Here is a 55,145-nt window from a genome sequence, read left to right as displayed (position 1 = left end):
TCGCAGTCGAACTCGGAGTCGACGGGCGCTGCGCCCGCCCAGCTGAATCGATCGCCCGAGATCTCACGCGTCGCGAGAGCCTCCTTCGGCCCCACGACCACCGTGTTGGACACCGGCCGCACCTCGAGTACGAAGCGGGGCTTGCCGTCGGGGGCCGGGACGCCGAGCTTCAGACCACGGCGCTGACCGACCGTGAAAGCGTGCGCGCCCTCGTGCGAGCCGACGACGGAGCCCGTGCGGTCGACGATCTCACCGGTGGCGGTACCGACCTTCTCGGCCAGCCAGCCTCGCGTGTCACCGTCGGGAATGAAGCAGATGTCGTGGCTGTCGGGCTTCTGCGCGACACTCAGCCCACGCTCCTCCGCCTCGGCACGCACGACCGCTTTGGACGGAGTCGTTCCGAGCGGGAAGTAGGTGTGCGCGAGCTGCTCGGCGGTGAGTACGCCGAGCACATAGGACTGATCCTTGGCGTTGTCCGCGGCTCTGTGCAGCTCGAGACCGGCGTCCGTGGGGATCAGCGTCGCGTAGTGCCCGGTGCACACCGCGTCGAAACCGAGCTCGATGGCGCGCTCGAGAAGGGCGGCGAACTTGATCTTCTCATTGCAGCGCATGCAGGGATTGGGGGTGCGCCCTGCCTGGTACTCCGAGACGAAATCGGCGATCACGTCGTCGCGGAAGCGCTCGGAGAAGTCCCAGACGTAGAACGGGATGCCCAGGAGATCGGCCGCGCGACGCGCATCGAGCGCATCCTCGATCGTGCAGCATCCCCGGCTTCCGGTGCGCAGCGTGCCGCCCGCCCGGGACAGCGCGAGATGCACGCCGACGACGTCGTGCCCCGCGTCCACGGCCCGTGCGGCCGCGACTGCGGAGTCCACTCCGCCACTCATGGCCGCAAGAATCCTCATGGGACCAGTCTACGAGCGTGCGGCTGAGCCGGAGCCGGAAGCCCGCAGGTAGGCCTCGCCGATGGATGCGAGGACGGCATCGACGTCTGCGTCCGTCGATGTGCGTCCCAGCGTGAATCGGAGCGCGCTGCGCGCGTCCTGCTCACTGCGCCCCATCGCCATCACGACATGCGATGGCTCCGCCACACCCGCCTGGCAGGCCGACCCGGTCGACGCGGCGATGCCTGCCATGTCGAGAAGGAAGAGCAGGCTCTCCCCCACCGCTCCGGGAAACAGTATGTGGGCGTTGCCGGGGAGCCGTCGCGAGCCGTCTCCCAGAAGCTCGGCCTGCGGCACCCGCGCCAGGATGCCGTCGATCAGCCGGTCGCGCATCGTCGCCAGCCGCGCGGTCTCCGTCTCTCGCTCCGACTCGGCGAGCTCGAGCGCGGTGGCGAAGGCCGCGGCACCGGCCACGTCCTGCGTTCCGGCGCGAAGTCCGCGCTGCTGCGCGCCGCCGCGAAGGAGTGCGGAGAGCCGCGCGGTGCGAGCGACCACCAAGGCTCCGACGCCGACCGGCGCACCGATCTTGTGTCCGGCCACGCTCATCGCGACAAGACCGACCGAGTCGGGCGCATCGCCTCTCAGCGCGCGGAACGACAGAGGCAGGTGGCCGAGGGCCGCGACCGCATCGAGATGGAGGGGAACGAGCGCCTGCGCGGTCGACGACGCCAGCATCGCGGCGTCGTTGATCGTCCCGGCCTCGTTGTTGGCGACGAGCGCGGTCGCCAGCGCCGCGCCCGGAAGCTGGGCAGTGAACTCGTCCACGTCGATGGCCGCCGAGCGATATACCGGAACAGCGCGCAGCACCGCCCCTGCCGCCACCAGGGCCTCGACGGTGTCCATCGTCGCGTGGTGCTCGGCATCCGGCATCACGATGGCATCCGACTCCGCCGGCCGCGCCTGCCACAACCCCTGAAGCGCGAGATTGATCGACTCCGTACCCCCGGAGGTGAACACGACCTCGATGGGGTCGCAGTCGAGCACTGCGGCCGAGCGCTCGCGTGCCTCCTCGAGCAGGCGCCGCGCGTCCTGGCCGGCACCGTGCGTCGATGACGCATTCCCGACCATCTCGCTCGCTTCGAGCCACGCCTCCCGCGCCTCGGGACGCAGCGGCGTCGTCGCGGCGTGGTCGAGATAGTGCTGCATCCCTCCACTCTCCCCCATTTTCCGCGCAGTGGCGTGCACATGGAACTGAGTGCATGCTGTCCTGAGACCCGAGCGCAGACCTCTATGGTGTACTCATGCCCGCGATCCGAGACATCACCGTGCCCGGCGGTACTGCACTCGACAACCTCGGTGTGCGCCTTCACGACGGCGTCGGAACCCTCCGCGTCTGGTCACAGAACGCGTCCTCCATCGAACTCGTCGTCTTCGATGCCACCGACCTCGACTGGGTCATCGACCAGGTCGATCTCGCACGCCTTCCCGGCGGCATCTGGGAGGTGACGACAGAACTGCTCCAGCCCGGCACCCGGTATGCGATCCGCGTCGGAGGGCCACACGGGCCGGGGAACACGTTCAACCCCGAGACTCTGCTCCTCGACCCCTACTCTCGCGGTCTCGCGCAGGGCGACGGCTACGAGGAGTGGCGCTCCGTGGTGATCGTCGACGGGTTCGACTGGGGAGAGTCCGTCAAGCCACGGATACCGCTCGACCGCACCGTGATCTACGAAGGGCACCTGAAGGGGCTGACCAAGCGTCAGCCCGATGTGCCCCCGGCTCTGCACGGCACATACGCCGGACTCGCGCATCCCGCGATGATCGAGTACTTCCACTCTCTCGGGATCACCTCGATCGAGCTCCTGCCCGTCCAGGCGTTCGTTCCGGAGCCTCGCCTGCTCGAGCGCGGCCTCACGAACTACTGGGGCTACAACACCCTCAACTTCTTCACACCGCACAACGCCTACGCGACGGAGGACGCACGCAAGGGCGGCCCCGAGGCCGTTCTCGCCGAGTTCAAAGGCATGGTGCGACTGCTGCACGAAGCCGGACTCGAAGTCATCCTGGACGTCGTGTACAACCACACGTCGGAAGAGGGCCTCGGTGGACCTCGGTCCAGTCTGCGCGGCATCGACAACGCCAGCTACTACCGACAGGACGCATCAGGCGCGTACATCGACACGACAGGCTGCGGCAACACGCTCGACACCTCGACCGATGCCGGAGCGCGCCTCGTGCTCGACTCGCTGCGCTACTGGGCGCAGGAGATGCAGATCGACGGCTTCCGCTTCGATCTCGCGGCCGCGATCGCGCGCGACGGCTCGCACACCTATACGCCCGAGCACCCGCTTCTCACCGCCATCGCGAACGATCCGATCCTCCGCGACACCAAGCTCATCGCCGAGCCGTGGGACGTCGGCATGGGCGGCTGGCAGACCGGCAACTTCCCGAACGGCTGGATGGAGTGGAACGACCGCTACCGCGACCGGGTCAGGAACTTCTGGCTGAGCGACATCGACTATGCGCGTCGTGCGTCCGCTCCGGTCGGCATCGGGGGCTTCGCGACGCGTCTCGCCGGCTCGTCGAACACTTTCGCAGATGTTCGGGGACCGCTGGCCAGCATCAACTTCGTCACCGCGCACGACGGCTTCACCATGCACGACCTCGTGTCGTACGACGTCAAGCACAATGAGGCGAACGGCGAACAGAATCGCGATGGTGCCGACATGAATCGGGCTTTCAATCACGGTATCGAGGGGCCGACCGACGACCCTGCGATCCTCGCTGCCAGGCGAAAAGCGATGCGCAACCTGCTCGGCACCCTGCTGCTGTCAGCCGGGATCCCCATGCTCACGGCCGGCGATGAGGTCGGTCGGACGCAACGCGGAAACAACAATGCCTACGCCCAGGATTCGTCGATGACGTGGCTCGGCTGGGACGCGGAACCGTGGCAGGAGGACCTGCGCGCACACGTCGCTCGACTCATCCAGCTCCGTTCCGAGAATCCCGCCCTGCGTCCCAGCCGGTACGCCCGACTCGGTGAGCACATCCCCAACGCCTCTGTCATGGACTGGTTCGACCAGAACGGCGAGACGATGGAGAGCCAGCAGTGGACGGACCCTGGTAACCGCACTCTGCAGTATGTGGCGGCCTCGACCCCCGATCGCGAATCGGCCAATCGGATCCTCCTCATCGTGCACGGGACGGAGTCGCCCATCGACGTGCGTCTGCCCGACGACCTCGAGGAGGCGACGCGTTTCGTCTCGCTGTGGTCGAGCGCCGACGACCGCCCGCAAGACGGCGGCGAGGTGTTCGCCCCCGGCGACGTCCTGCCCATCCCCGGCACCTCCATGCGACTCTTCCGCGTGGAATGAACGGCGGCGCGCCGGGGCCCTCCGCGAGCTACCCGCTTCACGCCGCGAGCGGTACATTCGGGGAGTGGCCGCACGTATGAGCAGCATCAGTCCGAAGGCTCTCCGAAGCCCCGCGCAGATCCCGTCGCGCCCGCTGGGCGCCGTCTCGGACGGCGACGGACTCGTCGCGACGCGAATTCCTCTGGTGGGCGGCGCACCGTCCGTCCCCGGAGGCTTCGCGCCCAAGGCGTTCGTCGGCGAGGTGGTGCCGTTCAGCGTCGTCGCCTTCCGTGAAGGGCACGACCTGATCGGGGTGCAGCTCCGGTTGACGGCCCCGAACGGCGAGGAGTCCCTGCACCGAATGACGCCCTTGCTCGATGGGAGCGATCGCTGGGCAGCGGAGGTCGCTGTGGACATGCAGGGCCCGTGGGCGTTTCGCTTCGAGGCGTTCTCCGACGACTTCGCGACCTGGGCGCACGCCGCCGAGGTGAAGGTCGCCGCGGGAGTCGATGTGCCGGTCATGGCAGCCCTCGGCGCCGAACTTCTCGCGCGCGCAGCGAAAGAGAAGGATCGCCCTGCGGCTCAGCGCAGACGCATCAGCGAACTCGCCACCGCACTAGCGGGGGGCGATGCAGAGACCACCACCGCGGTCTCGACCGACGCCGAGCTGGGCGGTCTCTTCCATGAGCGGCCTCTCATGACGCTGCGTTCAGCATCTGCCACGCACACTCTGCTCGTGGAGCGGACCGCCGCAGGCGTCGGGGCCTGGTACGAGTTCTTTCCCCGCTCGGAGGGCGCGAAACGCCTGAAGGACGGCACTGTCAAGAGCGGTACGTTCAGGACAGCCGCCAAACGTCTTCCCGCTGTCGCCGCCATGGGCTTCGACGTCATCTACCTGGTGCCGATCCATCCGATCGGAACGACCAACCGCAAGGGACGCAACAACACTCTGACGACGGAGCCAGGCGATCCGGGCTCACCGTATGCCATCGGCTCCGTTGACGGCGGCCACGACGCGATCCACCCGGAGCTCGGCAAGCCGGCCGACTTCCGCGCATTCGTCAGGGCGGCGAAGAACGAAGGGCTGGAGGTCGCTCTCGATCTCGCGCTGCAGGCCTCTCCGGACCACCCGTGGGTCGACGAGCACCCCGAGTGGTTCACCACTCTCCCGGATGGCACCATCGCCTACGCAGAGAACCCGCCCAAGAAGTACCAGGACATCTACCCGCTGAACTTCGACAACGATCCCGCCGGTATCTACCAGGAGATGCTCCGCATCGTGCAGCACTGGGTTCGCGAAGGCGTGAAGATCTTCCGCGTCGACAACCCGCACACGAAGCCGCTGCAGTTCTGGGAATGGCTCATCGCGACCGTGAACGCCCAGGACCCGGACGTGATCTTCCTGGCCGAGGCGTTCACCCGACCCGCCGTGATGCGTGCGCTCGCGGCCGTGGGGTTCCAACAGAGCTACAGCTATTTCACCTGGCGCAACACCAAGGCGGAGCTCGAGGAGTTCCTCACCAGCGTCTCGCACGAGACGAGCGACTACATGCGGCCGAATCTCTTCGTGAACACGCATGACATCCTCACGGAGTACCTGCAGTTCGGCGGCCGCGCCGCCTATCGGATCCGCGCCTGCATCGCCGCCACCGCCGCCCCTGTGTACGGCGTGTACGCCGGGTACGAGCTCTTCGAGAACGTGGCGAGGCCCGGTTCCGAGGAGAACATCGACAACGAGAAGTACGAGTTCAAGTTCCGGGACTGGGAGGGCGCGGAGGCATCGGGTGACTCGCTTGCGCCTCTCCTGCGCCGACTGAACGAGATCCGCCGTGAGCACCCGGCTCTTCGACAGCTCCGCAACCTCTCCGTGCACTGGAGCGACGACGACTCGGTGCTCGTCTACAGCAAGCACCTCGATGCCGCGTTCACCGGCACGGGCCACTCCGATACGATCCTCGTCGTCGCCAACGTCGATCCGCACTCCGTGCGTGAGACCACCGTGCACCTCGACACCACGATCTGGGGCGTACCACCTGGCGAGCCGTTCGACGTGGAGGACCTGCTGACCGGTGCCGTGTGGACGTGGGCCGATCACAACTACGTGCGCCTCGACGCCTTCGCCGAGCCGGTGCACATTCTGAAGGTGAGGAGACGAGCATGAGCTACGTCGAAGATGCCACTACATCGCCGGACTGGGCGGCTGTCGCAGCCGGCGCCCATCACGACCCGCACGCGGTGCTCGGCTCCCACCCGTTCACGGATGCGAGTGACCGGACCGTCACGGTGATCCGCGCTCGCCGACCTCTCGCGTCCTCGGTCGCAGCCGTCTTCGAGGACGGGAGCCGATTGGAGCTCGATCACGTCGCACACGGCATCTGGGAGGCCCAGCACGACGGTGCCCCGGTGGCGTATCGCATCGCCACCGCGTACGGCGACGACGACGAGACGATCACCGGCGACCCGTACCGGCACCTCCCGACTCTGGGTGACGTCGATCTCCATCTGATCGCCGAAGGGCGGCACGAGCGGCTGTGGCAGGTGCTGGGTGCGCACGCGACGGTCGCAGACGCCGAAGACGGCGTCGCATTCGCCGTCTGGGCCCCGAACGCCACAGCCGTGCGAGTCGTCGGAGATCACAACGGGTGGAACGGCGAAGCGCACGCGATGCGCTCGATGGGCGTGAGTGGCGTCTGGGAGCTGTTCATCCCCGATCTCGCCGTCGAAACGACATACAAGTATCAGATCCGCACCCGCGGCGGCTCCTGGATCTTCAAGGCCGACCCGATGGCGCAAGCCGCGCAGGTGCCGCCCGAGACCGCATCGGTGGTCACGCGGTCGGACTACGCATGGTCAGACGGCGCGTGGATGACCCGCCGGGCAGCGACTCACGCGGTCGCTCAGCCGCTGTCGGTCTACGAGGTGCACCTCGGCTCCTGGCGCGGAGGCCTGAGCTACCGCGATGCCGCAGAACCGCTGATCGCACACGTCACCGAGGCCGGTTTCACGCACATCGAGTTCATGCCGCTCGCCGAGCATCCGTTCGGCGGCTCCTGGGGCTATCAGGTGAGCGGGTACTACGCGGCGACCAGTCGCTTCGGCAGCCCGGATGACCTGCGATACCTCATCGACCAGCTGCATCAGGCCGGAATCGGCGTGATCATGGACTGGGTGCCCGGGCACTTCCCCAAAGACGCGTTCGCCCTCGCGAGGTTCGACGGACAGCCGCTGTACGAGCACCCCGACCCTCGTCGCGGTGAGCATCAGGACTGGGGAACGCTCATCTTCGACTACGGTCGCCCTGAGGTGCGCGGATTCCTGGTCGCGAACGCACTGTTCTGGCTGAGCGAGTTCCATGTCGACGGCCTGCGAGTGGATGCCGTGGCGTCGATGCTGTACCTCGACTACTCGCGTAACGAAGGCGAATGGGAGCCGAACATCCACGGGGGCCGGGAGAACCTCGAAGCGATCCGCTTCCTCCAGGAGGTCAACGCGACCGCCTACCGCCTGCACCCCGGCGTGCTGATGATCGCTGAGGAATCGACGAGCTTCCCCGGTGTGACCGCACCCACCGACCACGCGGGTCTCGGCTTCGGGTTCAAGTGGAACATGGGCTGGATGAACGACTCCCTCCAGTACATCGAACGAGACCCGATGTATCGCGCGCACCACGAAGGTGAGATGACGTTCTCGTTCGTCTACGCGTTCGGGGAGAATTATCTGCTGCCGATCAGCCACGATGAGGTCGTGCATGGAAAAGGCAGCCTCGTCTCGAAGATGCCCGGCGACCACTGGCACAAGCTCGCCAATGTCCGCGCATACCTCGGATACATGTGGGGTCACCCCGGAAAGAAGCTTCTCTTCATGGGGCAGGAGTTCGGGCAGCTCGCCGAATGGTCGGAATCCCGCCAGCTCGACTGGTGGCTCCTCGACCAGCCGTCGCACGCGCAGCTGCAGGGTTTCGTCGGACAGCTCAACCGCACCTATCGCGCTCAGGCCCCGCTCTGGGAGCGGGACAATGACGGATCCTCCTTCTCACGCCTCGGCGCCCCGAGCTGGGATCCCAATGTCATCGCCTTCGAACGCCGCGACGCACATGGCGGCCGTCTCGTGGTGATCAGCAACTTCGCCGGCGTCGAGCGCAGCGGCTACAGCCTCGCGCTGCCGATCCCCGGCGTGTGGCAGGAGATCCTCAACACGGACGCCGCAGAATACGGCGGTCGCGGATCCGGCAATCTCGGCATGGTCGTCGCGCACTCGGAGGACGACGGACCGGCCGTGGCGACGATCACGGTTCCCGCACTGTCGACCATCTGGCTGCGCCACGAGAGCGACCCGCACGTACCCACGATCAGCCGCGGCTGACGGCCTCTGCCGATCAGCGAGACGGCCCCGGCCCCGACAGAGCCTGGGCCGTCTCGCTGCACTCTCAGCTCAGAACAGCAGGGAAGACAGTCTGTTGCGCGCGGTGATGACGCGTGGATCTGCGACGCCGATCAGGCCGAACAGCTCGAGAAGACGCTCGCGCACGGGCGTTCGCTCATCCGAGGGCAGCTGGGCGAACAGGTCGAGAAGCCTTCCGAACGCATCTTCGACATGGCCTCCCGCGAGGTCGAGGTCGGCGACATCGAACTGGGCCTGGATGTCGAGGGGTCCGGCTGCGGCCGCGGCCCGAGCATCCTGGAGATCGAGTTTCTGGACGCGGTCGAGCAGACGGACCTGGCCCAGGCCTGCGATCGCATCCTCATCGCGCGGATTCTCCGCGAGAGCCTTCTCGTATGCCACGACCGCCGCGGCGTAGTCGCCGTTCTCGATCGCGGCGAAAGCCTCCGCGTGCAGCGGCGGCATCGGCGGCTCCTCCGGCGTCTGCTCGCCCTCGGGCGCCTCTCCGACGTTCAACGTGCCCGTCACCCCGTTCTGAGCAGCGAGCTGAAGCAGCTGCGCGAAGACCTCTCTGACCTGTTGCTCGGGCACTGCACCGGTGAACATCGGAACCGGCTGACCGGCGATGAGTGCCACGACCATCGGGATCGACTGCGCGCGGAATCCCTGAGCCAGCTGCGGGTTGGCGTCGACATCGACCTTCGCGAGAAGCACCCTGCCGCCGAGTTCACGCGTCACCTTCTCGATGATGGGGCTCAGCTGCTTGCACGGCCCGCACCATTCGGCCCAGAGGTCGACGACCACCGGCACTGTCCGGGAGAGCTCGAGGATCTGACCGAACGACTCGTCGGTCGCATCGACGACGATGTCCACGGCCCCGGGAGCAGGGCTCTGCGCTCCGGCGGCAGCAGCCGCGGGCCGGTTTCGCAGAGAGGAGAGGTCGACGGCTCCACGGAGCGCGGCGGGAGAGATATCGGTCATTTGATCACCTCGACGGAGAGTAGGTCCTGTCGGACCGCCATGAGTCGGATCTGCTCCGTCGAGCCCTGCGCGGGAACGGAGAAGAACAGCTGGAATTCGTACTTGGTCGTGAAGCCCTTCGCGGACTCCGTGACACCCGTCAGCGCCTTCGCCTGCGGATTCGCGTCTTCCAGTCGGATGACGGCGTCCGGTGACGTCGGGGTGACCGATTCGGTGTCGACGAGCGAGACGGCCACGATCGCACCGCTGTCCAGCGTGGTCATCGAGACCGGCTCGGAATCGGCCGGGAGGATGTCGAAGGCGGTCTGAGAAGTCTCCGCCGCTCCGTTGTCCGCCAGCGTCTGCACGACCGCCTGCCGGCTGTCGCGAATCGACTGGGCGAGGTTCTGCGAGATCTCGTCGAACATGCCGTAGGAAGGGCTGGCTTCGCCCGCGTCGACGACGTCGGCGAAGGTCTCCGCAAGCTCTCCCGGCGGGATGCTGAGGAATGCGGAATCGTCGGGAACGAGCGAGGTGCCGAGCCACGCTGCAGCCACGTCGGGGAAGACGGCGTCCGCAGACATCTCGGCCATGTTCGTGACCTTGTAGTTCGACCACGGATCCTGCTGCGTCATGGTCAGGATGACGGGGGGAACGGTGTCGTCGTCAGCGCTCTTCGAGAGCAGGAGCACCGTGCGCGGCCACCGGTCGGTGGCTTCGGGAAGCACGACCTCGACGTCATCGGTCGGGAGTGCGGCGGGCGGTGCGGTCTCCGGAAGAGCTGTCCGAAGCGCGTACTCGGTGGTGCGAGCCGTGAGCGCCGGGCCGTCCAGACGAGTGCCGGCCAGAGCGATGTCCATCGACGCGTCCGCGTCGGATAGGGTCGTCGACACTTCCTGCAGGATCCGCTTCGCCTGGGCCTCCGTCACTGCCGGGGGCTTCTGATTGTCCGGGGCGATCACCGTCGCGCTGGGAGACGGCGAGGGCGTTCCCTCTCCGAGCTGCGGCCATGAGTCAGGCGAGCAGCCGCTCGCGAGCAACGCGGTCACGGCGAGGGCGGGGACCGCGAGCAGGCGCCGTCGACGGTTCACGGGTCGCGCACGCATCTCCGTCTTCCGATCGGGGTCTGGGTTCTTCGGACCGGCGGCGTCGACTGCCCCCGGGTCACCGGCGGCTGCCGCGTCGGAGTCTGCGCCGGTCCGACCGGGCTCATCCCCGGCAGCGGTGGTCGAGGTGTCGTCGATCGCCGCGCGTTCCGATGGCGGCAGCTGAGCCACGTCGATCGGCTCGGTGGCCGGAAGGGGGCCGGGGCCCTTGCGCCGCGGTCCTCGCCCGCGACGCTGGTGCCGGATCGCGAGGACGTAGAGCACGAGTCCGACGAGAAGCATCGCCGCGCCCGCCGCCATGAGCGGTCCGGCGAGAGGGGTGGACGTGTCCAGCGGCCAGGACACCACGATGTCGTCCGGTGCGTCGGCGGTGCCGTCGTACGCGATGATCAGACTCACGCCCTCGGGCAGCTGCATGTTGTCTGCGATGAGTGTGTCGGTCTCGGTGAAGGAGTCCAGCCAGAGGTCGGAGCCGGCGGGGTTGCGGCCCGGCTCTGCGGCTGCATCGCCCTCGGCGGGCGTCTCCGCCGGTGCCGGAGTCTCGGCCGCGGCCGGGGTCTCGGCAGGGGCCGGGGTTTCGGAGGCCCCATCACCTTCCGGTGCTGATCCGGCGGGGACCAGCTGGACCTCCAGGTCACCGTCGTCGCCGACCGTCACGCGGTTGTACGACGAGTCGGCAAGCCACGCTTCCATGTCGGCGGTGCGGCCATAGGCGGCGAAGATCTCGCCCTCTCCGCGCACCAGCAAGGTCTGAGATCCCGGGTGCTCACGAAGGACGTCGCCGTCCATCAGCACAAACGGGGCGGGTTCCTCTGCAGCGACTGAGACTTCCTGAGTCGACGGACCCATGAAGATGGTTCGCTGCGCGATGCCCGCAGCGATCAGTCCCGCAGCCAGCACGAAGGCCACGACGGCCCATACGAAACGCACGAATAGTCTCCTCACACGGCCCGGACGCACGCCCGAGTCGCAACACTCGACATTTCAGACTAGCGAAATCACCTGTGTGTTGCCCACGAGGGGCATGCGGCACCACGTGCGGCACGTCGTCCCGGCCGGTCGTGGTGCGGTGGATACGCTTGCAGAGTCCCCCATTCCGAGGAGCAACGATGAAGATCCACAACCCGTTCCGCACCGCCCTCGTGGCGACGCTCGGCGTGGGACTGGGAATCCTGCTGATCGGAAGCGTGGAGAGCCTGTCGACCGTGCTGCTCTACGTCGGTACGGCTCTCTTCCTCAGTCTCGGCCTGGACCCGCTCGTCTCCTTCCTCGAGCGCAGGCGTCTCCCCCGCTGGCTCGCCGTGCTCATCACGATCCTCGCGGTGCTCGGGATCTTCGCCGGGATCATCCTGATCGTCATCCCCGTGCTGGTCGACCAGATCTCGCAGCTCATCGCCGAGATCACGGCCATCGTCCAACGCGGGACATTTCTCCTCGACCTGCGCCAGTGGATGGTCGACACGTTCCCCAATCTCAAGGTGGATGACGTCTTCGCCTATGTGACCGACTGGCTGGAGACGAACCTCGCCCAGATCGGGGGGTCCATCGGGCAGGGCGTGCTCGCCGCCGGCGGGGCACTGCTGAGCGGACTGTTCGGCGCGTTCATCATCCTCATCCTGACGATCTACCTGACGGCCTCGACACCGTCGCTCAAGCGCGCCGTCTACCAGCTCGCTCCTGCATCCAAGCGCGAGCGCTTCATCGACCTGGCCGAGCAGATCACCGATTCGGTCGGCTACTACGTCATGGGCCAGGTCTCCCAGGGCGTCATCAACGGCATCCTGAGCATGATCTTCCTCACGATCATCGATGCGCCGTTCCCGGCCGTGCTCGCCGTCGTCGCCTTCTTCTTCTCACTGATTCCACTCGTCGGCACCCTCACGGGGTCGACCATCATCGTGCTCGTGTGCCTGATCCCCGGCCTGGGATCACCGGCGACAGCGATCGCCGCCGCCATCTACTACCTCATCTACATGCAGATCGAGGCGTACGTGATCTCGCCGCGCATCATGAGCCGGGCCGTGTCCGTACCCGGAGCGGTTGTCGTCGTCGCGGCGTTGGCGGGCGGAAGCCTCCTGGGGCTGCTCGGCGCGCTGATCGCGATTCCGGTGGCGGCCAGCATCCTGATCCTCTACCGGCAGGTGCTGATCCCTCGCATGAACGAGCTCTAGTCGGCGGGCCACTCCGTCGGCAGCGGAAGAGCTGCCGGGTTCACGGCAGCGACGATCTCGGTGAGGACTCTCCGAGTCTGGCTCTCCCCCACCCAGAGGTGCTTGCCACCCTCGACGGCGATCAGCTTCGCATGCGGAATCGCGGAGAAGCGCTCGCGTGCTTCGGCCGGGCGGAGGTAGTCGTCGAGCTCGGGTACCAGCACCACGACGTCGGCATCGGAGTCGGCCCACGCCGCCACCTCGGCGTCTGTGGCGCGGTGAAGTGGCGGGGACAAGAGGATGATCCCCTCGACATCGTGTTCCCGACCGTACTTCAGCGCGAGTTCGGTGCCGAACGACCAGCCGAGCAGCCATGGGCGCGGAAGACCGCGCTCGCGCACGAAGCCCATCGCCGCCGCGACGTCGAACTGCTCCGCCTCTCCCCCATCGAACGCGCCATCGCTGGTGCCACGCGGAGAGGTGGTCCCTCTCGTGTTGAAGCGCAGCACAGCGAGGTCCGCCAGCGCAGGCAGACGGGCGGCAGCCTTGCGGATGATGTGCGAGTCCATGAACCCGCCGGCCGTCGGGAGAGGATGCAGCGTGACGAGCGTGGCCACGGGCGCCGACGACTCGGGAACCGCCAGCTCTCCGACCAGTGTCAGCTCGTCTGCGGTCTCCAGTGCGATGTCTTCGCGCCGCGCAGGCAGCTCGATCGGTCCACGGATCTCCATGCTCACGCAATCCTCCAACAGTGTGTGTGCCAATGCCTGCGTGCCGCGAGGTCTGCGGCGTCACCGAGCACCCCGTCCGCGCGCCAGATCACGAGATGAGCGGTTCCGGGAACAACCGATCGCCCGCACCCAGGACAGATGTACTCCTTCAGCGCCTGAGCTGCCGACACCGGCTGGACGGTCCACTCGGACCCACGACGGACTTCCGTGCGCTTCCAGGACGAGAGGAGTCGATCGAGCGAATCGTCGGTGTCAGGGCGCGCCGGACGGCGTCTGCGAGAGCGGGCCATGAGGCCGACTCACCACCAGTGGTTGTTCGTCCAGAAGGCGTGGGCGCCCGCCCAGCTTCCGTATCGACCCGTGGCGTATCCCGTTGCCCAGCGCAGGTTGTCCACCGGGTCGTAGCCATTGCCGGGAACCTTGCTGCATGGCAGAGCCTGGACGAGCCCACACGCTCCAGAGGACTTGTTCGTCGCGTTCGGGTTCCAGCCGCTCTCGCGGGAGACGATGTAGTCGACGAAGCCCCAGTCGGACTCCGCGATGCCCGCTGCTGCCATCCACTCCGCAGGGGCTCCCCCGCCGGTGTAGTACAGAGGAGCGCTGGGACCGGGTTTCGATGACCCGGATGACCCGGACGACCCGGTCGTCGGGGTCGGGGTGGGAGTCGGCTTGGGCGTCACGTAGACCGAGAACGATCCACGCTGAACCGGTGCGATAGCGGCACCCTCTGCGGTCACCGTGAGATTCTGCGTCTCCGTGAGCGCCGCTGAGTACGCCGACTCGGGGCCTTCCGTCTCAGGCTGCTGAGCCAGCGCGACGCCGGTCGGGGCGACCATCGCGGCCGCGAAACCCACGACCGCGAGGGCGCTGACGAAACCGACGACGCCCCGTCGGCGGCTACCGCTGCGCGCCGAAAGCGCCGCGGATGCAGGCACCGGCGTGACGTCTTTGCGATGAGGTGTGATGTCGTTTCGGGAGTTCACGATGAGTGGCAGTCTACCCCGTGAGGCGTGAGTCGGCCATCAGAACGCTCAGCGAACCGCCAGGATCACATCGACGGTAGCGTCGAGAAGGGCATCCACCTGCTCTTCCCGGTACCCGCCGCGCTGCATGCGGAACGCCGCCGAACGCAGCTGCTCGGCCGTCAGCGGTTCGCCGTCTCGCAGATAGCGGGCGATGCGGGTGCCCACATGGTCGACCTCGTCGATGCGATACCCGAAGGTGAGGACGCCCGTGCGCGCGAAACGCTGACGCTTCGGACGCGCGAGGTGGTCGAGGATGATCTGGGCATCGTCTCGTGCCTGCTCGACCCATGCCCCCGCGCCCTGCGACCGGACGGCCCGGTCACGCGCGCGAGCCGCCAGTGCGTCCTCGACTCTCCCGAGCGCCGCATCGACCTCTGCCACGACATAGCCGTTCTTCACGAGCGGGAAGGACGCCACCCGTACGTCGGCTGCGCCGAGATCGTCCGCGTCGCCTTCGAATGCAGCCCGAGCGGCTGCGAGGAACGTGTCGACCGCTGCGCGGTGATAGCCGCGCACGCGACCGGTCGTCACAGAGAACGCGGCCGGAGGCTGAACCGAACCGTCCGATGCTCGCACGTCGTCGGAGACCATCACAGCACCACCCAGGAGGAGAAGAGGAAATACAGGCACAGCGCGGGCACCGTCGACGGAAGGATGCTGTCGAGTCGATCGAGGAGCCCGCCGTGACCGGGCAGCCAGGAGCTCATGTCCTTGATTCCGAGATCACGCTTGAGCATGGACTCGCCGAGGTCGCCGAGGGTCGCGGACAGCAGGATGGCGACGCCGAAGATCACGCCGATCCACCACGGCAGATGCAACAGGAAGATCGCGAGGAGGACACCCGCCGTGATGGAACCCACCACGGCTCCACCGAACCCTTCCCACGTCTTCTTGGGACTGATTCGCGGGGCCATCGGATGCCGGCCGAAGGCCAGCCCGGCGGCATACGCGCCGGTGTCCGCCACGACGGCGATGGCGATGAAGCTCAGCACCCACCACTGGCCACCCTCCTGCTTGAGCAGGATCAGGGCGACCGCCGCGAGGAACGGCACGTAGATCTGAACGAAGCCTCCGATGACGGCATCCGTCAGCACATCGCCGTAGGTTCTGCCGTCCTTGGCGACCATCTGGGCGACCAACCGCCACACGATCACGAATGCGACGGCGAAGAACAGCATCACCCAGACGAACCACAGGTCGAGGAAGAACGCGGACAGCACGAGCAGCGTCGCCGCCACGAACTGAGCGATCACGTCGATCCGCCGCCCGGACGCGCGCAGTGCCAGGGAAAGCTCGTACACCCCGAGCAGCGCCGCTGCCAACGCGAACGGCACGAAGAGGACCTTGATGAACAACAGCGAGGCGAGCAGGGCGGCGCCGAACGCCAGCCCGATCAGCGTCGCGAGGATCAGGTCACGCCCTGTGCGCTCCTTGATGCGCTCGTTCGCCTGGTCGAGCTGCCCGCGAGCATTCGTGACGTGGGTCCCGAACTCGTCGCGTGCGGCACGCCACTGCTCTCTGATCGCGTTGTGATCAGCTGTGTCCAACGGGGACTCCGTCATCGCGCGCTCCTCGGCGGGGAGAGGTGGACGTGGCGGGATGCTCGTCGCGTCGAACGCCGGGAAGGCGCCGTCGACCAGCGGGATGGCGCCGGTCGAGGTCGACGAGTCGCGCGCCTCCCGGCGCGTCTGCGGCTTGTCGGTGCCGTCATCGGTGCGTTCGTCGGACATGCCGCCTACACCTCGAGGAGCTCAGCCTCTTTGCGCTTGAGTGCGTCGTCGATGAGGTCGACGTGCTGGCGCGTGAGGGCGTCGAGTTCCTTCTCTCCGCGAGAGATCTCGTCTTCTCCGAGCTCGCTCTTGAGACCGTCGAGTTCGTCCTTGGCCTTGCGACGGATGCCGCGCACGTGCACCTTGGCGTCCTCGGCCTTGGTCTTGACGAGCTTGACGTACTCCTTGCGGCGCTCAGCCGTGAGCTCGGGCATCGTCACGCGGACGAGGTTGCCGTCGTTCGTGGGGTTCGCGCCGAGGTTCGGCATGTCCCGGATCGCCTGCTCGATCCCCTTCAGAGCACTCTTGTCGTAGGGAGTGATGATGAGGGTGCGCGCCTCCTGGTTCGCCAGAGAGGCGAGCTGGGCGAGCGGCGTCGGCGTTCCGTAGTAGTCGACGAGCACCTTCTGGAAGAGCTGCGGGTTGGCGCGACCCGTGCGCACCGTGGAGAAGTCCTCCTTGGCGGCCTCGACCGCTCGTGCCATACGGGAGGTGGTTTCAGCGAGGACATCCGCGATCACGGTGACTCCTATCGTCGGGGTGTTCTGAAATTCTATCTGGCGCGGCGCGTGAGCACCGTCAGGGACTCAGGCGGTGACGAGAGTGCCGATCGGCTCTCCGAGGAGCGCACGCGTGACATTGCCCGCCGGCTCCATGCCGAACACCCTCATGTCCATGTTGTTGTCCATGCAGAGGCTGAACGCGGTCGAGTCGACCACCTTGAGGCCGCGCTGAAGGGCATCGCGGTAGGTCACGCGCTCGATGCGCTCGGCGTCGGCGTGCTTGTTCGGGTCCGCGGTGTAGATGGCGTCGACGCCGTTCTTGGCCACGAGCACCTCCTGCGCCCCGATCTCCAGCGCGCGCTGCGCGGCGACCGTGTCGGTGGAGAAGTACGGGAGGCCCGCTCCGGCGCCGAAGATGACGACGCGGCCCTTCTCCATGTGCCGCTCGGCCCGCAGCGGGATGTACGGCTCGGCGACCTGCGTCATCGAGATCGCGGACTGCACGCGGGTCGGCGCTCCGGCCTGCTCGAGGAAGTCCTGCAGCGCGAGGGCGTTCATCACTGTGCCGAGCATGCCCATGTAGTCGGCTCGCCCCCGGTCCATTCCGCGCTGGCTGAGTTCCGCTCCGCGGAAGAAGTTGCCGCCGCCGACGACGATCGCGATCTCTACGCGGTCGACGGCCGCGGCGATGTCACGGGCGATCTGGCTGACGACGTCGGGGTTGACGCCGAGCTGTCCGGCGCCGAACGCCTCACCGGAGAGCTTCAGGAGAACGCGACGGCGTCCGTTGCCTTCGGTCATGGGGGTGTTCCTCTCGTCCCGATTCAAGATAGTGCCTTCTGGGCATGAAGAAGGGGTTCGGATCATGTGATCCGAACCCCTTCGACGGTGTTACGCGCCGACCTTGAAGCGCGCGAAGTCCGTCACGGTGATACCGGCGTCCTTCGCCACCTGGGCGACGGAGAGCTTGTTGTCCTTCGCGTAGTCCTGCTCGAGCAGTGCGACCTGCTTGATGAACGCGGAGACACGGCCCTCGACGATCTTGGGCAGAGCCGCTTCCGGCTTGCCCTCGTTGCGGGAGATCTCGGTGACGATCTCGCGCTCCTTCTCCACGGCGTCAGCCGGGACGTCCTCGCGGGACAGGTACGACGGGTTCGCGAACGAGATGTGCTGCGCGATGCTGCGAGCGGTCTCGGCGTTGTCACCCGTGTAGGCGACGACGACGCCGATCTGCGGCGGAAGGTCCTTGCTCGTGCGGTGCAGGTAGACCTCGACGTTGTCGCCGGTGATCGTGCGAACGCGACGAAGCTCGACCTTCTCGCCGATGATCGCAGCCTCTTCCGAGATGACCTGCTCGACGCTCTTGTCGCCTGCCTGGGCGGCGAGTCCGGCCTCGACCGAGTCGGCCTTCACGGCCGCGACAGCGTCGGCGACCTTGTCGGCCAGTGCGATGAAGCGCTCGTTCTTCGCGACGAAGTCCGTCTCGCAGGCGAGCTCGATCAGCGTCACTGCGCCGTCCTGCTCGCGAGCGACGATGAGGCCCTCGCTGGTCGAACGGTCGGCACGCTTCGCGTTGCCCTTGGCACCCTTGAGACGCAGGATCTCGGTGGCCTTCTCGACGTCTCCGTCGGCCTCCTCGAGCGCCTTCTTGGTGTCGACCATTCCCGTTCCGAGCTGCTCACGCAGCGCCTTGAGGTCGGCGATGGTGAAGTTGGCCATGTGTGGTGGCTCCTTGCTTCGTGATGTGTGTGGTGGTCGCGGAATTACTTGGCGTCTGCTGCCTCGGCGGCGGCGACCTCAGCGGTCTCCTCGCCGGAAGCGGCAGCGATGGCCTCGTCGTGCGCCTCGGCGCCGGCCTCGTCAGCAGCGGTCTCGTCGGCAGCGGGGGTCTCGACGGTGGCAGCTTCGTCAGCTGCGGCGTCATCGACCTCTGCGGCGTCAGCCGACTCCTGGACGGGAGCCTCGAGGAGCTCCTTCTCCCAGTCGGCGAGCGGCTCAGCGTCGCCCGTCTCGGGGTTGTGCTTCTGCTGCAGGCCCTCTGCCGCTGCGTCCGCGATGATGCGGGTGAGCAGCGAGACGGAGCGGATGGCGTCGTCGTTGCCGGGGATCGGGTACTGGAAGTCGTCCGGGTCGGCGTTGGTGTCGAGAATGCCGATCACCGGGATGCCGAGCTTCTTGGCCTCGTCGATGGCGAGGTGCTCGCGCTTGGCGTCGACGACCCAGAGAGCGGACGGCGTCTTGGTGAGGTTGCGGATACCACCGAGCGACTTGTGGAGCTTGTCGAGCTCACGCTTCTTGAGAAGGAGTTCCTTCTTGGTGAAGCCCGAGGCAGCCGGGTTCTCGTAGTCGAGCTCCTCGAGCTCCTTCATGCGAGCGAGACGCTTCGCGATGGTCTGGAAGTTGGTGAGGAGTCCACCGAGCCAGCGCTGGTTGACGTAGGGCTGGCCGACGCGCGTGGCCTGCTCCGCGAGGATCTCCTGCGCCTGCTTCTTCGTGCCGACGAAGAGGATCGTGCCGCCGTGCGCGACGGTCTCCTTGACGAAGTCGTAGGCCTTGTCGATGTAGCCGAGCGACTGCTGGAGGTCGATGATGTGGATGCCGCTGCGCTCCGTGAGGATGAAGCGCTTGACCTTCGGGTTCCACCGACGGGTCTGGTGTCCGAAGTGCACGCCGCTGTCGAGCAGCTGGCGGATGGTGACCACAGCCATGGTCGTCTCCTTGTTCCGGCGCGATTCTGCGCCCTTGAGGTTGTCGAGTCGATCGGACGACCGAACTCCCTGGTGCCCGGCGCACACCCGCCTGAGTGGAATCAGGACCAGTGGGAGTGGATGCCACGACCGAAGTCGCTCTGGGCACGCGTAGTCACCCCGAGATCGAGGTGCTCCAACAGCATACAGGATGCGGCGACCTCACTCCTCCTGCACGATGCACCGAAGCCATGTCTTCCCCACATGGATCGCGGGGGTTGCGATGACGCGTCCCTCCGCCGGCGGGAGCGACGGACCATTGCCTCATGAACTCCCGCGCACGCGCGACCATCGCGTTCCTTCTGCTGGTCGCCCTGATTCTCGTCGCTCCGATCCCGACGCGTGCGCACGCGTCATCCGCGGAAGGTGAGAGGTATCCCGTCTGGCTCTGGCCGACCGATGAGCGCCGCGCGGTCGCGTCGCCGTATCGCGCTCCCGCGCACGAGTACGGTGCCGGCCATCGAGGGATGGACCTCGCGACGACGCCGGGGGCTGTGATCCGCGCTCCCGCCGACGGGACGATAGCATTCCGCGGAACCGTCGTCGACAGGCCTCTGATCACGATCGAGCACCCCGGTGGCTACGTGTCGACGTTCGAGCCGTTGTCCTCCGAGCTCTCGCCGGGAGACGCGATCTCATCGGGGCAGGAGATCGGCACGGTGGCTGCCGGTGGCCACGCGGCGCCCGGTACTCTGCACCTCGGTGTGCGAATGGATGGCGCGTACATCAACCCGTTGCTCCTCTTCGGCGCCGTACCCAGGGCGGTACTGCTCCCCTGCTGCACGACCCCGTGAATCGGTGACCGGGTGTTCAGGCGCGCGGGTGTGCGAGGCGATACGTCGCGGTCAGCCGTTCGGCGGACACGTGGGTGTAGATCTGGGTCGTGCCGAGACTCGCATGGCCGAGGATCTCCTGCACCGCTCGCAAGTCCGCGCCGCCGTCCAGGAGGTGGGTCGCGGCAGTGTGTCTCAGCGCATGCGGGCCGACCGTGTCCGCCCCGATGAACGGTGCGAGCACGTCGGCGACGAGCGAATAGACCGCGCGCGGTCCGATCCGCGCGCCTCGACTGCCGAGTAGCAGAGCCGGCGACGGTCGGGCAGCTCGTGCGGCGAGTGAGGGGCGCCCTCGAGACAGGTAGGCGCCGGTGGCATCACGCGCAGGAGCACCGTAGGGCACCACCCTCTCTTTCGCGCCTTTCCCCAGCACGCGCGCCGTGCCCCGGTCGAGGTCCAGATCGTCGACATCGAGTCCGCACAGCTCGGAGACTCGGATCCCTGCCCCGTACAGCAGCTCGAGAATCGCATGGTCGCGGAGCGCGATCGGATCACCGGCGGCGGCGGCGTGCCGTTGCGCCTCGAGAAGAGTCGTCATCGCGTCCTGAGAGGCGATGACGGGCAGCGTCCGCCCCCGCTTCGGGGCTACCAGCCGGAGACTCGGATCGTGTGCGACGAGCTGCTGCTCCTGCGCCCAGCTGAAGAAGGACCGGGCCGCCGCGGCGCGCCGCGCGAGTGTTGACCGCGCGTCCCCCCGTTGAGTCGCGCGCCACAGCCAGTCGCGCAGTGTCTCGAGTGTGACGTCTTCGAGCTCGCGATCGCCGACGGTCTCCGCGAGATCACGGAGATCAGATCGGTAGGCCCGCACAGTCGCTGAAGACAGCCGACGCACTCGGGAGAGATGCTCGGTGAAGGCGTGTGCTGCTGCCTGGAACTGCATGGATCAAGTGTGCAGGAGCGCGAATCCGCGCGGTGTCAGCCGCGCCGCTCTCCGTCCGGCCGTTTCCGCCATCCGCTCTCGACGCGCGTGACAATCCCATCCAGCTCCAGGAGCCCGAGGAGGGCGCCGATCCTCTCGGGAGCGAGCCCCGATCTTCGGGACAGCTCGAGAACGGGTCGTGCGGAGCGACTGCTCAGGGCGTCGAGCACCCGAGACCGATCCGGGTCCGTGACTCCGCCAACGGTCGTCCCGGGTGCGGCGTCACCCCACAACTCGCGTATCTCGGCGGTGGTCGTGACGCATCTCGCGTCGTATTCACGAAGAAGCCGATGACAGCCGGCCGACGATGCGGAGGTCACAGGCCCAGGCACCGCACCGAGCGGCCGTCCGAGCGCAGCCGCGTGTCCTGCGGTGTTCAGTGAACCGCTCCGCCACCCTGCCTCCACCACGACCGTCGCGTCGCCGAGAGCGGCGATGAGTCTGTTGCGCGAGAGGAATCGCCACTTCGTCGGCGCGGTGCCGCAGGGCACTTCGCTCACCACGGCTCCGGTCTCCACGATTCTCCGCAGCAGCTGCTGATGGCCTTGGGGATACGCGCGATCGACTCCCCCGGCGAGGAAGGCTACGGTCTTGCCGCTCACGGCGAGGGCGGCCCGATGGGCTGCCCCGTCGATGCCGTACGCTCCGCCGGATACGACGACCGTGCCGGTGGCTGCGAGCTCGCCGGCGAAGTCGCCGGCGAGCATCTCTCCATAACCGCTGGCCGCCCTCGCGCCCACGATCGCGACTCGGCTCGGAGCCGTGAGCAGCGCCGGGTCTCCGCGAACCCAGAGCACTGTCGGCGCATGCACCCCAAGGTCGTCGAGAGATCTCGGCCAGAGGTCGTCCCCCGGCAGAAGGAGCCGAGCGCCGACCTCGGCTGCTGCACGGATCGCATCGAGAACGCTGCGCGCATCCGCGCGGACCATCCACCGGGCTCGTCCCTCGGCGAGAGCCCGTTCGCTGACATCCGAACTCGCCGCGGCCCCTCCGCCGATCGCCAGCCCCAGTGATGTCACTGCGCCCCGCTCCGCGATGAGCGCGCCGGCGACTCCGTCCCCCGGCTCGGTGAGGACTGACCACGACACTCGTGCCAGCGCCTCGTCCAGGTCATCGACCGGTCGCACCTGTCGCAGCGATCGCCGCACCGCCGCATCGCCTCTGAGAGACTCGATCACGATAGGTATCCCCTCTTCAAGAACAGTGCCCGTCCTATTTCTTCCCGACCTGGACTGTCGACCTCGGCGAGGTCCGCCATGGTCCAAGCCAGCCGCAGAACCCTGTCATAGCCGCGAAGAGTGAGAGCTCCCCGCTCGAGAGCCCTATCCAGGGGCGCCCTTGCCTCTGCGGCGATCCGCAGATCGAGTTGCCTCAATCGGGCGCCCGGAACTTCGCTGTTGCGGCCCCACGGTGTCCCCCGCCACCGCGAGACCGCCCGCTCACGCGCCTGCATGACTCTCGCTCGAGCTCGCTCGCTCGTCACCTCCGTACGGTCGCCGATCATGGCCCGAGCAGCAGACACGCGCGAGACATGCAGCTCGATATCGACCCGGTCGCGAAGCGGACCGGAGAGTCGGGTCGAGTATCTCCGGATCGCCAACGACGGACATGTGCATTCCGCACCGCGCACCCCGTAATTGCCGCACGGGCACGGATTGAGCGCCATGACCAGTTGGAAGCGTGCGGGGAACTGTGCGGTGACGCCCGATCGACTCACCTCGATGACGCCGGACTCGAGCGGCTGCCGCAGTGCGTCGAGCGCCACTCTCGAGAATTCCGCTGCTTCGTCGAGGAAGAGCACACCTCTGTGAGCGCGAGAGATGGCGCCAGGACGAACAGACCTCGTGCCGCCTCCGACGAGCGCCGCAACCGAGGCGCTGTGGTGAGGCGACTCCATCGGCGGCGTGGCGTCGAGAGCTCGCACAGCGTCGCCGGTGAGTGAGCGGATCGAGGCCACTTCGAGAGCCTCGTCGTCGGAGAGACTCGGAAGTATGCCGGGGAGTCGACGCGCGAGCATGGTCTTACCTGCGCCTGGCGGGCCGCTGAGCAGCATGTGATGGCCTCCTGCTGCCGCGACGATCAGAGCCTCGACCGCCTCGTCCTGGCCGACGACGTCCGCGAGGTCCAGCCTCTCGCGATGCTCCGGCGCGAGTGTCGCCGAGGCGACCGGATCGGCATCGAGCACGTCGATCTCCGCGCCGTGCCAGACGGCGACCTGCGAAAGACTCGCTGCTGCGCGAACCTCGATTCCGGGCACCAGCCTCGCCTCCGCCTCGTTGCCCCACGGCACGATCACGGTGTCGAACCCCGCACGCGCAGCGGCGAAGACGGACGGGAGCACCCCGGGCACGGGACGGAGCCGGCCGTCGAGTCCGAGTTCGCCGAGATGCACCGTTCCCGCGATGGACCGCGTCGACAGCGCTCCCCCTGCCGCGAGAGCGGCGACCGCGATGCTCAGGTCGAAACCGGCTCCCTGCTTGGGGAGGCTGGCGGGCGAGAGGTTGACCGTGAGGCGGCGGCGCGGAAGATCGAGTTGCGTGTTCTTGCAGGCGTTGTGAACCCGCTGAACCGCCTCGCCGAGTGCTTTGTCCGGCAGGCCGATGATCTTGAAGTCGGGGGTCTGGTTCGAGATGTCGGCTTCGACCTCGACCATGTGCCCGTCGACCCCGGTGAGCGCGACCGCCCACGTGCGGGCCGTTTTCACGACACGTCCACGAGATGTTCGAGGGTGCTGTGCTGCGGGTCGGCTCCGATGATCCCGATCGCCTCGATCCGGATCACGAGGCCGACCGCCTGTTCGGGATGGTCTGCCGCCCACGCATGAGCCAATCGCCACAGTCGTCGGATCTTGCGGGAATCCACGGCCTCGAACGGGTGTCCGTGGGAGATCGTCCGTCGTGTCTTGACCTCGACGATGGCGAGGTGGTGACCGCGACAGGCGACGATGTCGATCTCGCCCTGCGCACATCGCCAGTTGCGGTCGAGGACCACATATCCGATGCCGGTCAGATACCGAACCGCATGTTCTTCGCCGGATCTACCGAGCTCGTCTTTCGCTGCCATGAAGACAGCCTGTCGATCGGGATCGACGACCGCGCTTCAGGAGTGGGGACGTTGCGGAGTGCGGGGACAGCCCATCAGAAAGCCGGACTGTGCAGAAGTGGTCACTCCCCGTCGAGCGACAGCTCCTGGGGCAGCTCGAACTCGCGGCGCTGAAGCTCTTCGACGTTGACGTCCTTGAACGTCAGCACGCGCACAGCCTTCACGAAGCGGTCGGCACGATAGATGTCCCACACCCAGACGTCACTCATCGAGATCTCGAAGTAGAAGTCGTGCTCGGTGTCACGACGCACGACGTTCACCTCGTTGGCGAGGTAGAACCGGCGTTCCGTCTCGACAACGTACTGGAACTGCGCGACGACATCGCGGTATTCGCGGAACAGCGCCAGCTCGAGCTCGCGGTCGTAGTCGTCGAAGGCTTCCTCATCCATGATCACTCCATCCTAGAGTCGGCGACGCGTCGATGACGCACGCAGGCTCAGAACAGAGTCGGGACATCCGCGATCGCCCAGGATGATCGGTGGTGCGGAGAGAGCCCGAGGCTGCGGATCGCATCGCGATGCTCGAGGCTCGCGTATCCCTTGTTCCGGTCCCACTGGTACGCGGGATGACCCTCGTGGAGCTCCGCCATGTAGGTGTCCCTCGCCACTTTCGCGATCACCGATGCCGCCGAGACCGATGCGCAGTCGCGGTCGCCCTTGACGACCGGTCGCACCCGAAGAGGCACCGGATGCACCCGCGAGACATAGTCGTGGTTGCCGTCGAGGAGCACCAGAGCGCCGTCGAGGCGAACTCCCGAATCGACGACGCTCTGCACGGCGCGCGACGCCGCCAGACCGAGCGCTCGCATGATGCCCACCTCGTCGACCTCGGCCGCGCTGGCCCAACCGACTCCAGAAGCCTGCACCCATGCCGCGGCTCGCGCAGCGACATCGGGCCGACGCCTCTCGGTGACCAGCTTCGAATCCCGAAGCCCTTCGGGAACGCGGCGGCGCGCCCCTGCCGCATCCATCACGGCAGCTCCGACCGCTACCGGCCCGGCAAGCGCACCGCGTCCGACCTCATCGAGGGAGATGATCAGATCGCACTCGCTCAGCAGCCTGCGCTCCAGAGTGAGCTTCGGAGCGACGACGGTCATTCCGGATCCGGGACGCCGTTGAAGCTGTCATGGTGGCCGTCGATCGTGCCCAGACGGTCGAAGGGCCACGTGGTGAAGAACGCCTTGCCCACGACGTTCTCGATCGGGACGAAGCCGCCGCTCGGAAGATCCTGATGCGCCCGCGAGTCGCGCGAGCGATCGCGGTTGTCTCCGAGGAGCCACAGCGACCCATCCGGCACGACCACGTCGAACGGATCGTTCGACGCTGCAGTGTCGCCGTCTGGCAGGTTGAGGTAGCTGAGCTCGTCGATGGGCGCTCCGTTGACCGTGATCTGTCCGAGCGCGTTGCAGCAGACGACGTGGTCACCCGGGAGACCGATCACACGCTTGACGAGGTGATCCTGCGAATCCGTGGCCGAGATCCCGACGACGTTGAGCATCCAGTCGAAAGCCTCGACGAGAGGCGGCTGCGCAGGAGTCTGCGGCTGGCCGTCGAGCCACCCGCCCGGGTCCTTGAAGACCACGACGTCGCCGCGTTCGTAGGCGGTCCACCGCGGCGTCAGCTCGTCCACGAGGATCCGATCGTTGACCAGGAGAGTTCGTTCCATCGATGCGGACGGGATGTAGAAGGAGCGGACGATGAAGGTCTTGACGACGAAGGAGACGAGCGCCGCGATGACGACGATCACGAGGACGTCGCGAAGGAACACGAGGAACCCACGACGCCGCTTCGTCGGTCGAGCGGACGCGGCGGCGGAGTCAGTCGTCATGGGGTTTCCTTCACAGTCTCGCACCGCACGGAGACGGCAGTATCAAGGGTCGCACACCCCGGGGAGAACACAGCACCCCGGGACATCGTGTCCCGGGGTGCTGTGGAGAGCCTGCGCGTCAGTTGTCGCGCTTCTCCTTGATCTTGGCCTTCTTGCCCCGCAGCTGACGGAGGTAGTAGAGCTTCGCGCGACGCACGTCACCGCGGGTGACGACCTCGATGTGGTCGATCACCGGGGAGTGCACCGGGAACGTACGCTCGACGCCCACCTGGAAGCTGATCTTGCGAACGGTGAAGGTCTCGCGCACGCCGTCGCCCTGGCGGCCGATGACGACGCCCTTGAAGACCTGGATACGCGAGCGGGTGCCCTCGGTGATGTTCACGTGCACGTTGACCGTGTCACCGGGGTGGAAGACGGGAACGTCTGAACGCAGGGATGCTGCGTCGACGGCGTCGAGGATCTGCATGATCGTCTCTCTCTGCACTCGCCTCAGGTCGGTTGCATGCTGTAAGTAGGAATAAGAAGAAGTGTGTGCTGAACGGCGCCGAAGCGTCCGTGGGCTCCCCTGAGGCAGAACCGGTCACGGCACAAACACTCATTCTGCCATGGATGCCGCACACGGCCAAAACGTCGCGTGCGCTGCCGTCACTCCGGCGAGTCCTTCTCCCGGATGACGAAGACCTCTCGCACGCGGGTCTCCGGCGCGGGCTCGTCGACGCCGGGAACGGTGGACCACGAGATGGTCTCGCGGATCCGTGCTCCGCTTCCCTTCGCCTCGTTCCACAGCTGCCAGAGCTGCAGCCAGACCAGACCGATGCCGACGACGACGGCGGCGGCGAGAAGCCAGCCGAACGCGCCGTCGATGAAGCATCCGACAGCGATAGTCAGCCCGTGCCAGAGCGTGAAACCGCCGACATCCCACCACGAGACGGCCCTCTCGACCCGCACCGACGGGCGAGACCGAGTCAGGAGTGTGAGAAGAAGCTGGCCGACGAACACGGAGGGGACCGCGATGAAGAGGACCCAGAGGATGGCCCAACCGCCTTGGAAGACGCCCCAGCCCACGAGCAACCAGAGCGGCAGGAGGAACGCTGCCGGAATGAGCCACCGGAAGAACGCCTGACGCAACCACATGTCACAAATCGTACGACGGCGTGCGGCCGATGATCCAGGTGTTCGCTCTGAGCACGCGGCCTCGAGGCGGACGCCCGTCACCCGGAGATCGGGGAGAATGGAGAGGACGAGAGGACACCCGATGATCGAACTGCGCACCCCTGCCGAGATCGACGAGATGCGCGCCGCCGGTCGCTTCGTGGCCGAGACCCTGGCAACCCTGCGCGACGAGACGAAGGTCGGCACGAACCTGCTGTCGATCGATCGCCGAGCGCACGACATGATCCGTAAGGCCGGAGCGGAGTCCTGCTACATCGACTACCACCCGTCCTTCGGCGCCAGTCCCTTCGGCAAGGTGATCTGCACCTCGATCAACGACGCTGTACTGCACGGCCTCCCCCACGACTACACGCTGCGAGACGGCGACCTGGTGTCGCTCGACTTCGCCGTCTCCGTCGACGGATGGGTGGCCGACTCCGCGGTGTCCTTCGTCGTCGGCACTCCCCGCGACGAGGACCTCCGCATCATCGAGACGACAGAGCGCGCTCTCGCTGCGGCCATCGACGCGGCCGTGGTCGGCAACCGGATCGGTGACATCTCGGCCGCCATCGCCGCGATCTCACACGGCGAGGGGTATTCGATCAATACCGACTTCGGCGGTCACGGTGTCGGACGCATCATGCACGGCGACCCCCACGTCCCCAACGACGGTCGCGCGGGACGTGGATTCCCGTTGCGCGAGGGCCTGGTGTTCGCGCTGGAACCGTGGCTGCTCGAGACCACGGACGAACTCGTGACCGATCCCGACGGATGGACCCTTCGGAGTGTGGACGGTTCCAGGGGCGCGCATTCCGAGCACACCGTGGCAGTGACGGCCGATGGTCCGATCGTCCTCACCGACAGGTCATTCCTCGGCGTTCGCTGACCCGCGGGGGTCAGCCGGCGGCAGCGCGCGTTCCCACGCGGCGACCGGACCCTCGAGGACGTGGAACGCCGGATGCGGTTCGGGCACCGAGACCGCGGACCAGAGTCCGAGCACGTCGGGATTGCGCTCCGCGAGCTTCGCGCTGAGATGCGACCATTCCAGCGCGAGCTGGCCGGTGGTCACGGACAGGATCGACTCACCTCTCGCATCCGGTCGATCGATTCGCGATCGGTCGAAGGTATAGCTGCGCACGTCCGCCTCGACGGCGACGCCCCGAAGGTACGCGCCGATGGCATCGAGCGGATCGGGATAGGCACGGAACCGCTCCAGTTGGGGGTGACCGGTGTAGCCACGGGTTCGCCCGGCGAGCACCGCTTGAGCGAGCAGCGCCTCCCGCCAGCAGGCCACCAGACCCTGGCGATCGAGGTACTGCGGGTGCAGTGACCAGATCCTCATGCGCGCCGATAGACGAACACGTCGGTGATGATCGGCAACTCGAGCTGTTCGCGCCCGCGTGTGTCCGGGTCCCCGTCGAGCACCGCTTCGATGGCGGTCGTCATCACCGAACGCGCATCGTCGTCGGCCACGAGGAAGGTGCTCACCGTCGACCAGCGACGGAGGTACGCCTCGCGGCTGATCTGCTCCGTCCAGTGGATCGATTCGCTCGTCACGAACGTGAATCCGGGGAGCTCCGCCGCGGCGGAGCTGGTCGTTCCGTCCGTGTCAGCGACCGCGGGGTGCGCGATACGGTGCGCTGCCCGATCCCACGAACTCGACGGATCCGAGTGGTTCCAGACCAGCCCGAGAGTTCCGCCCGGCGTGAGGATGCGCGAGATCTCCGCACAGGCAGACTCACGATCGAACCAATGGAACGCCTGCGCGACGGCGACGACATCCGCCGTGCCGTCCGGCAACGGAATCCGCTCGGCACTGCCGATGAGGCCTTCCACATCCGGAAGCTTGGCTCGCAGAACCGACAGCATCTGCTCGGAGGGCTCGACAGCGATCACGCGTTCCGCTCGGGCCGACAGCAGTTCCGTGAATTTCCCGGTGCCCGCGCCGAGGTCCAGCGCAGTCCCGATGCGCTGTGGCGCGATGAGCTCGACCGCCTCCACGGGGAATCCGGGACGGTAGCGGTCGTAATCCGCCCCGATCGTCTCGAACGACTTCGCCAGCACCTCATCGACCATGGTGCGACGCTATCAGCCGCCGATTCCGCCAGTACGGAGGCGACGCGGCTATGCCATCCTGAGTCCATGATTCCGGAGGATCGGCATGTGCCAGAACACCTGTTCCTGGTGCGGCACGGGCAGACCTGCTGGAACCTCGATCATCGGCTGCACGGACAACTCGACTCGCCTCTGACCGAGGACGGCATCCTTCAGGCGCAGAGCGTCGCCGCGCGCCTCGTCGACCGAGGCATCACCACCGTGTGCTCCAGCCCGCTCGGCCGCGCGCTCCGGACCGCGGTCATCGTCGCCGATCGGATCGGCGCAGATCTCGTGGAGGTACCGGAGCTCGCCGAGCTCCATCACGGTGAGATGGCCGGCCTGACCTGGTCCGAGATCGATGAACGATTCCCCACCGCCCGCGAGGACCGGGCTGAGAACCGATATGGTTGGGCATTTCCCGGAGGTGAGAGCTACGCCCAGGCGAAGGGACGTGCCCGCCGGGCACTGTCGGTGTGCGGGTGGGCTTCGTCCGGGATCCCGCTGCTGGTGAGTCACGAGATGATCGGACGGCTGCTGCGTGCGGAGCTCCGGGGCCTGGACCCCGCATCCGCGCTCTCGCTGCGGCACCCTCAGGGCGTGGTGTTCGAGATCGACTCGGGGATCGAACGGATCGTCTAGCGGTCGTCGTCCGGCAGCAGATCCGGGCGCCGACGTCGCGTCCGTTCGATCTGCTGATCCCGCCGCCAGGAAGCGATCACGCCGTGATTGCCGCTCAGCAGCACGTCCGGCACCGGTCGCTCTCGCCACACCGACGGCTTCGTGTAAGACGGGTACTCGAGGAGTCCGTCCTCGTGAGACTCCTCGACGAGGCTCGCCGGATTTCCCACGACACCGGGGATCAGGCGACCGATGGCCTCGATCATCGCCATCGTCGCCACTTCCCCGCCGTTGAGGACGTAATCGCCGAGACTGATGAGCCGCACCTCGCCGAGCGATGAGGCGTATTCGAACACCCGCTCGTCGATCCCCTCGTATCGACCGCATCCGAAGATGAGGTGGTCGCGAGTGCTGAGATCGCGTGCGGTGGCCTGCGTGAAGACCTCGCCTGCGGGCGACGGGAAGATGATCGTGGGCCGACTGCCCTCTTCGGACGGAGCAGATGATGCCAGCTCGTCGAGCGCGAGCCCCCAGGGCTCCGGCTTCATCACCATCCCCGCCCCGCCCCCGTAGGGGGTGTCGTCCACGGTGCGGTGACGATCGGACGTCCACTCACGGAGGTCTCGGACACGCAGGTCGAGGATGCCGGTACTCTGCGCCTTCCCGAGCAGGGAGAGCGTCAGACCGTCGAAGTACGACGGGAAGATCGAGAGGACGTCGATGCGCACTGGCGGGCCGAACGAGGGATCAGTCGGTGGCGTCGGAGTCGGAGGACTCCCCCGCCTCCGTCGCATCGGACGCGTCAGGGAGCTCTTCGAAGAGGCCCGCAGGCGGCGTGACGATGACGCGTCCGGCGCTGATGTCGACCGTGGGAACGATCGCCTGGACGAACGGCACCATGATGTCCTGCTCGCCGGACCTGACGATGAGCAGATCCTGCGCAGGGAAATGCTCGACGCGAGCCACCTTGCCCACGACGACGCCGTCACGGACGACGTCGAGACCCACGAGCTGATGGTCGAACCACGCGTTGTCCTCGACCTCGTCGTTGTCCTGATCGATCCAGAGGATGGCTCGGACGAGAGTCTCTGCGCCCTCGCGATCGTCGACATCCTTGAGGAAGACGACGGGGTTGCCGTTCATCACGCGGTATTCGCGAACGACGACGGTTTTGCCATGCCACGGAGATGCCTCAGGCACCTGCAACGTGAACTCGGCTCCCGGAGTGAATCGGCGTTCCGGGTTGTCGGTGTACAGCTCGAGCTTGAGAGCGCCCTTGAGGCCGTGGGCCTTGACGAGGCGCCCCACCCGCAGCTGGTTCTTGCCCTGGTTGCGGTCCTTGGACACCACGTCAGTCATCCGCGACGTCGACCCGGACACGCCGCCCATCCGCGAGAGCGGCGATGAGCGTGCGCAGTGCTTTTGCGGTGCGGCCGCCGCGCCCGATCACTCGACCACGGTCGTCGGGGTGCACACGCACCTCGAGCAGGTCGCCTCTCGGCGTCGTGGAAGCGTTGATGCGGACATCTTCAGGGTGATCGACGATCCCCTTGACGATGTGTTCGAGCGCGGCGGCGAGCACGACGAATTACTCTGCGTCGGCGGCGGGAGCCTCTGCGGCCTCCGCGTCGGCCTTGGCGGGAGCCTCCTCAGCGGGGGCCTCCACCTTCTTCTCGGCCTTGGGCTTGACGACGGACTTCTTGGACGCGTCGATCTCGAACGGAACCTTGGGCTCCTTGACCTTCAGCGTGGACTTCGCGTCCTTGTCGCCCTTGAACTTGCCCCAGTCGCCCGTGATCTTGAGCAGAGCAGCGACCTGCTCGGTCGGCTGAGCGCCGACGGAGAGCCAGTACTGCGCACGGTCGGAGTCGATCTCGATGAACGAGGGCTCCTCGGTGGGGTGGTACTTGCCGATCTCCTCGATCACGCGACCATCGCGCTTGGTCTTCGAGTCGGCGACGACGATGCGGTAGTACGGCGCACGGATCTTGCCCAGGCGCTTGAGACGAATCTTGACAGCCACGATTCTCCTGAATTGTGTGGAAGGTAACGAACCGATCGCCTGGAGAGTGGGGTGCACACCCGGCGGAAGCTCAAATAGGGAGGACGAGTGCTGGATAGAGGGTCGAGCACGTCGTCCGACCTTCTATTCTGCCAGATCCGCGGCCCAGGAGCGAAACGCGGCGACACGACGGTTGCCGTGTCGCCGACAGCGCGTGTCAGACTGTGCTCGTGAAGCTCGATTTCGCGCCATCGGCCCGGTCCACCGTCGGTCTCGAGTGGGAGATCATGCTCGCCGATCCGGTGAGCGGTGATCTCGTCGGCCGCGCCCCCGAGCTGCTGTCGGCACTCGAGGATGAGAGTGCAGAAGAACGGCACACCGTGACGGGCGAGCTCCTCACCAACACGATCGAGGTCACCAGCGGCATCGGCGATTCCGTGGCCCATGCCGTGGACGACATCGCCAACGCGATCACCGCTGTTCGTGCGGCGACGGATCCGGCCGGCATCGAGCTGCTCTCGGCCGGCAGTCACCCGTTCGCGCAGTGGTACCACCAGGAAGTGACCGACAAGACGCGCTACCACACCCTGATCGAGCGCACCCAGTGGTGGGGTCGGAACATGATGATCTGGGGGATCCACGTCCACATCGGCGTGGAGGATCAGCGCAAGGTCATCCCGATCATCAACGCCCTCGCCGCTTATCTCCCGCATCTGCAGGCTCTCTCCGCCTCGAGTCCGTTCTGGGCCGGTGAGCGCACCGGGTACGCTTCGAACCGTGCTCTGGTGTTCCAGCAGCTGCCCACTGCGGGGCTCCCGTGGCCGCTGCAGGACTGGCCGGAGTACGAGGCCTACCTCGACGACATGGTGCGCACCGGTGTGATGGCGGACGCCACCGAAGTGCGCTGGGACATCCGGCCCGCACCGCGGTGGGGGACGATCGAGGTGCGGGCATGCGACGGGCTCTCCACGCTGCCGGAGCTCGCGGCGGTGGCCGCGCTCGTGCAGGTCCTGGTCGAGCATCTCTCGCGTCAGATGGACGAGGGACTCCCCCTCGCGCAGATGCCTGCCTGGTACCACCGGGAGAACAAGTGGCGCGCCGCGCGCTACGGCTTGGACGCGCGGGTGATCGTCGACGCCGCCGGAACCCAGCGTCCCGTGCGGGAGCATCTTGCGGAGGTGCTCGAGGAGCTCGCCCCGGTCGCGGTCGAACTCGGCTGCGTGCGTGAGTTCGGCAGCATCGAGACGATCCTCTCGGACGGCGCGAGCTACGAGCGTCAGCTGACGATCGCGAACGCGACGGGCGGCGACCTCGGTGCAGTCGTCCAGCATCTGATCCGAGAGTTCCGCTCCGGCCCGGAATCCTCGACCGACGAGCCGTAGGGTCAGTCCTCGACGAGCCTGCGCGCGAGTCCTTCATCGAGCACCACGTCCGTGATGAGGTCGGCGGCGATGGCGGCGCGGAGGCTGGCGAGCTTCGGAACACCGGACACCACGCACACGCGTCGGGGCACCCGCCGCAGCCTGTCGAGACCCGGACCCGTCGCCCGTGCGTTGACACGGATGTCCCTCCAGGACCCGTCCGCGCGGAAGAAGACCGTGGCCACGTCGCCGATCGCATGGTCCTCCCGGAGGCTCCGGTAGTCGTCGCGACCGAGATAGCCGCCGACGTACACGCGACTGGGGACCTCCGCGGCCGGAGAGCCGAGACTGAACACGGCGATGTCCATCTTCGACTGCAGGTCGAGCACCCGCAGAGTGCTCCGCTCTCGCCACATCGCCTCGCGCGTCGAGGGATCGTCGAAGAACGCGGGCACGGGGAACTGCTGCACCTGCGCACCGAACGCGCTGCCGAAGCGCTGGAGGATGTCGCTCGAGTACTCGACCCCGCTGGTCTGCGTGTTCCCGGCACCGTTCAACTGCACGAACGTCGTGTTGTGCGTCTCCTTCTGCGTGAGACCACGACTGACCGCGCTGATCGTGGATCCCCACGCGACACCCACGATCATGTTCGAGTCGACGAACTGCGACAGCAGTCGCCCTGCGGTCAGGGCCACCCGCTCGAGCCTCTCGACCTCGCTGACGATCTCCGGGATGGGCACGACGTGGGCCACGAGGCGATGCCTGTCCCGGATGCGCTGCTCCAGCATGCCGAGTCGCTCGAGAGGGGAATTGATGCGGATGTCCACGAGTCCGCTCTCGCGGGCGAAGCTGAGCAGGCGCGACACCGATGATCGCGAGGTCTTCAGCTCCTGCGCGATCACCTCCATGGTCTTGTCCTGCATGTAGTAGAGCTGTGCCGCGGTGAGCGCGGCGATCAGCTTGGAATCGCGCGATCCCGCGTCAGACTGGCGCATGACGACCTCCTCGAGTCGATCTTTGCACATATGTGCAACGGGCTTGCGCGTGGTGGGCGATCAGGTCGAAGCTGGGAGCACGCACAGAGAAGGGTCGAAGATGATCGAGTCGACACACTCATCACCGGAACGCGCGGCAGTCCGCGCCGTCCGTGAGTCCGGACGCACGAGCGTCCTTGTCATCGGAGCCGGGATCAACGGGATCTCCGCGTTCCGTGATCTGGCGCTGCAGGGCGTCGACGTACTGCTCGTCGAGCGAGGCGACTTCGCCTCCGGCGCGTCGGCGGCGTCGAGCCACATGATCCACGGCGGCATCCGCTATCTCGAGAACGGCGAGTTCCGACTCGTGCGCGAATCGGTCGAAGAGCGCAACGGTCTGCTGAAGATCGCCCCGCACTACGTCAAGCCGCTCGAGACGACGATCCCCATCTACTCGACCTTCTCCGGCATCCTGTCCGCTCCCCTGCGCTTCCTCACGCACAAGAGCGGCAAGCCCCAGGAGCGTGGAGCGTTCCTGATCAAGGTCGGACTGACGATCTACGACACGTTCTCCCGCGACGGCGGCATGGTGCCCCGTCACCGGTTCCTGGGTCGCAAGCGCTCGCTCGCCGAGCTCCCCTCGCTCGACCCGAACATCAAGTACACGGCCACCTACTACGACGCGTCGATGCACGACCCGGAGCGCCTCGCGCTCGACGTCCTGCAGGACGGACGCGCCGCACACCCCGGCGCCGTCGCACTGAACTACGTCGAGGCGATCGCGCGGGACGGCGAGAAGGTCGTCCTCCGCGATCGTGAGAGCGGGACCGAGTTCACCGTCACCGCCGATGTCGTCGTGAACGCATCCGGTCCTTGGACCGATCTCACCAACGACGCGCTGGGCAACGACACGCGTTTCATGGGCGGCACCAAGGGATCCCACATCGTCCTCGACCACCCCGAGCTCCTCGAGGCGACGCGCGGACGCGAGATCTTCTTCGAGCACTCCGACGGTCGCATCGTCCTGATCTACCCGCTCAAGGGTCGCGTTCTCGTGGGGACGACCGACATCGATGCAGACCCCCGCGAAGTCCCGGTGTGCACCGAGGAGGAGATCGACTACTTCTTCGACCTCATCCACCACGTCTTCCCGACGATCGACGTGACCCGCGAGCAGATCGTCTTCAACTTCTCGGGGATCCGTCCGCTCCCCCGGCACGAGGACACCGCACCGGGATTCGTCTCTCGCGACTATCGCATCGAAGTCGATGAGAAGGGTGCCGCCCCTCTCGTGAGCCTCGTCGGAGGCAAGTGGACCACCTTCCGAGCCCTCGGCGAATCGCTCTCCGACGTGGTGCTCGGTCTGATCGGTCGCACCCGCACCGTGTCCACCGCCGGACGCGCCATCGGCGGAGGCCGTGACTTCCCGCGCACCGAGAAGGCACGTCGCATCTGGATCCAGGAGAACCTGCCCGGAGCCGGCGATCGCGCCGAGCGTCTTCTCGCCCGATACGGAACCCGCGCCGCGCAGGTCTGGGAGTTCATCGAGCAGGGAGACGACGCGCCTCTGGTCGGCGGCGACCTCTCGACGCGTGAGCTGGCATGGATGGTCGAGAACGAGATGGTCGCGCGACTGCAGGACGTCGTTCTGCGCCGCACCAGCATCGCTTTCACCGGCAATGCCGATGCGGATGTGCTCGAAGAGCTTGCAGACGCGCTGTCTCCTCTGCTCGACTGGGATCGCGCACGGCACGATGCCGAACTCGAGCAGACGCGGGCGCTGCTGAACGAACGCCATGGACTCCAGATCTCGTCACGCGCACGCGGCTGACGAGACATCCGAACACCGCCCTCCACGCGGTGTAATTCCCAACAAGTGCCAGGGCTAAGGGGCCCTGGCACTCAAGAAAGGTCAATGAAGACATGACTGAAGTGAATCTCGGTCTCTACTTCCTCTCGGAGTTCGTCGGCACAGCGCTGCTGATCCTCCTCGGATGTGGTGTGGTCGCCAACGTCGCGCTAGCCAAGAACAAGGGCTTCGGCGGCGGTTTCCTGATGGTCAACTGGGGATGGGGTCTCGCGGTCTTCGTGGGTGTCCTCGCCTCCGCCTACTCCGGCGCCATCCTGAACCCTGCTGTCGGCATCGGCCTTCTCGTCGCAGGAAAGATCGACTTCTCTCAGTTCGCGGTCGCGACCGGTGCTGAGCTGCTCGGCGCGATCGTCGGTGCGATCCTCACCTGGCTGGCCTACAAGCAGCACTTCGACGAGGAGCCCGACCCCGCCAACAAGCTCGGCGTCTTCTCGACCGGTCCCGCGATCCGCTCGTACGGCTGGAACCTCGTCACCGAGGTCATCGGCACGTTCGTCCTCGTGTTCGCGGTCTTCGCGTTCGCTGACTACGGCGACATCGAGATCGGCGTCCCCGGAGGCCTCGGCCCGCTCAGCGCCCTTCCCGTCGCACTCGTCGTGGTCGCCATCGGTGCATCGCTCGGTGGACCGACCGGATACGCGATCAACCCGGCACGTGACCTCGGCCCCCGCATCGCCCACGCCATCCTCCCGATCAAGGGCAAGGGTTCCAGCGACTGGTCCTACTCGTGGGTCCCGGTCGTCGGTCCGCTCATCGGCGGCGTCCTCGCCGCCGTCGCTGCGCCGGTACTGCTCAACCTCGCCTGAACCCGAACCTGACTTCAAAGGAGAACACAATGGCCGACTACATCATCGCCATCGATCAGGGCACCACCTCCAGCCGCGCGATCATCTTCGACAAGAAGGGCAGCATCGTCGCGACCGGTCAGAAGGAGCACGAGCAGATCCTGCCCAAGGCAGGCTGGGTCGAGCACGACCCCGCTGAGATCTGGCGCAACGTGCAGGAGGTCATCGGACTCGCACTGAGTCGCGCCGACCTGACGCGCCACGACATCGCCGCGGTCGGAATCACGAACCAGCGCGAGACCGCTGTGGTCTGGGACAAGACCACCGGCAAGGCCGTCTACAACGCCATCGTCTGGCAGGACACCCGTACGCAGGAGATCGTCGACCGCCTCGCGGCCGACGGCGGGGTCGAGCGGTTCAAGCCCATCGTGGGCCTCCCCCTCGCCACCTACTTCTCCGGCACCAAGATCGCCTGGATCCTCGAGAACGTCGAGGGCGCTCGCGAGAAGGCGGATGCCGGCGACCTCGTCTTCGGCACGACGGACAGCTGGGTGCTCTGGAACCTCACCGGCGGTGTCGACGGCGGCGTTCACGTGACGGACGTCACCAACGCCTCGCGCACGATGTTCATGGATCTCGAGACGCTCGAGTGGCGCGACGACATCCTCGAGGCGTTCGGCGTTCCCCGCTCGATGATGCCCGAGATCCGCTCCTCCTCCGAGGTCTACGGCGCAGCCGAGGACTCGTCACTGCTGCGCGAGACGCCGATCGCCGGCATCCTCGGCGACCAGCAGGCCGCGACCTTCGGCCAGGCCGCATTCAACACGGGCGAGAGCAAGAACACCTACGGCACCGGGTGCTTCCTGATCTTCAACACGGGTGAGGAGATCGTCCACTCGAAGAACGGCCTGCTCACCACTGTCGGCTACAAGCTCGGCGACGGACCGACGCACTACGCGCTCGAGGGCTCGATCGCCGTCACCGGATCCCTGATCCAGTGGCTGCGCGACCAGCTCGGCATCATCGGCTCCGCTCCCGAGGTCGAAGAACTCGCGAAGCAGGTCGACGACAACGGCGGCGTGTACATCGTCCCGGCGTTCTCCGGTCTGTTCGCGCCCTACTGGCGTCCGGACGCCCGCGGCGCCATCGTGGGCCTCACCCGCTACGCGAACAAGAATCACATCGCTCGCGCAGCGCTCGAGGCGGTCGCATTCCAGACCCGCGACGTGCTCGACGCCGTCAACGCGGATGCCGGAGTCGACCTCACGGAACTCAAGGTCGACGGCGGGATGGTCGCGAACGACGCGCTCATGCAGTTCCAGGCCGATGTGCTCGGTGTGCCGGTCGTTCGCCCCGTCGTGGCGGAGACGACGGCGCTCGGCGCCGCTTACGCGGCCGGTCTCGCCGTCGGATTCTGGAACGGACTCGACGATCTCTCCGCCAACTGGCAGGAGGACCGCCGTTGGGAGCCCTCCATGGAAGACGGAGAGCGCGATCGCCAGCTGCGTCTGTGGCGCAAGGCCGTCAGCAAGTCGATGGACTGGGTCGACGAAGACGTGAAGTGACCTCAGATACCTGAGTGGGCGGGCCCGGAGGATTCCTCCGGGCCCGCTTCATCATTCCGGCGCGACGTCATCGACTCGACGACGCGGAGGAAGGCGGACGTGACGTTGCGCGGGGAGCGATCGTCCCAGGCGACGTACTGAACCCGTACGGGACCATCGACGAGATCGACCGCCGCGACGTCGAAGGACGACGTAGCGATCACCCCCGGTGCCAGCAGTGAGATCGCGAGCCCCTGGGAGACGAGACCCAATATCAGCTCAGACGAGTCCGCTTGGAAGGGCACGTCACGTGTGATGCCGGCTGCCGCGAAGGCAGCGTCCGCCTGGGCGCGGCCAGATGTGCCCGCGGGAAAGTCCGCGAAGACCTCATCCGCGAGGTCGGCGAGGCTGACGCCGACATGCCCGGAGATGCGGTGAGCAGGGGATGCCGCGACAACAAGGCGTTCGCGGGCGAGTGCACGAAATGCCACGCTCCGAGGCTCGACGCCCTCTCGCAGTCCCAGCAGAGCGACATCGAGGTCGCCGCGCCGAACGGCCTCCACCAGCGTGTCGCTGTTGCCGACCGTGAGCTCGACCGCGGCATCCGGATGAGCGGCGCGGAACCGTGCGATCGCTTGCGGGACAGGGACGGCGCTGCCCGTGGGGATGACACCGAGATGAAGGGTGCCCACGACGTGGCCGGCCGTGGCAGCCGCAGCGTCACGCGCATCGTGCGCTGCTCTGACCGCCCGATTCGCATGGACGAGGAATGCCTCACCCGCCTCGGTGGTGCGTACGCTGCGGCTCGATCGGACGAACAGCCGCTGCCCGAGTTCCCGCTCGAGAGCAGCTATCTGGTGGCTCAGCGCCGACTGCGTCACGAAGCAGCGCTCGGCGGCGCGCGTGAAACTGGCGGACGACGCGACTTCGACGACGTATCTCAACTGCTGCAGATCCATGCATTCATGATCGCAGCTCATGTGTCAGGTGAGAACCATGCGTTGGACTCATGACTGATAGGCATTCAGGCTGAAGGAATGAACCGCCTCGCCCTGCTGCTGCTCACCGCGCTGGCCCCTCTGTCGTGGGGCACCACCTACATCGTGACGACGGAGTTGCTCCCGACCGGTCATCCCCTCTTCGCAGGACTCCTCCGCGCGCTTCCTGCGGGACTCGTCGCCATGTCGATCGGTCGCGCTCTGCCACGCGGAGCCTGGTGGCTGAGATCTCTCGCACTCGGAACCCTCAACATCGGCGCATTCTTCCCGCTCCTGTTCATCGCCGCGGAAAGGCTGCCCGGCGGAGTCGCCGCCGCCGTCGCGGGTGTCCAACCGCTGACCATCCTCGGACTGAGTGCTCTGCTGCTCGGAGACCGCATCCGCCCTGTCACGGCAATCGCTGCCGCCGTGGGTGCCGGAGGCGTCGCTCTCGTCGTGCTCGGACCAGCAGCCCAGCTCGATGCCCTCGGCATCCTGGCGGCGCTCGGCGGGGTGACTGCGACCTCGGTGGGCATGATCCTCACCAAGCGCTGGGGGCGCCCGGCAGGCGTGGGGGCCGTCGCCTACGCGGGGTGGCAGCTGACTGCGGGCGGGCTGGTCCTGCTGCCCCTCGCCCTGCTGTTCGAAGGCACTCCCCCGACCGTCGACGGCGGAGCAGCGCTCGGGTACGTCTGGCTCGGATCGGTGGGAGGCCTGCTCGCCTACATACTGTGGTTTCGAGGCATCCAGCAGCTGCCAGTGATCGCACCCGGGCTGCTCGCTCTGCTCTCCCCCGTCGTGGCGACTCTGCTGGGCGCACTCGTCGCCGGCGAGAGGTTCACGACGGCTCAGGTCGTCGGTGTCGTTCTCGTCCTGGTCGCCCTCGTCGGAGGACAGCTGACCGCGCTCCGGCGACCCCGCCGGTCGTCACGTGCTCCGGAACCGGTGCTGCCCGCGCGCCGACTCTGAAGGGACGCCTCAGCTCTTGCCGAAGAGCTTCTGGATCTCCGCGAGGTCGGCTTCGCTCGGCGCCTTCGCGCCCCCGAGACCGAAACCCGAACCCGTCGGAGTCGACGTCGGAGCGAGGCCGGCGTTCTCGGCGGCGCGCTTGGCGGGGTTGCCGGAACGCGAACCGCCGGAGGACTTGCCCTTCTTGCCGCGCTTCGACGACGCGCCGGGCTTGCCCATGCCGGGCATCGACCCCATGCCCGGGATGTTCGGGGTGCCGCCGCGCGCGACGGTCTTCATCATCTTCGCGGCCTGATCGAAGCGCTGGACGAGCTGGTTGACATCCGTGACCGTCATTCCCGAACCGCGGGCGATACGCAGGCGACGCGAGCCGTTGAGGACCTTCGGATTGCGGCGCTCACCAGGAGTCATGGAGCGAATGATCGCCTCGGTGCGATCGATCTCGCGCTCGTCGAAGTCCTCGAGCTGCTGCTTCATCTGCCCCATGCCGGGAAGCATTCCCAGCATCTTCTTCATCGATCCCATCTTCTTCATCTGCTGAAGCTGGTCGAGGAAGTCTTCGAGTGTGAACTGCTCGGTCGCGAGCTTCTCGGCCATCTTGACCGCCTCTTCCTCATCGAAGGCCTGCTGGGCCTGCTCGATGAGGGTGAGGATGTCGCCGAGATCCAGGATCCGGCTGGCCATGCGATCGGGGTGGAACGGCTCGAGGTCTTCGAGGCGCTCACCGGTCGATGCGAAGATGATCGGTCGTCCGGTCACGGAGGCGACGGACAGCGCCGCACCACCGCGGGCATCTCCGTCGAGCTTCGACAGCACGACGCCGGTGAAGTCGACACCCTCCTGGAACGCACGAGCGGTGTTCACCGCATCCTGGCCGATCATGGCGTCGATGACGAAGAGAACCTCGTCGGGGTCGGTGGCCTTGCGGATGTCGGATGCCTGCTTCATGAGCTCGGCATCCACACCCAGGCGTCCGGCGGTGTCGATGATGACCACGTCGTGCTGGTGACGTCGCGCATGCTCGACACCGTCACGCGAGACCTTGACCGGGTCGCCCACGCCGTTGCCCGGCTCGGGTGCGTAGACGGTGGCACCGGCCTGCTCGGCGACCACCTGGAGCTGGTTCACGGCGTTCGGGCGCTGGAGGTCCGCCGCGACGAGCAGAGGAGTGTGTCCCTCCCCCTCGAGCTGCTTCGCGAGCTTGCCCGCGAACGTCGTCTTACCCGAACCCTGGAGTCCTGCGAGCATGATGACCGTCGGCGCGGTCTTGGCGAACTGGAGACGACGCTGCTCGCCTCCGAGGATCTGCACGAGCTCCTCGTTGACGATCTGCACGACCTGCTGGGCCGGGTTCAGTGCCTTGTTGACCTCGTCGCCGAGGGCACGTTCGCGCACCTTCGCGGTGAAGTCCTTGACGACCGTGAGCGCGACGTCGGCGTCGAGCAGCGCGCGCCGGATCTCGCGCACTGTGCCGTCGACGTCGGCCGCAGTGAGCTTTCCCTTCGTGCGAAGGTTGCGGAAGGTCTCGGTGAGCCGATCGGAGAGCGTGCCAAAGGTAGCCATGGTGACACCGAGTTTACGCGAATCCTGACCCGTTCTCCGCGCTCGCTGCCGCGGTCCACGGCAACCGCGCGATCGCGCGCACAGCGTCGGCGAATCGATCGCTGACCGAACCGCGACCTGCGCCGCTCTCGGCCCAGGCTCGCACCGCAGCGAGAACCGCGGCGGCCCACGTCGCTGCCGCGATGTCGGCGGTGAGCGCGGGGACGCCGGAGCGCCGGGCGAGATCGGCGAGGGTCGCAGCCAGGCGCGCCTGTCGCCGTGCGGCGTCCTGCTCGAGTTCGTCGTCGAGCCCCATCGCGGACGAGTTGTTGATCGCGAGTGCGAGGCTGTCGGGTGCGAAGTCGTCGACGAGAGCCGAGAGGATGCGTCTGACGTGCGCGCCGTCGCGATCTTCGTGCACCGCGACCAGATCTTCGACCGCACGACCGATGCGGTCGTCGAGACCGGACCAGAGCACGTCGCTCTTCGACGAGAAGTAGTTGAAGAAGCTCGAGCGGCTCACTCCGGCTCGCTGGGTGATGTCGGCGACCGAGGTGGCGTCGTACCCCTGCTCCAGGAACAGCTCGCAGGCAGCCTCGGCGAGAGTCTCCCGCGAAGACGCCTTCGGCCGCCCTGCTCGGCTCGTGCTGCTCATGTCAACACGCTACCGCGCGTCGCTGCGGCGCGCCGCCGTCAGTGCGGAGGAGTATTCTTAGACGCAATCCATCTATTGACGAGAGTGGTCTCCATGCTCGAGATACTGACGGCGGGTCTCGCCCCGACGTACGTCCCCTACACCGTGGGCTGGGATCTGCAGCGCAGCATCCATGCCGACGTCGTGTCCGGCACCCGTCCGGACACGCTCATCCTCCTCGAGCATGAGGCCGTGTACACCGCCGGCAAGCGGACCGAGCCGCAGGAGCGCCCCCACGACGGCACTCCGGTGATCGACGTCGACCGCGGCGGGAAGATCACCTGGCATGGCCCCGGCCAGCTCGTGGGATACCCGATCGTCCGACTGCCCGAGCCGATGGACGTCGTCGCTCACGTCCGCCGCCTCGAGCGCATCCTGATCGACGTGCTCCGTCCGCTCGGCGTCGACGGGTACCAGGTCGAGGGACGCAGCGGCGTATGGGTCCGCCGCCCGCTCTCGGAGGACAAGGTCGCGGCGATCGGGGTGCGTGTGCAGCAGGGCGTCACGATGCACGGCTTCGCGATCAACTGCGACAACACTCTCGCGGGCTTCGGCGGCATCATCCCGTGCGGGATCACCGACGCGGGCGTGACGACGGTGAGCGAGGTCGTCGGTGCTGACGTCTCCCCCGCCGACATCAGCGCCTCCGTGTCCGCCGCCTTCCTCGCCGAATACTCGACCGCCGACCGTGTAGGAGCCTCCAGATGACCGCCGCACCCGAGGGACGCAAGCTCCTCCGCCTCGAGATCCGCAACGCCGAGACGCCCATCGAGCGCAAGCCGGAATGGATCAAGACGAAGGCGAAGATGGGGCCCGAGTACACCGCGCTCCACTCGCTGGTGAAGAGCGAGGACCTCCACACCGTGTGCCAGGAGGCGGGGTGTCCGAACATCTTCGAATGCTGGGAGGACCGAGAGGCGACCTTCCTCATCGGCGGGTCGCAGTGCACCCGTCGGTGCGACTTCTGCCAGATCGACACCGGCAAGCCCGACGCCTACGACACGGACGAGCCGCGCCGGGTCGCCGAGAGCGTCGTGCGGATGAACCTCCGCTATGCGACGGTCACCAGCGTCGCCCGCGACGACCTGCCGGACACCGGAGCCTGGCTGAATGCCGAGACCGTCCGGAAGATCCACGAGCTCAACCCGAACACCGGAGTAGAGCTGCTCGCCAACGAGCACAACGCCGATCCGGCCTTCCTCGGCCAGATCTTCGACGCACGCCCCGAGGTCTTCGCCCACAACGTCGAGACCGTGCCGCGCATCTTCAAGCGTATCCGCCCTGCATTCCGGTACGAGCGCTCGCTCGATGTGATCACCCAGGCACGCAACGCGGGACTGATCACCAAGTCCAACCTCATCCTCGGAATGGGCGAGGAACCGGAGGAGGTCGTCCAGGCGCTGAACGACCTGCACGACGCCGGCTGCGACATCATCACCATCACGCAGTATCTGCGGCCGTCTCCTCGTCACCTGCCTGTCGCACGGTGGGTCAAGCCGACCGAGTTCGTGGAGTTCAAGGAGGAGGCCGAGCGGATCGGCTTCCTCGGCGTGCTCGCAGGCCCCCTCGTGCGCTCGTCCTACCGCGCCGGCCGGCTGTGGGCGCAGTCGATGGTGTCGAAAGGACGCGAGATCCCGCCGCACCTGGCGCACATCGCCGAGAGTGCAGACCTCGGCTTCGCCCAAGCCGTCTGAACTGAGGCGGGAACGGTCAGTCCGCGCTCATCACGGATTGCACGCTGCCGTCGGAGCCGAGGTTCACGAGCAGGACGTCGTCGGTGGTGGTGGCGTCGAGCGCGTACTCCAACACGGCGAAGGGCTCGGACCCACCGTGCTCGTCGGCGAGGATCGTCATGCTCATGAGCCGGAGCGATCGGATGATGTCGACGGCGGCGTCACCGCTCACGTCGACGAGGACGTCTTCGAGCTCGTCACCATACGCCTCCTGCTGCTGAAGGATGTACTCGGTGACCTCGCTCGTGCGATCGTCGACCTCCGCGAGCATGCCCCGCCGCGAGACCGCGTCGACGTTCTCGATCCCCGCGATGAGCGAAGCGGCGATGTCGAGCGCGTCGGCAGAGACATCGTCCTGGTCGGGAGCCGTGAGGTCGACGGTGACGCTCTGGTCACCGAGCTCCACCGTCTCGGACCAGAAGATCGAGCCGTCGGGCCCTGAGGACAGGAGTCCGAAGTAGTCGTGTTCGATCGCCATAACGCTATGAAACCAGCCTCGTGCTCGCGGCGGTAGTCCCGTCGTCAGCCGACGAGCGACTTGACGAAGACATGGGGGGTGAATCCGGTCAGATCATCGATGCCCTCGCCCTGCCCGAGGAGCTTGACGGGGATGCCGGTGCGCTCCTGCACGGCGAGGACGAAACCGCCCTTCGCCGATCCGTCGAGCTTGGTCAGGACGAGACCGGTGACGCCGGCATGCTGGAGGAAGGCCTCGGCCTGCATCACTCCGTTCTGCCCGGTCGTGGCGTCGAGCACGAGAAGGACCTCGCTGATCGGCGCCTGCTTTTCGATCACGCGACGGATCTTTCCCAGCTCATCCATCAGCCCGCCCTTGGTGTGCAGACGACCGGCCGTGTCGATGATCGCGATCTCGATGCCCTCACGCTGGGCGAACTCGATCGTCTGGTAGGCGACGGATGCCGGATCCTGGCCCTCCTGCTGGGGACGGACGATCGCCGCTCCCCCGCGCTGCGCCCAGGTGGCGAGCTGATCGACGGCCGCCGCACGGAACGTGTCGGCTGCACCGACCACCACGCTGCGCTGGAACCCGCGGAGGAACTTGGTGAACTTGCCGATCGTCGTGGTCTTGCCGACGCCGTTGACGCCCACGACGAGCACGACCGCCGGTCGCTCGGTGAGCTTCAGGGTGGTGTCGAACTTCGCGAAGTGCTCCTCGAGCGTCTCGCGCAGCATCCGCTGGAGATCCTGCGGATCGGTCGTGCGGTAGCGCTCGACCTTCTCTCGAAGCTCCTCGACGACCCTCTCGCTGATGTCGGGACCGAAGTCAGCCGTGATGAGAGCGGTCTCGAGGTCCTCCCACGTCGTCTCGTCGATAGTGGGCTTGACGAACATCCCGCGCAGCGCGCGAGTGAGGGACCACGACTTCTCCACCATGACTCCAGCCTACGGGTAGCGCCGTCAGACGGCGGCCGCGCGGTCGCCCACACGCTGCCCGACGACCGCAGAGACGCCGTCCTGACGCATCGACACACCGTAGAGAGCGTCCGCGATCTCCATGGTTCGCTTCTGGTGCGTGATGACGAGCAGCTGCGAGCTCTCGCGAAGCTGCTCGAACACGGTGAGCAGGCGGCCGAGATTGGCGTCGTCGAGCGCCGCCTCGACCTCGTCGAGGATGTAGAAGGGGCTCGGGCGCGCCTTGAAGATGGCGACGAGCAGCGCGACCGCGGCGAGGGAGCGTTCACCTCCCGAGAGCAGGGAGAGCCGCTCGATCTTCTTGCCGACCGGACGCACCGACACCTCGATGCCCGTGGTGAGCATGTTCTCGGGATCTGTGAGCGAGATGCTTCCGGATCCGCCGGGGAACAGCAGCGGGAAGACCTCTCCGAACGCGATCCTCGTGTCTTCGAACGCGCTCGCGAAGATCGTCTGCATCCGCTCGTCGAGATCGGCGATGATCGTGAGCAGATCCTGACGCGTCTGGGTCAGGTCGGCGAGCTGTTCGGTGAGGAATGCATGGCGCTGCTCGAGTGCCGCGAACTCCTCCAGCGCGAGCGGGTTCACGCGTCCGAGTTGAGCGAGCTTGCGCTCCGCATCAGCCAGTCGACGCTGCTGAATCCGTCGATCGAACGGGATCGCCGTGTCGAGCTGCTCGTCATCGGCGGGCTCCGCAGCGGGGTCCCGCGGAACGAGCTGGTCGGGACCATATTCCGCAACGAGAATATCTTCGTCGAGCGCGAGCTCCGACGCCACCCGCTCCAGGAGGCTGTTGAGGTGCAGCTTCTTCTCATGGATCTGCAGCTCGAGACCGTGGACGCTCTCGGTGAGGCCGGCCAACCTCTCCCGCAGCGAGGTCTCCTGCGCGCGCAGAGCCGTCAACTCCTGGTTCTGCGCCGATCGCGCCGACTCCGCCTCGGCCAGCGCGACGCGTGCCTCGGTGACGGACCGATCGATCGAATCGAGGATGCGCGGGAGCTCTAGCGCGACGCCGGATGCCGCCTCGCGCTGCGCACGGCGGATGACGGCCCGGCGCGCTGCCTCGGCAGCCGCGTCCCGCTCCTGCTCGCGCTGCCGCTCGAGACCGACGACCCGGGACTGGGCAGCGCGCACGCGCTCACGCAGCGTCTCGATCTCCAGGCGAGCCCTGACCTCGCCCTCGCGTGCGATCTCGAGCGCTTCGAGCAGTCCGTCACGCGCTGAGGCGTCGAGCACGGGCCGCGGCGCCGCGACAGCGGCGTCCCACTCGGCCTTGGCTGCCTCCGACGCGGCCTCGGCCTCCTGCACCGCGCTCTGCGCCTGCGCGAGCCCGTTCTCGAGTCGCTCGCACTCGGCGACCGCCGACTCGTGGGTGACCGTGATGCGGTTGACCTGCTCGGCGTGCGTCGCCAGCGCGGCATCGTGCTCGCGGAGCGCCCGGAGCGCGTCCTTCGCCAGACGACGGGATGTCTCGACGGACTCGTTCGCGTCCTCACGCGCCTCCCGCAGCGAGTCGACGATGACCTGCACTTCGGCCAGGCGGTCGTTCGCCGCGTCTCGTTCGGCGGCGAGCTCGAGGCGCGAGCGTTCGCCGCCGGAACCCGTGCGCAGAGTCTGAGCGGTGACGACGTCGCCGGCGGTGGTCACGATCGTGGTGGTGGTGTCGCCGGCGAGATCGAGTGACAGTCGCGCGGCACGCGCCGCGTCGAGGCTGTCTGCGATGACCACGTGCGACAGGATGCCGAGGACGCCGTCCGGCGCCGTGACCGTGTCGACCGCGCGGGTCACCCCATCGATGGCGGGCAGCTCGATCAACGGACGCGCGGAGTCGGCGATCACGAAATCGACCACTCCCCGTCGCTGCTCCGACGCGTCGCCGGCGAGGTCGAACGCATCGTCCGCGCCGTCGACGAGGACGCCTTCGGCGAGGGGACCCAGCACCGCCGCGACGGCGGCTTCGAATCCGCTCCTGACCTGCACCGAGTCGCCCACGAGTCCGCGTATCCCCGGACCGCCGGTCTTCACGATCTCCGCGGCTCCTCCGGAGATCGCGAGCGCGCTCCCGAGCGCCGCCGACTTCGCGGTGAGCGCGTCGACCTCGCGTTCCGCCGCGTGCAGCCGCTCTCGGAGTGTCTCCCGCTCGGCTTCGGCCGCCGTCGCAGCCCGCTGCGCGCTCTCGTACGTTGCGGAATGCTCGGCTGCCGTGCCCTCAGGCGCCTCTGCATCGGCGATGGCCTCGAGGGCTTCCGCTGCGTCACGACGGCGCGCGTTCGCCGCCTCGAGAGCGTTCTCCTGCCGAAGAACCGCGCCCCGCACGGCAACGAGAGCGGACGCGGCCGCATCGGCTGTGCCACGCAGCGAACTGATGCGCATGTCGTACGCCGACACCAGCGCGCTCTGTTCGGCGATGTCGACGTCGAGAGTGTCGAGTTCGGCGCGCGCGAGCATCACCTCGCGGCTCGCCACGGTCGCCGCTTCCTGGGCGTCACCAAGGCCAGCGGAAATCACGGTGATCTCATCTTTCGCCTCGTCGATCGTGCTCTGCGTGACCGTGACGGCGGTCACGGCCGCGTCATCGTCGTCCGAGCCGAGCAGCGCGAGCCGCTGATTGGCCAGAGTGTAAAGCCCGCGCATCCGCTCCTGCACCTGCTCGAGACCGAAGGCGACGCTTCTCGCCTGGTCCACCGCGGCCGAGTTCTGATCCTGCTCGAGCCGTGCGATGTTCGCCCGCACCGCCTCCGCCTGATCGGACAGCACCAGTCGTTCGGTATGTCTCTCGTTCTCCGTGCGCGTGTGATCGGCCAGGGCGGTGCGCAGCGCCACGACGTCGTCGGCGAAGATCCGGGCCTTGGCATCGCGGACGACAGCGGCGATCGTCTGCGCCTCTCGCGCGATCTCGGCCTGGCGTCCCAGCGGCTTCAGTTGACGGCGGATCTCACCCGCGAGGTCGCTCAATCGCGTGAGGTTGGTCTCCATCGCATCGAGCTTGCGAAGGGTCTTCTCCTTGCGCCGCCGATGCTTGAGGATGCCGGCGGCCTCTTCGATGAAGCCACGACGGTCTTCCGGCGATGCCTGGAGCACCGTGTCCAGCCGGCCCTGTCCGACGATGACGTGCATCTCGCGTCCCAGCCCGGAGTCGCTGAGGAGCTCCTGCAGATCGAGCAGGCGGCAGTTCTCTCCGTTGATCGCGTATTCGCTCGATCCGTTGCGGAACAGAGTCCGGCTGATCGTGACCTCGGCGAACTCGATCGGCAGTGCCCCGTCGCTGTTGTCGATCGTCAGCTGCACCTCGGCGCGGCCCAGCGGCCCCCGGGTCGAGGTGCCTGCGAAGATGACGTCTTCCATCTTGCCGCCGCGCAGCGTCTTGGCCCCTTGCTCGCCCATGACCCAGGCGAGGGCGTCCACCACGTTGGACTTGCCTGACCCGTTGGGCCCGACGATGCAGGTGACACCCGGCTCGAAGACGAAGCTGGTCGGCTGCGCGAAGGACTTGAACCCCTTGAGGGTCAGGCTCTTCAGATGCATGCGCGTACCGCGTCTCGGGGGTGAATCACGCCCATACGCTACCGGAATGACGGCTCAGAACGGGCATCCCGCGCGGGTTCGCAGTGAACCGGAATTCCGCGCGACACGCCGATCCACGCCGGTCATGCTTGACGGACACGCCCGGGTTTCGCTACCGTAACCTCCGGATCGCCACACGAAAGGAGGTTACCGATGATCACTCAGCTCACTGCTCAGGCCACTGGCCTCGCCGCGCCATTCGCGCCGCGCTCTGCGCACTCGGTAACCGCCGGCGTCCGTCGAAGCGCTCTCTCGTAGAACCGCAGCCCGAGAACTCTGCCCCGAACGATCCACCGGTCTCCGACCTGTGACGGGGCTTCTCGCCCGCTCTACTCCGCGCTCCGCCCTCTGATCCTCTCCGGATCACGGCTCTCCGCCGATCCCGGTGCTCGCCTTCGGGCGCACCGGGCTCTCGACTCTCACCGCGCACCGCCGCCCTTCAACGAAGGCCCTGCGGCCGCGTTCGCCGCACCCATCACCACCATTCATCTCGAAGGAATCATCGTGAACACCACGCTGTACCGCAGCATCCCCCACCCTCCGGATACCGAGGACCAGCAGGTCCTCCACATCCCCGCACCGGATGAGCTGCGGCGCCTCGCGCTGGCAGATCGTCTCTCTCTCCGGATCGGCCTCTGGCTGCTCCAGAGGGCACAGCGCCCTCGCCCGGTACGTCGTATCGCCGCCGCCGAAGCGGATGCGCTGCGTCTCGATCGACGTGATCGCACGCCCGGCGAGACCTACGCCCTGCTCACCTACGACCTGCAGCGTCAGCTGCGCTGACCTGGAGATCGCCATGAGCATTCCGCTCACCCCTGATGCGTCGCTGCATCCGCTCGTGCTGCCGGCACGAGCGGATGCAGCTGACGCCGCCGAATTCCGCGAGCTCGCCCGCGTTCGCAACGCCGTCTACCGAGAGCTCACCGGACGCACCGAGCAGGATCTGACGCCAGAGGCGCTGCTTCCGATCCTGCGCTCTCGCAAAGAGCGCACGACTGCCGTGTGGGCGGTGCGCGTCGGAGGCGAGATCGTCGGGCGCACAGTCATCGACATCCCTCATGAGGAGGGGTCGCGTGTGGCGATCGCCGCGATCGAGATCCTCCCCCGTGTCTGGGGTCAGGGGATCGGAACCGCGATCCTGCCGCACGTCGAGGCCTTCGCCCGTCTCCACGGCCGCGCGGTCATTCAGAACTGGACGGAGCAGCCGGCCAGCGACGGACCCAGGCTGCAGGCGAAGACGGGCTTCGGCAGCGTTCCGGACGATCACGTCGCACGATTCCTCATCCGCCACGGATTCACCCTCGAGCAGGTCTATCGGGTGAGCCGCCTCGCGGTCACCCAGGAGACGGTTCAGCGTGCCGAGGAGCTGCGGGAGGACGCGCGAGCGCGCTCACAGGACTATCGCGTGCTCCAGTGGATGCTTCCGACGCCACCGGAGCACGTCGACGGCTACGCATGGCTCAAGTCGCGCATGTCGACCGACGCCCCCTCGGCCGATCTCGAGACCGACGAGGAGGCCTGGGACGCAGAGCGTCTGGTCGCCACGGAGAAGAGAGTCGCGGAGATGGGCCAGATCATGCAGGTCACTGTCGCGCAGCACATCCCGACAGGCGAGCTCACCGCATTCACCGAACTCGGAATCGGTCCGGATCCCACCGCCACCACACACCAGCACGACACCCTGGTGCTCACCGAGCACCGCGGCCATCGTCTGGGGCAGCTCGTGAAGTGCGAAGCGTTCCTGTCGTGGACAGGCATCGCTCCCGCGTCACGCGACGTGATCACTTACAACGCCGAGGAGAACCGGCCGATGCTCGCCATCAACGAGGCGATGGGATTCACCGCCGTCGCCTATGAAGGCGCGTGGAAGAAGGAGCTGTCATGACGACCAGCACACTGACGATCACACCTCTGGCCGTCCCCCGCGCGCTGGACGCCGAGGATGCCGCGGACTTCCGCGCATACGGAGAGCTCAACAGGCAGATCTGCGAGGAGCTGGTCGGTCTGCCCGACATCGCCCCCGATGCCGCGCAGATGCTCGCATCGTGGCAGGATCCCAGCGATACCCTGCAGACGGGGTTCGTCGCCAGGCTCGGAACCGAGATCGTCGGCATGATCACTCTCTCCTACGCTCAGGAGGCGGAGGCGAACGCCGCAGAGGCGGACCTCCTCGTGCCGGCGAGCCAATGGGGACGCGGTGTCGAAGACGCTCTCCTGTCGCTCGCCGAGTCGGAGGCGCGCGCACACGGCCGATCCCTGGTGCAGACCTGGACGCTGCACAGGCCCATGGAGTCAGACCGGATGATCACACCGCGAACGGGGTGGGGTCGCATTCCGGCGATTCCGCTGTCGGACGCTCTCGTCGCCCGCGGATATGAATTCGAACAGGTCGAACGCAACAGCGAGCTCGATCTGCGCTCCGACCCCGCCCCGCTGCGGGCCGCTCTGGAATCGGCGAAGACCGCCGCCGGCGACGATTACCGGGTGCTCCAGTGGATGGCGCCGACACCGCCCGAGTTCCGTGACGGGTACGCGGCGATCCTCGCTCGCCTGTCTACCGACGCCCCGAGCGGCGACATGGACTTCGTCGCCGAGGAGTGGGATGCAGAACGTGTCGTGCGCCGTGAGCGACGGCTCACGGGGGCCGGTCAAGCTCTGTCGATCGTCGCGGTGCAGCATGTGCCCAGCGGAGACATGGTGGCCTACAACGAGCTGCTCGTCGGGGCGGACCGCGCAGGAGTGACCCACCAGCTCGGCACTCTGGTGTCTCGCGAGCACCGCGGGCACCGTCTCGGCACGATCGTCAAGTGCGCGAATCTCCTCCGTTGGAGAGAGCTCATGCCGCTCACCCCGACGGTCTCGACGTTCAACGCAGAGGAGAACCGTCCCATGTTGAGCATCAACGAGGCGATCGGTTTCGCGCCTGTCTCCTATGCGGGAGCGTGGCAGAAGCGGATCTGATCGAGATCATCCGAGCGGTGTACGCGGCTGGCCACGGATCATCCGCCCGGCCGACGCAGCGGTCTCCATATGGCCGCGAGGCTGGATGCATGAACACGACGGTCCTCGACGCACGCTCTCTGACCAAGTCCTACGAAACGACCCGCGCACTCGCCGGGGTGGATCTCACCATCCACCGCGGCGAGTCGGTCGCCATCATGGGTGCCTCCGGGTCGGGCAAGACCACTCTCCTCCATGTCCTCGCCGGCATCATCAGTCCGGACTCGGGCACCGTGTCGTTCCAGCCCTCGGTCGGTCAGGCGGTGGAACTCGCCGGACTCGGAGAATCCGCTCGTTCCCGGCTGCGGAGAGAGCGGTTCGGGTTCGTCTTCCAGCAGGGTCTGCTCATTCCGGAGCTCACGGCGGTCGAGAACGTGGCGCTCGCATCGATGATCAACGGCGTGAAGAGAGCGCAGGCCACCGCTCACGCGGCGTCCTGGCTCGCCGCGCTCGGGCTGGCCGGGATGGAGGACCGCCGAATCGGCGAGCTGTCCGGCGGGCAGGCGCAGCGCGTCGCGATCGCACGGGCTCAGGCGACGGGTGCGGAACTCGTGTTCGCCGACGAGCCGACCGGCGCCCTCGACTCGCACACGTCGCAGGACGTGATGAATGCGCTGCTGTGGTCGACGACGGGTCAGGGGCGCACGCTGCTCGTCGTGACACACGATGCAGACGTGGCGGCGCGCTGCTCGCGGATCGTCTCCGTGCGCGACGGACAGATCATCTCGTCGGCGGTGACGGCATGAACGCCCGCGTCCTGGCTGTGCTTCTTCGCGCCGGGAAGGGAGAGAACGCGGTGCTCGCGCTCCCGGTCATCGCTTTCGGCATCGTCACCGCCCTCGTGCTGACCGTCGTGGGCGGGGCTCAGTCGTTCTGGACCTGGACCGATGAGTACGCGCCGGTGTACCAGGCGTTGGCCGCGATCGCGCTCGTGCTCCTCATCGTCCCGCTGATGAATCTCGGCGGGGCGGCCGCCCGTCTCTCAGCCCGCCGTCGTGACGAGCGTCTCTCGACCCTGCGGCTTCTCGGCGTGACGCCTCTGGGCGTCGGGGTCGCTACGGTCATCGAATCCATGATCGTCGCGGCCGCCGGTGCCGTCGCCGGAGTCGTCGTCCATCTCGCCCTCACCCCTCTCGTCGGACTCATCCCGTTCCGTGGCACGGCTCTCGGCGTCGAGGCGATCATGCTCTCGCCCTTCCGCGTTCTCGCCGTCGTGGGAGCCGTCCTTCTCGTGGCGGCAGCGAGTGCTGTGCTGGGGCTCCGGCGCGTGATCATCTCGCCCCTCGGCGTGCGCCTGCGGACGACCGTCTCCACCGCGCACTGGTTCCGCGCGATCATCGCAGTCTCCGTTCTTGCGCTCGTGTTCGTCCTTGTCACGGTCTTCCCTTCCGTCGCAGGACTCGCGGCGACCATCGCCGTCCTCGCCCTGTTGTTCGCCGTCTCCCTGGCGGTGCTCAACGTGATCGGACCATGGGTCCTGAAGGTCGCCGCCGGCCGTCAGCTGCGCAAGGCCGAGCACGCAGATCGGCTGCTCGCCGCCCGTCTGGTGCTGGACTCCCCCAAAGCCGCGTGGCGTCAGGTGAGCGGCATCGCGATGGCGAGCTTCATGGCCGTGTTCGCAGGAACCGGAGTCTCCCTGATGAATGTGATGAACAGCGGCGACACGACGTCCGCGGATGCGGCCCTCGCCGCGGACATGCGCACCGGCCTCGTCATCACCCTCGTCGCTTCATTCCTGATGGTCGCGGCATCCGTGGGGGTCAATCAAGCCGCGGCCGTTCTCGATCAGCAGGAACTCCACCGGAGTCTGCACCGGCTGGGCGTGCCGCTCGCGATCGTCGACAGCGCACGCCGCCGGGCGATCATGTCTCCACTCCTCGTGACCGCGATCGGCTCGGCGACCTGTGCCGGCGTGCTGGTCTTCCCGCTGCTGGGGATCGCCCTGGTCACGGCACCCGAGTCTCTCCTCACGATCGCGCTCGTACTGGCCGTGGGGATCGGAATCGTCTGGATGAGCACTCGAGCGACGCGGCCCCTGCTCGCCCGGTCATTCGAGATGGTGTGAGTCTCAGCGACGCCGCTGGCAGCGCGGACAGTAATGACTCGAGCGGTTCATGAAAGCCTCCCGGCGGATCAGAATGCCGCAGCGCGGGCACGGCTGTCCGCCTCGACCGTACGCGTTGAGCGAGTGGGCGAAGTAGCCTGCCTGACCGTTCACATTGACGTACTGGGAGTCGAAGCTCGTGCCGCCCTCGGCAAGGGCCTTCACGAGCACCACTCTGATCTCGGCGAGGAGTCGCCTGCTCGCTTGCGTCGACAGCGCACTCGCGAGAGTCGCCGGGTGGATGCGCGCAGCCCACAGCGCCTCATCCGCATAGATGTTGCCCACGCCGCTGATCGTCTGCTGATCGAGCAGCACTCGCTTGATCGCACTGCCGCGTGTGCGGAGTGCACGCAGGAAGCGATCGTCGTCGAACAGCGGGTCTATCGGATCACGGGCGATGTGCACGACCTGAGTCGGGATCCACGTCGGTCCGTCC

General features: G+C 67.1%; 55 protein-coding genes (2 of these 55 running past the window's edge). 19 read left to right on the top strand and 36 right to left on the bottom strand.

From position 1 onward, the window contains the following. Both mnmA and ACIPV5_RS10380 read right to left on the bottom strand, forming a co-directional pair. Nucleotides 1-905, bottom strand: partial view of a tRNA 2-thiouridine(34) synthase MnmA gene (mnmA, locus tag ACIPV5_RS10385; RefSeq protein WP_072591240.1) — the 5' portion only. It extends 193 nt beyond the left edge of the window; the window shows 905 of its 1,098 coding nt (coding positions 1-905); its start codon is at nt 903-905; its stop codon lies beyond the left edge, outside the window. Between the two features lie 9 nt (nt 906-914). Next, nucleotides 915-2,090: a cysteine desulfurase family protein gene (locus ACIPV5_RS10380; RefSeq protein ID WP_056278682.1), complete on the bottom strand. Its 1,176-nt coding sequence runs from the start codon at nt 2,088-2,090 to the stop codon at nt 915-917. A 95-nt stretch (nt 2,091-2,185) separates the two neighbouring features. Between ACIPV5_RS10380 and glgX the strand changes: the two genes are divergently transcribed. From glgX to glgB, 3 genes are all read left to right on the top strand, one after another. Then, nucleotides 2,186-4,258: a glycogen debranching protein GlgX gene (glgX, locus tag ACIPV5_RS10375; protein ID WP_400340975.1), complete on the top strand. Its 2,073-nt coding sequence runs from the start codon at nt 2,186-2,188 to the stop codon at nt 4,256-4,258. Nucleotides 4,259-4,334: 76 nt separating this feature from the next. Continuing rightward, complete coding sequence (locus ACIPV5_RS10370) at nt 4,335-6,398, top strand: alpha-1,4-glucan--maltose-1-phosphate maltosyltransferase (protein WP_400340974.1); 2,064 nt, start codon at nt 4,335-4,337, stop codon at nt 6,396-6,398. Continuing rightward, nucleotides 6,395-8,599 carry a 1,4-alpha-glucan branching protein GlgB gene (gene glgB / locus ACIPV5_RS10365; protein ID WP_400340973.1) on the top strand — a complete coding sequence of 735 codons (2,205 nt, stop codon included), beginning with the start codon at nt 6,395-6,397 and terminating at the stop codon, nt 8,597-8,599. The genes ACIPV5_RS10370 and glgB overlap by 4 nt, the downstream gene beginning before the upstream one ends. A 69-nt stretch (nt 8,600-8,668) precedes the next feature. Here the strand turns inward: glgB and ACIPV5_RS10360 are convergent, their stop codons facing one another. Beyond that, nucleotides 8,669-9,598 carry a tetratricopeptide repeat protein gene (locus tag ACIPV5_RS10360; protein ID WP_072591237.1) on the bottom strand — a complete coding sequence of 310 codons (930 nt, stop codon included), beginning with the start codon at nt 9,596-9,598 and terminating at the stop codon, nt 8,669-8,671. Beyond that, nucleotides 9,595-11,613 (bottom strand): glycosyl transferase, encoded by a 2,019-nt coding sequence (locus ACIPV5_RS10355; protein ID WP_400340972.1) that lies wholly within the window; start codon nt 11,611-11,613, stop codon nt 9,595-9,597. Before ACIPV5_RS10355 ends, ACIPV5_RS10360 begins: the two co-directional genes overlap by 4 nt. Nucleotides 11,614-11,792: 179 nt before the next feature. Here ACIPV5_RS10355 and ACIPV5_RS10350 point away from each other — a divergent pair, with 179 nt between their 5' ends. Further along, on the top strand, nt 11,793-12,854 hold the full coding sequence (locus ACIPV5_RS10350; protein ID WP_053096001.1) for an AI-2E family transporter: 1,062 nt from the start codon (nt 11,793-11,795) through the stop codon (nt 12,852-12,854). Here the strand turns inward: ACIPV5_RS10350 and ACIPV5_RS10345 are convergent. From ACIPV5_RS10345 to rpsB, 9 genes are all read right to left on the bottom strand, one after another. Further along, complete coding sequence (locus ACIPV5_RS10345) at nt 12,851-13,564, bottom strand: alpha/beta hydrolase (protein WP_394194395.1); 714 nt, start codon at nt 13,562-13,564, stop codon at nt 12,851-12,853. The two genes, ACIPV5_RS10350 and ACIPV5_RS10345, sit on opposite strands and share 4 nt — an antisense overlap. 2 nt (nt 13,565-13,566) lie before the next feature. After that, nucleotides 13,567-13,854: a hypothetical protein gene (locus ACIPV5_RS10340; RefSeq protein WP_320488202.1), complete on the bottom strand. Its 288-nt coding sequence runs from the start codon at nt 13,852-13,854 to the stop codon at nt 13,567-13,569. Between the two features lie 9 nt (nt 13,855-13,863). Next, nucleotides 13,864-14,547, bottom strand: a complete 684-nt coding sequence (locus ACIPV5_RS10335) for a transglycosylase SLT domain-containing protein (protein WP_400340971.1) — start codon at nt 14,545-14,547, stop codon at nt 13,864-13,866. A 48-nt stretch (nt 14,548-14,595) separates the two neighbouring features. Beyond that, nucleotides 14,596-15,180: a DivIVA domain-containing protein gene (locus ACIPV5_RS10330; RefSeq protein WP_400340970.1), complete on the bottom strand. Its 585-nt coding sequence runs from the start codon at nt 15,178-15,180 to the stop codon at nt 14,596-14,598. Next, a complete protein-coding gene (locus ACIPV5_RS10325; RefSeq protein WP_056278676.1) occupies nt 15,180-16,319 on the bottom strand; it encodes a phosphatidate cytidylyltransferase in 1,140 nt (379 codons plus the stop codon). Before ACIPV5_RS10325 ends, ACIPV5_RS10330 begins: the two co-directional genes overlap by 1 nt. A 5-nt stretch (nt 16,320-16,324) precedes the next feature. Then, complete coding sequence (gene frr, locus ACIPV5_RS10320; RefSeq protein WP_053095997.1) at nt 16,325-16,879, bottom strand: ribosome recycling factor; 555 nt, start codon at nt 16,877-16,879, stop codon at nt 16,325-16,327. Between the two features lie 66 nt (nt 16,880-16,945). Beyond that, nucleotides 16,946-17,662, bottom strand: coding sequence for a UMP kinase (pyrH, locus tag ACIPV5_RS10315; RefSeq protein WP_056278675.1), 717 nt, complete (start codon nt 17,660-17,662; stop codon nt 16,946-16,948). A 90-nt stretch (nt 17,663-17,752) separates the two neighbouring features. Next, nucleotides 17,753-18,580 (bottom strand): translation elongation factor Ts, encoded by an 828-nt coding sequence (gene tsf / locus ACIPV5_RS10310; protein ID WP_053095995.1) that lies wholly within the window; start codon nt 18,578-18,580, stop codon nt 17,753-17,755. A 44-nt stretch (nt 18,581-18,624) separates the two neighbouring features. Continuing rightward, on the bottom strand, nt 18,625-19,569 hold the full coding sequence (gene rpsB / locus ACIPV5_RS10305) for a 30S ribosomal protein S2 (RefSeq protein ID WP_053095994.1): 945 nt from the start codon (nt 19,567-19,569) through the stop codon (nt 18,625-18,627). Between the two features lie 305 nt (nt 19,570-19,874). On the opposite strand from rpsB, the gene ACIPV5_RS10300 reads away from it, so the two are divergent. Continuing rightward, nucleotides 19,875-20,402, top strand: coding sequence for a murein hydrolase activator EnvC family protein (locus ACIPV5_RS10300; protein ID WP_400340969.1), 528 nt, complete (start codon nt 19,875-19,877; stop codon nt 20,400-20,402). 16 nt (nt 20,403-20,418) lie between these two features. Here the strand turns inward: ACIPV5_RS10300 and ACIPV5_RS10295 are convergent, their stop codons facing one another. The 9 genes from ACIPV5_RS10295 to ACIPV5_RS10255 form a co-directional block, all read right to left on the bottom strand. Next, entirely contained in the window at nt 20,419-21,321 is a 903-nt protein-coding gene (locus ACIPV5_RS10295; protein WP_053095992.1) for a tyrosine-type recombinase/integrase, read from the bottom strand. A gap of 35 nt (nt 21,322-21,356) precedes the next feature. Continuing rightward, nucleotides 21,357-22,538, bottom strand: a complete 1,182-nt coding sequence (gene dprA / locus ACIPV5_RS10290) for a DNA-processing protein DprA (protein ID WP_400340968.1) — start codon at nt 22,536-22,538, stop codon at nt 21,357-21,359. Beyond that, nucleotides 22,535-24,064, bottom strand: a complete 1,530-nt coding sequence (locus ACIPV5_RS10285) for a YifB family Mg chelatase-like AAA ATPase (protein ID WP_072591209.1) — start codon at nt 24,062-24,064, stop codon at nt 22,535-22,537. The genes dprA and ACIPV5_RS10285 overlap by 4 nt, the downstream gene beginning before the upstream one ends. Continuing rightward, entirely contained in the window at nt 24,061-24,423 is a 363-nt protein-coding gene (locus tag ACIPV5_RS10280; RefSeq protein ID WP_056278671.1) for a YraN family protein, read from the bottom strand. The genes ACIPV5_RS10285 and ACIPV5_RS10280 overlap by 4 nt, the downstream gene beginning before the upstream one ends. 101 nt (nt 24,424-24,524) lie before the next feature. Beyond that, nucleotides 24,525-24,851 carry a DUF2469 family protein gene (locus ACIPV5_RS10275; RefSeq protein WP_042541663.1) on the bottom strand — a complete coding sequence of 109 codons (327 nt, stop codon included), beginning with the start codon at nt 24,849-24,851 and terminating at the stop codon, nt 24,525-24,527. Nucleotides 24,852-24,898: 47 nt separating this feature from the next. Then, nucleotides 24,899-25,558, bottom strand: coding sequence for a ribonuclease HII (locus tag ACIPV5_RS10270; RefSeq protein ID WP_053095954.1), 660 nt, complete (start codon nt 25,556-25,558; stop codon nt 24,899-24,901). Next, nucleotides 25,555-26,289, bottom strand: a complete 735-nt coding sequence (gene lepB, locus ACIPV5_RS10265) for a signal peptidase I (protein WP_053095952.1) — start codon at nt 26,287-26,289, stop codon at nt 25,555-25,557. The genes ACIPV5_RS10270 and lepB overlap by 4 nt, the downstream gene beginning before the upstream one ends. 118 nt (nt 26,290-26,407) lie before the next feature. After that, nucleotides 26,408-26,755 carry a 50S ribosomal protein L19 gene (gene rplS, locus ACIPV5_RS10260; RefSeq protein WP_053099097.1) on the bottom strand — a complete coding sequence of 116 codons (348 nt, stop codon included), beginning with the start codon at nt 26,753-26,755 and terminating at the stop codon, nt 26,408-26,410. Nucleotides 26,756-26,934: 179 nt separating this feature from the next. Then, nucleotides 26,935-27,423 carry an MFS transporter permease gene (locus ACIPV5_RS10255; RefSeq protein WP_072591208.1) on the bottom strand — a complete coding sequence of 163 codons (489 nt, stop codon included), beginning with the start codon at nt 27,421-27,423 and terminating at the stop codon, nt 26,935-26,937. 121 nt (nt 27,424-27,544) lie between these two features. Between ACIPV5_RS10255 and map the strand changes: the two genes are divergently transcribed. After that, on the top strand, nt 27,545-28,327 hold the full coding sequence (gene map, locus ACIPV5_RS10250) for a type I methionyl aminopeptidase (protein ID WP_053095949.1): 783 nt from the start codon (nt 27,545-27,547) through the stop codon (nt 28,325-28,327). Here map and ACIPV5_RS10245 read toward each other — a convergent pair. Further along, entirely contained in the window at nt 28,307-28,783 is a 477-nt protein-coding gene (locus tag ACIPV5_RS10245; protein ID WP_400340967.1) for a pyrimidine dimer DNA glycosylase/endonuclease V, read from the bottom strand. The genes map and ACIPV5_RS10245 overlap by 21 nt on opposite strands. Then, nucleotides 28,780-29,517, bottom strand: a complete 738-nt coding sequence (locus tag ACIPV5_RS10240) for a class I SAM-dependent methyltransferase (RefSeq protein ID WP_400340966.1) — start codon at nt 29,515-29,517, stop codon at nt 28,780-28,782. The genes ACIPV5_RS10245 and ACIPV5_RS10240 overlap by 4 nt, the downstream gene beginning before the upstream one ends. 87 nt (nt 29,518-29,604) lie before the next feature. Between ACIPV5_RS10240 and ACIPV5_RS10235 the strand changes: the two genes are divergently transcribed. Beyond that, entirely contained in the window at nt 29,605-30,177 is a 573-nt protein-coding gene (locus ACIPV5_RS10235) for a histidine phosphatase family protein (RefSeq protein WP_400340965.1), read from the top strand. Here the strand turns inward: ACIPV5_RS10235 and trmD are convergent. Genes trmD through rpsP form a run of 4 tightly spaced genes read right to left on the bottom strand, consistent with a single transcriptional unit; the run spans nt 30,174 to nt 32,179 of the window. Beyond that, a complete protein-coding gene (gene trmD / locus ACIPV5_RS10230; RefSeq protein WP_053095944.1) occupies nt 30,174-30,884 on the bottom strand; it encodes a tRNA (guanosine(37)-N1)-methyltransferase TrmD in 711 nt (236 codons plus the stop codon). The two genes, ACIPV5_RS10235 and trmD, sit on opposite strands and share 4 nt — an antisense overlap. Before the next feature lie 19 nt (nt 30,885-30,903). Next, nucleotides 30,904-31,515: a ribosome maturation factor RimM gene (rimM, locus tag ACIPV5_RS10225; RefSeq protein ID WP_053095943.1), complete on the bottom strand. Its 612-nt coding sequence runs from the start codon at nt 31,513-31,515 to the stop codon at nt 30,904-30,906. Further along, nucleotides 31,508-31,738 carry an RNA-binding protein gene (locus ACIPV5_RS10220; RefSeq protein ID WP_053095941.1) on the bottom strand — a complete coding sequence of 77 codons (231 nt, stop codon included), beginning with the start codon at nt 31,736-31,738 and terminating at the stop codon, nt 31,508-31,510. Before ACIPV5_RS10220 ends, rimM begins: the two co-directional genes overlap by 8 nt. Nucleotides 31,739-31,744: 6 nt before the next feature. Next, nucleotides 31,745-32,179 (bottom strand): 30S ribosomal protein S16, encoded by a 435-nt coding sequence (gene rpsP / locus ACIPV5_RS10215; protein ID WP_053095939.1) that lies wholly within the window; start codon nt 32,177-32,179, stop codon nt 31,745-31,747. Between the two features lie 209 nt (nt 32,180-32,388). Here rpsP and ACIPV5_RS10210 point away from each other — a divergent pair, with 209 nt between their 5' ends. Continuing rightward, on the top strand, nt 32,389-33,540 hold the full coding sequence (locus tag ACIPV5_RS10210) for a glutamate--cysteine ligase (protein ID WP_400340964.1): 1,152 nt from the start codon (nt 32,389-32,391) through the stop codon (nt 33,538-33,540). A gap of 2 nt (nt 33,541-33,542) precedes the next feature. Here the strand turns inward: ACIPV5_RS10210 and ACIPV5_RS10205 are convergent, their stop codons facing one another. Continuing rightward, the gene (locus ACIPV5_RS10205; RefSeq protein WP_053099094.1) at nt 33,543-34,514 is read right to left on the bottom strand and encodes a sugar-binding transcriptional regulator; all 972 of its coding nucleotides are present in this window, start codon (nt 34,512-34,514) and stop codon (nt 33,543-33,545) included. Between the two features lie 100 nt (nt 34,515-34,614). Between ACIPV5_RS10205 and ACIPV5_RS10200 the strand changes: the two genes are divergently transcribed. The 3 genes from ACIPV5_RS10200 to glpK all read left to right on the top strand — a co-directional run bounded on the left by ACIPV5_RS10200 (nt 34,615) and on the right by glpK (nt 38,713). Continuing rightward, complete coding sequence (locus ACIPV5_RS10200; RefSeq protein ID WP_053095938.1) at nt 34,615-36,324, top strand: glycerol-3-phosphate dehydrogenase/oxidase; 1,710 nt, start codon at nt 34,615-34,617, stop codon at nt 36,322-36,324. A gap of 92 nt (nt 36,325-36,416) precedes the next feature. Next, nucleotides 36,417-37,169 carry an MIP/aquaporin family protein gene (locus tag ACIPV5_RS10195; RefSeq protein WP_053095936.1) on the top strand — a complete coding sequence of 251 codons (753 nt, stop codon included), beginning with the start codon at nt 36,417-36,419 and terminating at the stop codon, nt 37,167-37,169. A gap of 29 nt (nt 37,170-37,198) precedes the next feature. Further along, nucleotides 37,199-38,713, top strand: coding sequence for a glycerol kinase GlpK (glpK, locus tag ACIPV5_RS10190; protein WP_053095934.1), 1,515 nt, complete (start codon nt 37,199-37,201; stop codon nt 38,711-38,713). Nucleotides 38,714-38,715: 2 nt separating this feature from the next. Here glpK and ACIPV5_RS10185 read toward each other — a convergent pair whose 3' ends face one another. Continuing rightward, nucleotides 38,716-39,651 carry a LysR family transcriptional regulator gene (locus ACIPV5_RS10185; RefSeq protein ID WP_400340963.1) on the bottom strand — a complete coding sequence of 312 codons (936 nt, stop codon included), beginning with the start codon at nt 39,649-39,651 and terminating at the stop codon, nt 38,716-38,718. 78 nt (nt 39,652-39,729) lie between these two features. Here ACIPV5_RS10185 and ACIPV5_RS10180 point away from each other — a divergent pair, with 78 nt between their 5' ends. Then, nucleotides 39,730-40,638, top strand: coding sequence for an EamA family transporter (locus ACIPV5_RS10180; RefSeq protein WP_400340962.1), 909 nt, complete (start codon nt 39,730-39,732; stop codon nt 40,636-40,638). Nucleotides 40,639-40,647: 9 nt separating this feature from the next. Here ACIPV5_RS10180 and ffh read toward each other — a convergent pair whose 3' ends face one another. Together ffh and ACIPV5_RS10170 are read right to left on the bottom strand one after the other, a co-directional pair. Next, nucleotides 40,648-42,201: a signal recognition particle protein gene (gene ffh, locus ACIPV5_RS10175; RefSeq protein WP_053095928.1), complete on the bottom strand. Its 1,554-nt coding sequence runs from the start codon at nt 42,199-42,201 to the stop codon at nt 40,648-40,650. Nucleotides 42,202-42,214: 13 nt separating this feature from the next. Continuing rightward, entirely contained in the window at nt 42,215-42,835 is a 621-nt protein-coding gene (locus ACIPV5_RS10170) for a TetR/AcrR family transcriptional regulator (protein ID WP_053095926.1), read from the bottom strand. A gap of 93 nt (nt 42,836-42,928) precedes the next feature. Between ACIPV5_RS10170 and lipB the strand changes: the two genes are divergently transcribed. Both lipB and lipA read left to right on the top strand, forming a co-directional pair. After that, nucleotides 42,929-43,582, top strand: coding sequence for a lipoyl(octanoyl) transferase LipB (gene lipB / locus ACIPV5_RS10165; protein ID WP_053095925.1), 654 nt, complete (start codon nt 42,929-42,931; stop codon nt 43,580-43,582). Continuing rightward, nucleotides 43,579-44,568: a lipoyl synthase gene (lipA, locus tag ACIPV5_RS10160; RefSeq protein ID WP_053095923.1), complete on the top strand. Its 990-nt coding sequence runs from the start codon at nt 43,579-43,581 to the stop codon at nt 44,566-44,568. Before lipB ends, lipA begins: the two co-directional genes overlap by 4 nt. A gap of 16 nt (nt 44,569-44,584) precedes the next feature. Here the strand turns inward: lipA and ACIPV5_RS10155 are convergent, their stop codons facing one another. The 3 genes from ACIPV5_RS10155 to smc are packed head-to-tail and all read right to left on the bottom strand — an operon-like array spanning nt 44,585 to nt 49,566. Further along, nucleotides 44,585-45,085: a DUF2004 domain-containing protein gene (locus ACIPV5_RS10155; protein ID WP_053095921.1), complete on the bottom strand. Its 501-nt coding sequence runs from the start codon at nt 45,083-45,085 to the stop codon at nt 44,585-44,587. Between the two features lie 44 nt (nt 45,086-45,129). Continuing rightward, nucleotides 45,130-46,002 (bottom strand): signal recognition particle-docking protein FtsY, encoded by an 873-nt coding sequence (gene ftsY, locus ACIPV5_RS10150; protein ID WP_400340961.1) that lies wholly within the window; start codon nt 46,000-46,002, stop codon nt 45,130-45,132. Nucleotides 46,003-46,026: 24 nt separating this feature from the next. Next, the gene (gene smc / locus ACIPV5_RS10145; protein WP_400340960.1) at nt 46,027-49,566 is read right to left on the bottom strand and encodes a chromosome segregation protein SMC; all 3,540 of its coding nucleotides are present in this window, start codon (nt 49,564-49,566) and stop codon (nt 46,027-46,029) included. A gap of 543 nt (nt 49,567-50,109) precedes the next feature. On the opposite strand from smc, the gene ACIPV5_RS10140 reads away from it, so the two are divergent. The 5 genes from ACIPV5_RS10140 to ACIPV5_RS10120 all read left to right on the top strand — a co-directional run bounded on the left by ACIPV5_RS10140 (nt 50,110) and on the right by ACIPV5_RS10120 (nt 54,670). Then, nucleotides 50,110-50,388: a hypothetical protein gene (locus ACIPV5_RS10140; RefSeq protein WP_053095916.1), complete on the top strand. Its 279-nt coding sequence runs from the start codon at nt 50,110-50,112 to the stop codon at nt 50,386-50,388. Between the two features lie 13 nt (nt 50,389-50,401). Next, complete coding sequence (locus tag ACIPV5_RS10135) at nt 50,402-51,490, top strand: GNAT family N-acetyltransferase (RefSeq protein ID WP_400340959.1); 1,089 nt, start codon at nt 50,402-50,404, stop codon at nt 51,488-51,490. Next, complete coding sequence (locus tag ACIPV5_RS10130) at nt 51,487-52,566, top strand: GNAT family N-acetyltransferase (protein ID WP_400340958.1); 1,080 nt, start codon at nt 51,487-51,489, stop codon at nt 52,564-52,566. The genes ACIPV5_RS10135 and ACIPV5_RS10130 overlap by 4 nt, the downstream gene beginning before the upstream one ends. Before the next feature lie 89 nt (nt 52,567-52,655). After that, the gene (locus ACIPV5_RS10125; RefSeq protein ID WP_400340957.1) at nt 52,656-53,351 is read left to right on the top strand and encodes an ABC transporter ATP-binding protein; all 696 of its coding nucleotides are present in this window, start codon (nt 52,656-52,658) and stop codon (nt 53,349-53,351) included. Beyond that, nucleotides 53,348-54,670 carry a permease gene (locus tag ACIPV5_RS10120; RefSeq protein ID WP_400340956.1) on the top strand — a complete coding sequence of 441 codons (1,323 nt, stop codon included), beginning with the start codon at nt 53,348-53,350 and terminating at the stop codon, nt 54,668-54,670. Before ACIPV5_RS10125 ends, ACIPV5_RS10120 begins: the two co-directional genes overlap by 4 nt. A 3-nt stretch (nt 54,671-54,673) precedes the next feature. Here the strand turns inward: ACIPV5_RS10120 and mutM are convergent, their stop codons facing one another. Further along, nucleotides 54,674-55,145, bottom strand: the 3' portion of a protein-coding gene (gene mutM, locus ACIPV5_RS10115; protein WP_400340955.1) for a bifunctional DNA-formamidopyrimidine glycosylase/DNA-(apurinic or apyrimidinic site) lyase. Its footprint extends 392 nt past the window's final position; 472 of the gene's 864 nt are visible here — the last part of the coding sequence; the start codon falls outside the window, past its right edge; its stop codon occupies nt 54,674-54,676.

The organism is Microbacterium sp. NPDC090014, from assembly GCF_044748285.1.
Lineage (GTDB): Bacteria > Actinomycetota > Actinomycetes > Actinomycetales > Microbacteriaceae > Microbacterium.
This window is presented reverse-complemented; position numbering and strand designations above follow the sequence as displayed.

Excerpts from the sequence above, each read along its gene's own strand:
- ACIPV5_RS10380 (WP_056278682.1), bottom strand. The coding sequence starts at position 2,090 with ATGCAGCACTATCTCGACCACGCCGCGACGACGCCGCTGCGTCCCGAG.
- glgX (WP_400340975.1), top strand. The coding sequence starts at position 2,186 with ATGCCCGCGATCCGAGACATCACCGTGCCCGGCGGTACTGCACTCGAC.
- ACIPV5_RS10370 (WP_400340974.1), top strand. The coding sequence starts at position 4,335 with ATGAGCAGCATCAGTCCGAAGGCTCTCCGAAGCCCCGCGCAGATCCCG.
- glgB (WP_400340973.1), top strand. The coding sequence starts at position 6,395 with ATGAGCTACGTCGAAGATGCCACTACATCGCCGGACTGGGCGGCTGTC.
- ACIPV5_RS10360 (WP_072591237.1), bottom strand. The coding sequence starts at position 9,598 with ATGACCGATATCTCTCCCGCCGCGCTCCGTGGAGCCGTCGACCTCTCC.
- ACIPV5_RS10350 (WP_053096001.1), top strand. The coding sequence starts at position 11,793 with ATGAAGATCCACAACCCGTTCCGCACCGCCCTCGTGGCGACGCTCGGC.
- ACIPV5_RS10345 (WP_394194395.1), bottom strand. The coding sequence starts at position 13,564 with ATGGAGATCCGTGGACCGATCGAGCTGCCTGCGCGGCGCGAAGACATC.
- ACIPV5_RS10340 (WP_320488202.1), bottom strand. The coding sequence starts at position 13,854 with ATGGCCCGCTCTCGCAGACGCCGTCCGGCGCGCCCTGACACCGACGAT.
- ACIPV5_RS10330 (WP_400340970.1), bottom strand. The coding sequence starts at position 15,180 with ATGGTCTCCGACGACGTGCGAGCATCGGACGGTTCGGTTCAGCCTCCG.
- ACIPV5_RS10325 (WP_056278676.1), bottom strand. The coding sequence starts at position 16,319 with ATGTCCGACGAACGCACCGATGACGGCACCGACAAGCCGCAGACGCGC.
- pyrH (WP_056278675.1), bottom strand. The coding sequence starts at position 17,662 with ATGACCGAAGGCAACGGACGCCGTCGCGTTCTCCTGAAGCTCTCCGGT.
- tsf (WP_053095995.1), bottom strand. The coding sequence starts at position 18,580 with ATGGCCAACTTCACCATCGCCGACCTCAAGGCGCTGCGTGAGCAGCTC.
- rpsB (WP_053095994.1), bottom strand. The coding sequence starts at position 19,569 with ATGGCTGTGGTCACCATCCGCCAGCTGCTCGACAGCGGCGTGCACTTC.
- ACIPV5_RS10300 (WP_400340969.1), top strand. The coding sequence starts at position 19,875 with ATGAACTCCCGCGCACGCGCGACCATCGCGTTCCTTCTGCTGGTCGCC.
- ACIPV5_RS10295 (WP_053095992.1), bottom strand. The coding sequence starts at position 21,321 with ATGCAGTTCCAGGCAGCAGCACACGCCTTCACCGAGCATCTCTCCCGA.
- ACIPV5_RS10280 (WP_056278671.1), bottom strand. The coding sequence starts at position 24,423 with ATGGCAGCGAAAGACGAGCTCGGTAGATCCGGCGAAGAACATGCGGTT.
- ACIPV5_RS10275 (WP_042541663.1), bottom strand. The coding sequence starts at position 24,851 with ATGGATGAGGAAGCCTTCGACGACTACGACCGCGAGCTCGAGCTGGCG.
- ACIPV5_RS10270 (WP_053095954.1), bottom strand. The coding sequence starts at position 25,558 with ATGACCGTCGTCGCTCCGAAGCTCACTCTGGAGCGCAGGCTGCTGAGC.
- lepB (WP_053095952.1), bottom strand. The coding sequence starts at position 26,289 with ATGACGACTGACTCCGCCGCCGCGTCCGCTCGACCGACGAAGCGGCGT.
- rplS (WP_053099097.1), bottom strand. The coding sequence starts at position 26,755 with ATGCAGATCCTCGACGCCGTCGACGCAGCATCCCTGCGTTCAGACGTT.
- ACIPV5_RS10255 (WP_072591208.1), bottom strand. The coding sequence starts at position 27,423 with ATGTGGTTGCGTCAGGCGTTCTTCCGGTGGCTCATTCCGGCAGCGTTC.
- map (WP_053095949.1), top strand. The coding sequence starts at position 27,545 with ATGATCGAACTGCGCACCCCTGCCGAGATCGACGAGATGCGCGCCGCC.
- ACIPV5_RS10245 (WP_400340967.1), bottom strand. The coding sequence starts at position 28,783 with ATGAGGATCTGGTCACTGCACCCGCAGTACCTCGATCGCCAGGGTCTG.
- ACIPV5_RS10240 (WP_400340966.1), bottom strand. The coding sequence starts at position 29,517 with ATGGTCGATGAGGTGCTGGCGAAGTCGTTCGAGACGATCGGGGCGGAT.
- rimM (WP_053095943.1), bottom strand. The coding sequence starts at position 31,515 with ATGACTGACGTGGTGTCCAAGGACCGCAACCAGGGCAAGAACCAGCTG.
- ACIPV5_RS10205 (WP_053099094.1), bottom strand. The coding sequence starts at position 34,514 with ATGCGCCAGTCTGACGCGGGATCGCGCGATTCCAAGCTGATCGCCGCG.
- ACIPV5_RS10200 (WP_053095938.1), top strand. The coding sequence starts at position 34,615 with ATGATCGAGTCGACACACTCATCACCGGAACGCGCGGCAGTCCGCGCC.
- ACIPV5_RS10195 (WP_053095936.1), top strand. The coding sequence starts at position 36,417 with ATGACTGAAGTGAATCTCGGTCTCTACTTCCTCTCGGAGTTCGTCGGC.
- glpK (WP_053095934.1), top strand. The coding sequence starts at position 37,199 with ATGGCCGACTACATCATCGCCATCGATCAGGGCACCACCTCCAGCCGC.
- ACIPV5_RS10185 (WP_400340963.1), bottom strand. The coding sequence starts at position 39,651 with ATGGATCTGCAGCAGTTGAGATACGTCGTCGAAGTCGCGTCGTCCGCC.
- ACIPV5_RS10180 (WP_400340962.1), top strand. The coding sequence starts at position 39,730 with ATGAACCGCCTCGCCCTGCTGCTGCTCACCGCGCTGGCCCCTCTGTCG.
- ffh (WP_053095928.1), bottom strand. The coding sequence starts at position 42,201 with ATGGCTACCTTTGGCACGCTCTCCGATCGGCTCACCGAGACCTTCCGC.
- ACIPV5_RS10170 (WP_053095926.1), bottom strand. The coding sequence starts at position 42,835 with ATGAGCAGCACGAGCCGAGCAGGGCGGCCGAAGGCGTCTTCGCGGGAG.
- lipB (WP_053095925.1), top strand. The coding sequence starts at position 42,929 with ATGCTCGAGATACTGACGGCGGGTCTCGCCCCGACGTACGTCCCCTAC.
- lipA (WP_053095923.1), top strand. The coding sequence starts at position 43,579 with ATGACCGCCGCACCCGAGGGACGCAAGCTCCTCCGCCTCGAGATCCGC.
- ACIPV5_RS10155 (WP_053095921.1), bottom strand. The coding sequence starts at position 45,085 with ATGGCGATCGAACACGACTACTTCGGACTCCTGTCCTCAGGGCCCGAC.
- ftsY (WP_400340961.1), bottom strand. The coding sequence starts at position 46,002 with ATGGTGGAGAAGTCGTGGTCCCTCACTCGCGCGCTGCGCGGGATGTTC.
- smc (WP_400340960.1), bottom strand. The coding sequence starts at position 49,566 with ATGCATCTGAAGAGCCTGACCCTCAAGGGGTTCAAGTCCTTCGCGCAG.
- ACIPV5_RS10135 (WP_400340959.1), top strand. The coding sequence starts at position 50,402 with ATGAGCATTCCGCTCACCCCTGATGCGTCGCTGCATCCGCTCGTGCTG.
- ACIPV5_RS10130 (WP_400340958.1), top strand. The coding sequence starts at position 51,487 with ATGACGACCAGCACACTGACGATCACACCTCTGGCCGTCCCCCGCGCG.
- ACIPV5_RS10125 (WP_400340957.1), top strand. The coding sequence starts at position 52,656 with ATGAACACGACGGTCCTCGACGCACGCTCTCTGACCAAGTCCTACGAA.
- ACIPV5_RS10120 (WP_400340956.1), top strand. The coding sequence starts at position 53,348 with ATGAACGCCCGCGTCCTGGCTGTGCTTCTTCGCGCCGGGAAGGGAGAG.